This window comes from Streptomyces sp. NPDC088810 (genome assembly GCF_044750305.1).
In the GTDB taxonomy this organism is placed as follows: Bacteria; Actinomycetota; Actinomycetes; order Streptomycetales; family Streptomycetaceae; genus Streptomyces.
This window is the reverse complement of the sequence record NZ_JBIVJQ010000008.1, coordinates 172,891-227,975: the sequence shown is the minus strand read 5'-3', so window position 1 is coordinate 227,975 and position 55,085 is coordinate 172,891. Positions and strand designations below refer to the sequence as shown.

Below are 55,085 nucleotides of genomic sequence, written 5' to 3'. Positions count from 1 at the left end.
GGACCTGCCGTACCGGCTCCTCGGAGGGACGGTTCCTCATGGTCTGCCTCCCGTCCCGACCCGCGTCATGATCTCGCAGAGGGCCCGGTCGTCGAAGATGCGCGAGGTCGGTATCCGCACGGTGGTCCGGTGCCGGCCGGTGACGGGCTGGCCGGCGAGGTTGGTCCAGTAGCAGCAGTGCCGCAGGTCGAGCCGGTCGTGGCCGGCGCGCAGCCAGTCGTCCTGGGAGCGCGGTACGAGCATGACGACCAGGATCTTGTGCACCGAGACGGGGGTGCGGGCGAGTTTGCGCAGGTGGTCGTTGTCGAGGGTGAAGGAGAAGGAGCGCCCCGGCGGATTGGGCGCGACCTGGTAGGTGGCCTTCAGCTGCACCTTGACGGTGACCTCGTCGTCGACGGTGTGTCCGGGCGCGCTGTGGCTGACGTGCCAGTCGATGCCGTTGTCCGGAAAGGGCTGGGACAGCGAGCAGCCGGCCGCGGCGGCGACCGCGTGCAGGTAGCCGACCTGCAGTGTCTCCATGCAGGCGGTGGTGGCGAGCGTGCCGCGATGGGTGTCCGGACGTTCGGGCAGCAGCCCGCCCCGCTCGGGCTGCGCAATGGCCATGACCAACAGCCTTCCCCGACAGGTGTTTCCCGCTGCGGGCCGCTGAACTGCAAAGACCCGTATTCCTGTTGTCTCCTCCCGGCGTACGGCGCAAACGGCCCGGGTATCACCAAACAGGCAGAAGACGGTACGTCACCTGCCGTGGGTGAGCGAGGAGTTGGGTTGGATGACGACCTGGTACGAGGGGCCGCTGGCCGCCTTCGACACGGAGACGACGGGCGTGGACGTCGAGACCGACCGGATCGTGTCGGCCGCCGTCGTCGTCCAGGACGCGCCGGGGACCCGGCCCCGGATCACCCGGTGGCTGGTGAACCCGGGTGTGCCGGTGCCGGAGGCGGCGACGGCGGTGCACGGGCTGACGGAGGAACACCTGCAGCACAACGGGCGCTGGCCGGCTCCGGTGATGTACGAGATAGCCGAGCAGCTGGCCGAGCACGCGGCGCTGGGCCGGCCGCTGGTGGTGATGAACGCGCCGTTCGATCTGACGCTGCTGGACCGGGAGTTGCGCCGGCACCGGGCGTCGGCGCTGGACCGCTGGTTCGAGTCGGCGCCGCTCAGGGTGCTGGACCCGCGGGTGCTGGACAAGCATCTGGACCGGTACCGCAAGGGCCGGCGCACGCTGACCGATCTGTGCGAGCACTACGGCGTGACGCTGGCGGACGCGCACGACGCGGCGGCGGACGCGCTGGCCGCGCTGGATGTCGTACGGGCGGTGGGCCGCCGTTTCGCGGCCCGGCTGGAGCGGCTGTCCCCCGCCGAGCTGCACACGCTGCAGGCGAACTGGCACGCGGCGCAGGCACGGGGCCTGCAGGCGTGGTTCGCGCGCAGCGGCTCGGAGGAGATCGTGAGCACGGAGTGGCCCCTCAGGCCGGAGCTGCCGGCGGCCGCGTGACCTCGGCGGCATGAAGAAAGCCGGTCCGCTGCTGCGGACCGGCCTTTCCCGGTGGGCGATACTGGGTTCGAACCAGTGACCTCTTCGGTGTGAACGAAGCGCTCTCCCACTGAGCTAATCGCCCGGGAACGCACTGAACAATACAGGTCCGGGCAGGGTTCCTTCAAACCGCTTCCAGCCGGCGCAGCAGTCCGCGCCGGCCGGCCCGCATCATCAGGCGGTGGTTGAGGCGGAAGAGCGGCCGTCCGGGTACGGCGAGCCGCCTGAGCAGGGGCTTGCGTACGCGGACGTCCTGGTCGTACCGGGCGAGCGTGCCGGGGCCGCCGGCGGTGACCGTCCAGCGGGCCCAGCCGTCGAGGTCGCCGGACAGGGTGACCTCCAGGACGCCGGCGGCCGGGTCCCGGCGGGTCTCCCGCACGGTGGAGGTGAGGCTGTACGGCAGCGCGGAGCGGATGGTGATCACGCCGGTGCCGTCGTCCCGGCGGGCCGCCGCCCGCACCTGCGGCCACCAGCGGGGGTAGTCCTCGGCCCGCTCCAGCGCCGCGTAGACGGCGGCCGGCGGGGCGGGCAGGCGCCACAGGCTGCGGAAGCGGTAGTGGTTCCAGTCCATGGGACGAGTGTGGCGCGAACCGGCGCATACATCTGAGTACGCGTACTCATGCGCCGGGGCCGTGGCCGGCGTCACACTGGGGGCGCGAGCGCCGCCGCCCGTGCGACGGCGCTCCCCCAGTCGCGGTCTAGGCCGGCATCTTGTCGCCGAGCAGGGCCAGGTTCTCGATGGCGGCGAGGCCGTAGAGGGCGGTGTCGTTGGTGGACACCCAGGTCGCCTCGCTGCCGGCGACCAGCGTGGCCGGTCCGGTCAGCTTCTCGGTCTTCCACGGGGAGGACTCGGTGTAGCCGTCGGAGCTGTAGAACTTGGCCCAGGCCCGCTTGGCGAGCGCGGCGTCCCCGGTCTGCACGGCGGCGTAGGCGTCCAGGCGCGAGTGGCCCTGGAAGAGCAGCAGAGTGCCGAAGTTGGCGCCGTAGCGTGCCGCCTGCTCCGCCTTGGTGGCGTTGAAGTAGCGGCAGTAGTCCAGGTAGGCCTTCTTGAACTCGGGCATGTCGACCAGGTGGATCAGTTCGGCGCACAGCTCGTTGAGGCCGAAGACGGCCGAGAGGTGGGAGACGGAGACGGCCGGCTTGTCGGCGACGGCGAACGTGCCGGTGTCGAGGTCGTACAGGCCGCTGCCCTGGACGAAGCCGTTGGGCTGGGCGGCGATGCCCTCCATGGTGGACAGCACGCGCGCCCTGGCCTTCTCCCACTTGGGGCCCTTGCGTTCCCACTCGGTCAGCCAGGCCGACACCAGGCCGCTCCAGTCCGTGCCGAAGCCGATGGACAGGGCGTGCCGGTCGGGCGTGTACGGATCGGTGCGGACCTTGCGCTGCGGGTCGAGGACGAGGAAGGTCTCGTCGGAGTCGACGTTGGCGTGCATGAGGTCGCCGACGCGTTCGTCGGCGGTGAGGAAGTAGTAGAAGCGCCGGTACGTCGTGTTGGCGATGCGCTGCTGCTTGGCGCTGTCGGCGAAGTGCTGCACACCGTGCCGGGTGCCGAGGCCCGCCCACTTGCCGAGGTGGTAGACGTCGACCTCGCCGGTGTGCCGGGTCATCGCCTCGGCGAAGCGGAAGATGTCGGACCGGCCGCTTCTGAGGTACGCGTACCAGAGCCACAGGTCGGGCGAGAGTTCGGAGTTGTCCCAGGCGTAGCCGCCGATGTCGTACCGCCACACGTGCCGGGCGGAGTCGTAGGTGTGCATGATGTCGCCGTAGTCCCAGAAGCCGTACCAGCGGCGCATCTCCACCTGGTCCTTGTAGTAGGTGAAGAGGAAGTCGAGGTGGTCCTCGATCTTCGCCTTGGCCGGGGTGGAGCGGTCCGGCTCGGAGTACAGGCCGGGGCCGAAGACCTTGGCCTTGATGAGCTGCTTGGGCGGGGCGGCGAGCTGGGGCAGGACGCGTACGGCTTCGGCCTGCCGGGCGAGGGTCTCGGCGGCCGGGGTGGAGTCGTTGGCCCAGAAGAGGAGTTCTGAGGTACGGGCGATCCCGTAGGGGGTGCCGAACCCGGGCTCGTAGTCCTCGTAGGTGATGTTGAGGCCTTCGAGCTGTTCGGCGTAGGTGTCCTGGCCCATGCCGTCGTGGTAGAAGCGCAGGTCCATGGGCTGGGCCTCGGGCGACCAGAGCCAGAGGGTGACGGTGGCCTCGTCGGTCTGGGCGCCACGGATGTCGAGCTGGGCGGGGAACTTCTCCCAGAAGTCCCGCAGGCCGAAGGAGAGGCCGCCGCTCGCGCCGCCGACGTAGCCGAAACCGGAGGCGCGCCGGCCGCCGCCGGCGGTGATCCAGCCGTGGCCCTTCTTGGTCCGCTTGCGGACGGTGAAGCCGTCGGCGGAGAGCTGGGAGAGGGTGTAGTCGCCCCAGTGCGGGATGTACTGCAGCCGTGTCGTCACCCGCTGGTCCCAGGTGGCCGGGTCGGGCAGCTTCTTCCCCTCGTACTGTGCGGCCTGGACGGCGGCGCCGGGGTCGCGGCGCAGGCCGGTGACGCCCTGGACGGCTTCGCGGAGCAGGCCGGTGCCGTCGCCGCCGAGGCGGATGTGCCGGTCGTAGGCCGCGTCGCGCATGGGTACGGTGAAGCGGACGCCTAGGCCGCGGATGAAGTCGCCGGAGGCCTTGCCGGGTTCCTGGGTGCCGTCGTAGGTGATGGTGTGCACCATGCGGAAGGAGTCGGAGCCGGCGTAGAAGTACAGGCGCAGGGAGAACGGCAGCCAGCCGCGGTCGCCCTTGCGGTGCCTGCCGTCGATGCGGACGACGGCCCGGACCGGTCCGTCCTGTTCGACGGTGACCGCGGAGACGGCGCCGTCGAACCGCTCGGTCTTCACGGTGCCCTGGTCCTCGTCCTCGATCTCGGGCTGCCGGATGAGGACGAGCCTGCCGTTCCTGGCGATCTCGGTCGAGCCGCGGGTGACGGACTTGATCAGCGTGGACCCGTTCTTGCCGATCTTCGCGGTGATGACGCCGGTGGAGACGTCGATGGTGCCGCCGCTGCGGTCGACGGTCACCTTCTTGACGGGCTCGGCGGGTGTGCCCGCCGTGAGCGTGAGCTTCCCGCTGCCCGAACCGACGGCGTGGGCGGTCCACTTGAGGGAGCCGTCGGGCCAGTAGGCGAGCGGCCAGGTCTGGACGGGGACGGCCTTGCCGTCGGCGTCCGTGACGGCGAAGGTCTGGTCCTCCTGGTGGGCGCCCATCGGCCAGGGCACGCCGACGGTGGCCCCGGGGGCGGCGCCGAGGCCGCCGTCCTCCAGCCAGTCCAGGATCACCGGGTCGGCGCCGTCGGCGCCGGATCCGGGTGCGGCCTCGGCGCTCTTGGTGTCCAGGGCCCAGCTGAACTGGGTGGCGGCTCCCGCGACGGCGGCGGCCTTGAGGAGGGACCTGCGGGGGATGGGAGACATGAGTGGTGCGGCCTTCCTTCCGTACGGGTGCTGATCAGGGGCATGACAGAGAGGGATCGGCGCTCGGGGCGCCGGCGCGCCGCCGGTTCAGCGGCGCCGGTACCGCTCCTCGACGGCGACGGCCGCCGCGGCGACGGCCCCCAGCACGGGGACCGCCAGCGGGGCGATGAGGAGGGCGGAACAGCAGGTCAGCACGGCTCCGCCGACGAGCAGGAAGGATCCGGCGGGGTCCTGGACGGTACGGCGGCCCGCGCCGGCGAGCAGCACCCGCCAGCGCTCCCCCGGCGCCCATACCGCGGCCGCCCGCAGTCCGGCCACGGCGAGCCCGATCAGCGCGAACAGTCCCACGGCCCCGACCAGCGGCCCGCCGGGCAGCCCGGCCCGCACGGCCTGGACGTCCACCCAGGCGAGCAGCGCGGCGACCCACCCGGCGAAGCCGACCGCCCAGCCCCCGCGCAGCGCGGAACGGAGGTCGGCGGTGAACTCCCGCAGGCCGCCGCCCTGGTGGGCCGCGCGCCGGCGCAGGTGCCGGGCGCCGGCGGCGAACGCGGCCGGGTAGGTGACGACACCGAGGGAGGCGACCGCGATCCACACCCCGGTCAGCAGGCACTCGGCGAAGACACCGAAGCGCTCGGCGAACACCGGTTCCCGGCGCTGCCTCACCCGTGCTGGGGACATGGTTCAGCCCTTCAGTCCGGAGGTCGCCATGCCGTCGATGAGATAGCGCTGGAAGGCGAGGAAGAACAGCAGCACGGGCAGCAGCGCCACGAGCGACATGGCGATCATGCCGCCGTAGTTGGCGGCCACACCATCGGAGTCACGGAACATCATCAGGCCCAGGGAGACGGTGTACTTGCCGGGCTCGTTGAGGTAGATCAGCGGGCCCATGAAGTCGTTCCAGGCATTGATGAACGTGAAGATGGCGCTGGTGATGAGCGCGGGCCGGCACAGCGGCAGCACGATCGACCAGTAGATGCGCAGGTGTCCGCAGCCGTCGAGACGGGCGGCCTCGTCCAGTTCGCGGGGCAGGTTCCGCATGAACTGCACCATGAGGAAGACGAAGAACGCCTCGGTGGCGAGGTACTTGCCGAGCAGCAGCGGCACGTAGGTGTTGACCAGCCCCAGCTTCTGGAACATCACGTACTGCGGGATCAGCAGCACGTGGTACGGCAGCAGGAGCGTGCCGATCATCAGGGAGAACAGCAGGTTGCGCCCGGTGAACCTGATGCGGGCGAAGGCGTACGCGGTGAGGGAGCAGGAGACCAGGACACCGACGACCGCCCCGCCCGCGTAGACGAGGGAGTTCTGGAAGAACGTCCAGATCGAGATGTCCGCGATGCCGTCGGCGAGTCCCTCGAAGTTGGACAGGATCGGGTGGGACGGGACCAGCGTGAGGCTGTTGATGATGTCCTTGCTCGGCTTGAACGAGGCACCGATCACCCAGACGACCGGGTAGAGGATGACGGCGAGGATCAGCAGGGCGCCGAGGTGCCAGCCGAGCGAGCCGGTGCGCTTGCGGGCGAGTCCGCCGCCGAGGGGTTTGGTGGTGGTCGCACTCATCGGGCGTCCTCCTCGTAGTGCACCCACTTCTTCTGGGACCAGAAGAGGACGGCCGTCACCAGGGCCACGGCGAGCAGCAGCATCCAGGCCATGGCGGAGGCGAAGCCCATCTGGGAGTTCTTGAAGCCCTGCTGGTAGAGGTAGCAGGTGTAGACGAGCGTGGCGTCGGCCGGTCCGCAGTAGGTGTTGGAGACGACGTAGGCCGAGCCGAAGATCTGGAAGGAGTGGATGGTCTCCAACAGCACGTTGAAGAAGAGCACCGGGGAGATCATCGGCAGGGTGATGCTCCAGAACCTGCGGAAGGGGCCGGCGCCGTCCATCTCGGCGGCCTCGTACAGCTCCCTGGGCACCTGCTTGAGCCCGGCCAGGAAGATGACCATGGGTGCGCCGAACTGCCAGACGGTCAGCGCGACCAGGCAGTACAGCACCCAGTCGGCGTTGCCGACCCAGCCGCCGACGTGGAAGCCGAGGAAGCTCTGCGTACGGTCCACGACGGCGCCGTCGGAGAACAGCGAACGCCAGACGAAGCCGACCGAGACGCTCGCCCCGATGAGCGAGGGGGCGTAGAAGGCGGCCCGGTAGAAGGCCTGGCCGCGGCGGCTCTGCGCGAGGAGCAGGGCCACGCCCAGCGCGAGCAGCAGCTTCAGCGGGGTGCCGATGACCACGTACTTGGCCGTCACCTCCACCGACTTCTGCCAGCGCGGGTCGTCGAACATGCGGGTGAAGTTGTCGAACCCGACCCACTTCGGCGTGGTGAAGAGGTTGTAGTCGGTGAACGCGAAGTACAGCGAGGCGACCATCGGGCCCGCGGTCAGCAGCAGGAAGCCGGCGACCCACGGGGACATGAAGAGGTAGCCGGCGAGGTTCTCCCGCCGCCGGCCCGGCCGCCCCGCCCTCCCGGTGGCGGCCGAGCGTGCGGTGCGGGTCGCGGGCACGGAGTCCTTGACGAGCGTCACGGCGGTTCCCATCAGGCCTGGAAGGCGCTCTCGGCCTCGGTGAAGAACTGCTTCACCGCGTCCGAGACCTTGGTCTTGCCCTGTCCGAGATCGCCGCCGAGACGCAGGAAGGCGGCCTCGATGGTGTCGGCGCCGGAGGGGTGCGGGGTGATCGTGCCGAGGACGCCGGACTTGGCCGTGTCCTCCTCGTACTGCGCGATCTCCTTGCTGATCCCGTCGGCCGGCTTGTAGGCCTCGTACTGCTCGGTGCCGGCCAGGATGCCCCGGTCATAGCCCATGATCTTGCCGACCCGGGGGTCGTGGACCATGAAGTTGATGAACTGGGCGACCTCCTTCGGGTGCGCGGTGCGGGCGGAGGCGCTCAGCATGAGGGAGGCGAGGTACTGGCCGGTCTGCTTGCCGTCGGTGGTGGGGATCGGTGCGAGGCCGTACTCGCTGCCGCCCTCGGCCGAGTAGCGGACCGTGAAGTTGTCCCAGGTGAACTCCGAGGCGCCGTGACCGGCGGAGAGGGAGGACTTGGGCTGGTCCTGGGAGACGACCTTCGGGTCGGTGACGATGCCGGCTTTGACGCGGTTGTAGCCGTCCGTCCACCACTCCGTCAGGTCGGCCTTGTCGAAGCCGAGTCCGTCGTCGGTGAAGAACGCCTTGCCGTTCTGCCGCAGGTAGAGGTCGTACAGGTACATGATGGAGAAGTAGCCGGTGTCCCCGGGGACCTTCGTCTTGTCGTGGATGGTCTTCAGGGCCTTGAAGTACTCGTCCCAGGTCCAGCCCGGCTGCGGCTCGACGCCCGCCTTCCGGAAGACCTTCTTGTCGATGACGAGCGCCATGGTGTTGGAGCCGACGGGAATGCCGAGCTGCTTGCCGTCGACCTCGCCGACCTTCGTGACGCCCTCGCGGAAGTGATCCAAACTCAGATTACCGGCCTGAACCTGCGTCTTCAGATCGAGGAGAATTCCTCGCTTGTCGTATTTCCTAAGGAAAGTGACGGCGTTTTGGAAAACGTCCGGGGGATTTCCGCCCGCGGCCTGCGTCTGGAACTTCTCCCAGAAGGACTGGTACGTCTGGAAGTCCGTCTTGACCTTGATCTTCGGGAACTTCTCCTCGAAGAGCGCGATGGACTGGTTGATCTTCTTGGCCCGCTCCTCGGCACCCCACCACGAGTAACGGATCGTCACCGTCCCGTTCCCGGAACCGCTTTCACCCCCGCAGCCGGTCGTTGCCGCGAGCCCGAGCGTGGCCGTCGAAGCCCCCGCAGCCTTCAGGATCGTACGCCTGTCAAGATTCCTGGTTCCCACAGTCGGGCCCTCCCCGCAGCATCGTCGCCGCGCCGCATGAATCGTTTCAAGTAAGCGCTTGCTGGCACAAGGTACGGAGGGGCCCGTGGTGCGTCAATGATTCGGACAGGATTTTCTTGCGGGCGGCGCGGGCGGCGGGTCGGCCCGTCGGCCGTTCCCCCTGGTGGCAGGGGACGTGACCGACAGGCCGAACAAGGCGTCAAACCGGCAGGGACGCCAGCCAGTCGAGCAGGATCCGATTCGTCTCGTCCGGGCGTTCCTGCTGGACGAAGTGCCCGCAATCGTCCAGGACGTGCGAGCCGCGCAGGCCCGGCAGGGTGCCCGGAAAGGCCTTGACGGCGTCGGCCAGCCAGGCGAGGGAGGCGTCCCGCGCACCCCCGACGAACAGCGAGGGCTGCGGGATCGGGGCACCCGCGTACTCGGCCAGGTCCGCCCAGTCCCGGTCCATGTTCCGGTACCGGTTCAGGGCCCCCGTCATCCCCGTCCGCTCGAACTCCCCGGCGTAGACGTCGAGGTCCCGCTCCCCCAGCCAGGACGGCAGGACACCGGCGGGGAAACGCTCACGCAGAGTGCCGCCGGCGCCGACGAAGTGCGGGTCGGGGGCGCCCGGCGCGGGCATGGTGCCGGCGGACAGGGCCGCGGAGAAGCCCGCGAGCCAGCCGCGCACGTCCGGCTCGATCTCGGCCTCTGCCCGGCCCGGCTGCTGGAAGTACGACACGTAGAACTCCTCGCCGCTCCCGTCCCCCGCCATCGCCGCGAAGACCTCGCTGGGCCGCGGGCCCCCGGGCGGGGTGTACGGCACGCCCAGCAGACCCACGGCCCGGAACACGTCCGGCCTGGTCAGGGCGGACACTGCGGCGATGCTCGCGCCCCAGTCGTGCCCGACGACCACCGCGGAACGCTCGCCCAGCGCCTCCACCACGGCGACGTTGTCCGCGACCAGGTCGAGCATCCGGTACGCCTCCACGGACGCCGGTTTCGACGACCGTCCGTAGCCCCGCACGTCGATCGCCACCACGCGGTAACCGGCGGCGGCGAGCACCGGCATCTGGTGCCGCCAGGCGTACCAGGACTCGGGGAACCCGTGCAGAAGCAGCACGAGGGGGCCTTGGCGGCCCTGCTGTACGGCGTGGGTGCGGCCGGCCGGGGTGGGGAGGAGGCGGTGGGTGAGGTGGGGGGCGTCGGGGGTGGTGGCCTGGTCCTGGGCCAGGTCCGAGGTCGGGAGGGGGCCGGGTGTGGGGTCCGGGGTGGCGGTGGGTGGCATGGGGGCTCCTGGGGGCGGGGCCGGTGGGCCGGGGCGGATGGCAGGGGCCGGGGGCGGGGGCTGGTGGGCCGGGGTCCGTGGGAGGGGGCTGGGGGTGGCAAAACCGTGGCGGGGCGACAGGGAGCCTGGTGGGGTCGCAGAGGCCTGCTGGGCGAGGAGCCGGGGTGCGTGCGGGGCCTCGGCGGTGAGGTGAGTGCTGCGTCGGGGCGAGTGGGTGGTCGGGGGTGGGCGCGGTTGGTTCCTGGACCCTGCGGGGGCTGGTGCCTGAGCGTGCGCATGGTTCTTGGGGGCGGCCCGCTGATCGCTTGAGGGCGGACCGCCGAGGTGCTCCGTGAAATGGAACCGCTGGTGGGGCTCGGTCAAGGGGGAACTCGCTGGGGGCGCGGGACGATGATCCGGTGAAGCGGCCGGGGGGCGCCAGGGTTGTTGCCGGTTCGGCAAACGGAGGGTGCTGGTCCGGGGGGCGTGGGGCCTCGGGCCTGGTGGCCGGCCTCCCCCCTCACCCGTCGCCGGAGGGGCGCGCGTACGACGACGGCCCACCTGCTGGTCGCAGGTGGGCCGTCGGTCCGGGTGGGCGATACTGGGTTCGAACCAGTGACCTCTTCGGTGTGAACGAAGCGCTCTCCCACTGAGCTAATCGCCCGGGCGCAGGAGGAACATTACCCCATGTCAGGCGGTGCTTCCGACCAGGGCCGGCGGCGAGTGCCCCCGGCCCCCGCGGGCCGCGTCACTGGTCCTTGATCTTCCAGGGCATGACGAGGCCGAACTTCCACAGGTAGATCCCGACGAGGACGCCGATGATCACCAGCCCGATCACGGTCAGGGTGATGTTGCGGCGGCGCACCTTGGGATCGAGGGCCCGCTGGGCCGCCTCGGTGACCTTGCGTTTGGTCCAGCGGAGCACGAGCTGGGCCCAGACGAACTCGGTCGCCCAGATCGCCATGCCGCCGAAGATCACCACCCAGCCGGGTCCGGGCAGGGGCAGCATGACGATGCCCGCGCCGACCACCGCGAGGCCGATCACGAAGACCCCGACCTGCCAGCTCAGGTGCAGGAGCCGGCGGGACTTGATGAATTCCGGCGCCCGCGAGCCGAGCCCGTGCTCGGTCTCCTGGCCGGCCTCGGGCCCGTGCGTCCCGGTCTTGTCTGCTGCCACGGCGACCTCGCCCGGCTCGTCACTCCCCGTATTCATACAGACAAACCCTACCGTAGTGAATCCGGTCACTGAAATGGCGGCAGGACTGGTACGAGTTCTCGGCCGGAAGGGTTACGTAAAGACACGCAAAACCCTCAGAGGGGTTTACAACGGCACCGTAGGTGGCATGTCGATTTCGCCGACGTGCGAATCCCCGAGCGCACACTGAGCGAAAGGCCCTGGCGCTTATGAACACCACGGTCAGCTGCGAGCTGCACCTGCGCCTCGTTGTGTCGAGCGAGTCCTCCCTGCCTGTCCCCGCAGGCCTGCGGTACGACACGGCCGACCCCTACGCCGTGCACGCCACCTTCCACACCGGAGCCGAAGAGACCGTCGAGTGGGTGTTCGCCCGCGACCTCCTCGCCGAGGGGCTTCACCGGCCCACCGGCACCGGCGACGTCCGCGTCTGGCCATCCCGCAGTCATGGTCAGGGCGTCGTGTGCATCGCCCTCAGTTCCCCGGAGGGGGAGGCGCTGCTCGAGGCCCCGGCGCGGGCCCTGGAGTCCTTCCTGAAGCGAACCGACGCCGCCGTGCCGCCCGGCACGGAACACCGGCACTTCGATCTGGATCAGGAGCTCTCGCACATCCTGGCGGAGAGCTAGGTCGCCGCCCTTCGAAGCAGCCCGGCGCCGTCCACTCGGGGAGACGGCTCGGGCCAAGACAACCGCCTGCGGCACAGGTCGACGCCGTCACCGTGAGTGCTCACGGAGACGGCGTCGAGCTGTGCGCACGCGGCTCCGTTGCGTGAGCGGCCGGCTGCTGTCGGCCGGACTGGTGCGGCCGGCGGCCGGACAGTCGGATGCTGTGGGTGACCGGCTGGCTGCCGTGGTCCGAGCGACCGATGACCGTGGACCGGAGCGGCCGGTGCTGAGCGCGGACGCCGGCTGCGGTCCGCCTGGTGGCAGGCGGAAGCCGGGTGTGAGGGTCTGGCCGCGATGCCGGGGCGACGGATGAGGCGTGGAGCGGACCGGCCCGGCGAGGGCGGAACGCCATGGTGGGTTCTGGGCGTGGGAACGGGAACCGTCGGCGGTCCGGTGGCGTTCTCTCGGCAAGTGAGGTCGGTCGCGGACGGGTGCGGTGGGCGCGGTTGTCGCTACCATCGGCCAGCATCGGCGGGCGCCCGCCCGACCCCCAGGCCAGGGAGCGAACTGTGCTGATCACCCACGACACCCGGTGCGCCCTCGACACCGTGGTGGATCTGGTGAACACCGCGCCGGAGGACGACGCGGAGGCGGACGGACTGTCCGATGTCCCGGCTCTCGCGGATTTCGTGCGAAGCCACAAGATGAGCGACGTCGGCGTGCTGTCGGAGTTCGATCTTTCAGCCGTGCGCAGGGTCCGGGGACGGTTCGCGGCGATCTTCGCGGCCCCGGACGCCCGGTCCGCCGCCATGATGATCAACGAGCTGGTCGCCGCGGCGGGCACCACGCCCCGGCTGACGGACCACGACGGCTACGACTGGCACGTGCACTACTTCGCGCCGGGCGCCTCCGTGGCCGACCACCTCGCCGCCGACTGCGGTATGGCGCTCGCCTTCTTCGTGGTGGCCGGCGAGCAGGAACGGCTGCGGCGCTGCGAGGCCCCGGACTGCCGGCGCGCCTTCGTGGACCTGTCCCGCAACCGCTCGCGCCGCTACTGCGACAGCCGTACCTGCGGGAACCGGCTGCACGTCGCCGCGTACCGCGCCCGGCGCAGGGAAGCGGCGGGCTGAGCGTACGGCGCTCGCCCGGTGCGACGTCGGTCCCGGCGGGTGGCGCCGGGACGGACGCGTACGGCTCACAGCAACAGCAGGTCGTGCAGCGCAGCCATGAGGAGCAGGCACCCGATCACCGCTAGGAAGATCATCAGCGGTGGCTGGGAAAGGGCGAAGAGGCACCCGCGCGGCTCGTCCTTCGGCGGCGCGGCCTCGCTCTGTGGCGTGTCCAGCATCTCGCCGCAGATCATGACGCACCCGGTGCCCCGCCCGCGATCAACGCACAGGGATCTTGCGGTAGTACGCCGAATCCCGTGAGGTCTCGTTCGGGTGGTGAACGATTCCGGACGCCCGCGGACCCACTGTGTCGTTTCAGCGAGTCATGTGACTGTCATATGCCGTGCTTCTTGAGGATGGCCTCGATGTCGCTGAAGTCCTCGGCCGGGTCGGCGCCCCGGGACGAGGTGGTCCGAGGGGCGGCGGGACCCGTCGCGGGGCGGGCCTTCCCGCCGAGGGACGGGGCCGAGGCAGCGGGCGCCACCGCGTCCCGCCCGGACGCCCTGCGCTCGGCACCGGTGCCGGCGCGCCGGCGTTCCACGGCACGCGTGCCGGCGAACAGCAGCCAGGCCGCGCCCAGCACCCCGAAGCCCGCCCAGGCGGTGGGGCTCAGGGCGGTGTCGGCGAGCCAGCCGACGACCCCGGTCATCACCAGTCCGACCGGCACCAGCGAGTAGGCCGCGAGGCGGGCTGCCGCCAGGAAACGCTTGCGGTAGGCCGTGACCACCGCGATACCCAGGCCCGCCGCGGACGCGGCGGAGCAGACTGTCTCGGCAATCATCCGGTCCTCCTGGCGGGCAGGCTCGATCTCGTCGCTTCCATCGTGCACCGCCGGCGCCCCGCGATGCCATGATCCGGCCGGACATCAGGGACATCTCCGGGTCTCCTCCGGGTCCTCTCCACCCGCCCCCGGGGTCCGACGGCCCCGAGATCCCGATTGGGTCCGCCCGCGTCCGGCCTGGAAGACTGGTGGGCATGAGCGACACCTCCCCCGCACGCACCGATGCCCTCGTCCTCGACGTCTGGTGCGAACTGCAGTGCCCCGACTGCCGCACCGCCCTGGACGACGTCCGCGCCCTGCGCGCCCGCTACGGCGACCGGCTCGAGCTGCGGCTGCGGCACTTCCCGCTGGAGAAGCACAAGCACGCCTTCGCCGCCGCACAGGCCGCCGAGGAGGCGCTGGAGCAGGGCAAGGGCTGGCCGTACGTGGAGGCCGTGCTGGAGCGGGTCGAGGAGCTGGACCGTGCGGGCGAGCCCTTCCTGGTCGAGGTGGCCCGTGAACTCGGTTTGGACGCCGAGGAGTTCGACACCGCGCTGATCGACGGCCGGCACATCCTGATCGTGGACGCCGACCAGGCCGAGGGCAAGGCGATCGGGGTGACGGGCACCCCGACGTACGTCATCGGCGGCGAGCGCCTCGACGGCGGCAAGAGCCAGGAGGGGCTGCGCGCACGCATCGAGGAGATCGCGGACCGGCTGCTGGCCGGCCGGGACGGCCAGGATGCCTGAGGACGCACCGGACCGGTTCCCTCACAGCAGCGGCTTGGTCAGCGAGTGGGTCACCGTCTCGTACCCGAGTGAGGTGTAGAGCCGCTCGGCCGGGGTGTTCCCCGCGAACACGTTGAGGCCGAGGACCGGCCGGCCGGCCTCGATCGCCTGGCGTTCCGCCAGCAGCATGAGCGTACGGCCGTGCCCGCGGCCGCGGTGGGCCGGGTCGGTCTCCACGTCGAAGACGTACGCCCTGGCCTCCTCCAGCGCCAGCCACAGGGTGCCCACCCGGCCGCCCGCGTGCTCCAGCACGCTGAAGAGCATGCCGTCGGTCGCGAGCCCGTCCGGCAGCAGCCGGGCGTGGTCGTTGCGGGCCTTGGCACGGGCCGCGGGCTCGGACAGGCCCCGCTCGACCCACGAGCGCGCGTACCGCTCGCTCTCCGTCTCCTGCCAGGCGTCGAACTCCGACGCGGTCATGGGGCGCGCCCGGCTGTCCGGCGGCAGCGCGGGCGGAGTGCCGCCGAGGCGTTTCTCCATGCCGCGGTTGCGCAGGGTGTAGCCGAGGGCGCCGAACAGGCGCAGCGCGGCCTGCGCGGCGGCGGGCACCACGGTCTCCATCCGGACGCAGCCCCAGCCGCGGGCCACCTCCTCCGCGGCGAGCGCGGCGACGGTGCCGCGGCCGCGCCGCCGGTCCGGCTCGGCGATCGTGAGGTCGATGACGCGGGCCACCGAGTCGCCGAGGGACGGGGAGGTGCCGAGGTGCACCTCGCCGACGGGACGGCTGTTCACGCAGACCGCGTAGCGGCGGGAACGGGTTCCGTCGGGGTGCTGCTGGAGCGGCTCGGCCGGCCGCAGGGTCGTGGTCATCACAGGTGTTCTACCCAGGGCGACCGCCCGCGTCAGCCTGTTTTCCGGCTCAGGGGTCGAGGTCCCGCCCGGAGCGCTCGTCGAAGATCCGCATGGCCTCGGCGGTCACCGGCCCCGGTGCGCCGGGCAGTTGACGGCCGTCCACCTGGTGCACGGCCTGGACGTCCCGCAGGGTGGAGGTCAGGAAGATCTCGTCGGCGCGCTGGAGGACGTCCAGCGGCAGGTCGGTCTCCTTGGCGCCCGTCCACTCGATCACCAGGGCCCGGGTGACGCCGGGCAGGCAGCCGGAGGTGACCGGCGGGGTGTGGATCCCGCCGTCCAGGACGACGAAGACGTTCGAGCCGGTGCCCTCGCAGAGCTGCCCGACCGTGTTGCCGAACAGCGCCTCGGAGGCGCCGTTCTGGTGCGCGCGGGCCAGGGCGACGATGTTCTCGGCGTACGAGGTGGTCTTGACGCCGGCGAGGGCGCCGCGTTCGTTGCGGGTCCACGGGACGGTGATCACCGCGGTGGAGTCCGGGCGGCGGGTGGTCCCCCCGACGGCGACCATGAGGGTGGGGCCGTGCTCGCCGCGGCCGACACCGAGCGGGCCGTGGCCGCCGGTGTAGGTGATCCGCAGCCGGCCCAGCGGCACCGGATCGGCCGCCAGGACGGCCGCACAGGCGCGGCGCACCTCGTCGTGGTCGGGGTCGGGCAGGCCGAGGCCGCGGGCCGAGCGGGTCAGCCGGTCGAGGTGCCGGGTGAGCGCGAACGGCGTGCCGTCGACCGCCTTGACGGTCTCGAAGACGCCGTCGCCGACGGTCAGTCCGTGGTCGAGGGCGGAGACCCGGGCGGATTGCAGGTCCCGCAGCTCGCCGTCCAGCCAGATCCTCATGTGAGCGCCCCCTCGGTCGCCGCGTACGCTCCCGACGCTACCGCGAGCAGCCGGGACGCCTTCAGCTCCGTCTCGCGCCACTCCCCCTCGGGGTCGGACCCCCAGGTGATGCCGGCGCCGGTGCCGAAGCGCAGGGCGCCCGCGGCGCGGTCGATCCAGAAGGTGCGGATGCCCACGGCCAGCTCGGCGGTGCCCCGGTCGGCGTCGACCCAGCCGATGCCGCCGCAGTACGGGCCGCGGGGTGCCGTCTCCAGCGCCTCGATGATCCTGAGGGCGCTGGACTTGGGGGCGCCGGTGACCGAGCCGGGCGGGAAGGCCGCGGCCAGCAGCTCCGGCCAGCCGGCGTCCGCCCGCAGCTCGCCGCGGACGGTGGAGACGAGGTGGACGAGCCCCGGGTGCTTCTCCACGGCGCACAGGTCGGGGACGGTCACGCTGCCGGTCGCGCAGACGCGGCCGATGTCGTTGCGGACCAGGTCCACGATCATCACGTTCTCGGCGTAGTCCTTCTCCAGGAGGTCCGCCTCGGTGCGCCCGGTGCCCTTGATGGGCCCCGACTCGACGGTACGGCCGTCCCGGCGCAGGAACAGCTCGGGCGAGGCGGTGGCGATCTCCACGCCGTGCTCCGGCAGCCGGATCGTTCCTGCGTACGGGGCCGGGTTGCCCCGGGCCAGCAGGGCCGTGAGGGCGTCCACGTCGGCGCCGGGGGCGACGGGCGCGCTCAGCACCCTGCAGAGGTTGGCCTGGTAGACCTCGCCGGCCGCGATGTGCTCGCGGATGCGGCGGACGGCCGCGGTGTACGCGGCGTGGTCCAGGGAGGAGGTCCAGTCCTCGGGCTCCGGGCCCCGCCAGGCGCCGGCCACCGGCGCGGGCACCGGCTCCTCGCGTACGTCCGCGAAGCGGGCGCAGGTCAGCCTGCCCTCGAAGTCCGCGCAGACGGCCCAGAAGCCGGTCGAGTCCAGGGCGGCCGGATCACTGGTGACGTCGAGAAGACCGGTGGCGACGCGGTCGCCGAAGCGGGCGAGAGGAGGGTGGTGGAGCACGTGGTCGAGTCTAGGGCGGGTGTCCGGGAGGCGGCTCCGGGATGTCCCGGAGCGGGCCCTGACCACCGGGTCCGCCGGGTGCACCGCAGCACGCTGCGCAAACGCGTTTTTGTGCTGGCCCGGGAATCCGCTAGAGTTCAACACGTCGCCGGGACGCGGAAGCGGACCGAAACGACAGGCGGACGTAGCTCAGTTGGTAGAGCGCAACCTTGCCAAGGTTGAGGTCGCGAGTTCGAGCCTCGTCGTCCGCTCGAAGGAAGAAGGGGTCGTCCCGATCCCCTACACTCCTGGTGGAGTGGCCGAGAGGCGAGGCAACGGCCTGCAAAGCCGTCTACACGGGTTCAAATCCCGTCTCCACCTCCAAGGACGATTAGCTCAGCGGGAGAGCGCTTCCCTGACACGGAAGAGGTCACTGGTTCAATCCCAGTATCGTCCACTGGATCTTCGGATCCTGGATCTCCTCGAAGATCCCCCGCGCGATTAGCTCAGCGGGAGAGCGCTTCCCTGACACGGAAGAGGTCACTGGTTCAATCCCAGTATCGCGCACTGCCTGTGACTCGCGGGTCACGGTCCGCGGACGATTAGCTCAGCGGGAGAGCGCTTCCCTGACACGGAAGAGGTCACTGGTTCAATCCCAGTATCGTCCACACATGAAGAAGCCCCCGGCCGTCTCGTACGGCCGGGGGCTTCTTCGTGGGCTCAGCTGGAGAACAGCATGTGGCCGAAGCTCTTGTGGCGGTGGTGGCCGTGGTGACCGTGGCCGCCGTGCGGGGCGCCCCAGGCGGGCGCGGACGGGGCCGGGTAGGCCTGCGGGGCCGCGGGCGGGGGCGGCGGGGCCGGCTGCGACCACTGGGACTCCAGGCGGGTCAGCGCCTCCAGCTCGCCGTAGTCGAGGAAGATGCCGCGGCAGCCGCTGCACTGCTCGATCTGGACGCCGTTGCGGTTGTAGGTGTGCATCGGCGCATGGCACTTCGGACACTGCATGGTCGGCTCAACTCCTCGCCGGTCGGTCCTGCTTCGTGTTTCCCCAGGACAGACTCCGTCCGGCCCCGGGCGGTTGCAGCCTAGTCCGGGATTCCGGGCGCGGGCCGAGGGGGGCCGGGGGCCTGGGGCGTGACGGACGGCATTCGTGCGCAGGCGTCGACCACGGCCTGCTCCACCTCGTCCAGCGGGCGGTTCGCGGCGAGCGCCTTGGCGACCGCCAGCGCGGCCGTCTGCACGGTGAGCGCGCGGGCCGGGACGTCCAGGGCGGCCCAGGGGTCGCCGTCGGCGGGTACGGCCGGGCCGCCGGCCTGCCGGTAGGCGCTCAGGAACCGCGTCCACTCGTCGGGCGGGAGGAGCCCGCAGGCGTACCAGGCGGCGGGACGGGCCAGGTCCCAGGCCGGGACGCCCGCGCCCAGGTCGTCCACGTCGATCAGCTTCCACGGGCCGTCCGGCGCCGGGTGCCGGACGAGCTGGCCGAGGTGCAGGTCGCCGTGGCAGAGGCCGGGCGGGCCGGGCATCGGCGCCGCGGCCCGGGCCCAGGCGGGCAGGGTGGCCCAGGCGTCCAGGACCGGGCGGGCAGCCGCGTGGGGCGCGCCGCGGAGGGCGGCGCGGAGCCTGCCGAGGGCGCGGGCGGCTTTCGCGGGGCCGCGCATCGGGGGGAGGCCGGTGGGGACGGGGGTGCGGTGCAGCCGGGCCAGGAGGGTGGCGGCGGCCTCCCAGGGGGCGGCGTCCGGGTCGTCCGGGTCCACGGGGAGGCCGTACGGCCAGAAGGTCACCAGGCGGCCGTGCAGGGCGGCCGGGGCGGGGGTGAGCGGGGGCAGCAGTACGTCGGGGAGGCGCGCGGCCGTGGCCATGCGGAGCGTCAGCGCGGCCGGGTCGGTGTCCGGGGCGTGGGCCTTGGCGACGGTGCCCGCGTGCCGGACCACGGTGGCGTCCTCGCGGTCGGCGAGGGGGGTGCTGCCGCAGGTGCAGGGGGCGGTGGGGGTACGGGGGTGCGCGGCGGCCCTGGCTCCGGCGGCCAGCACGGACATGAGGGAGCGGGCGGGTGCGTCTGCGTCGGTACCGGTGTCTGCGGTCAAGGCTGCCTCGGACGGGGTGAGCTGTCCGGGCGAGGGTACCGGGGTTGACCGGGGGCGGGGCAGCCCACCGCGCTTGCGGGGTGCCGCACGGCGGTCAAACGGCCAATGCCGGCGCAGCTCCCCAGCTGCGCCGGCATTCGTGCCGTCCGCCGCACCCCCGTCCCCACGGGGTTTCATGGATGGATGTCCCCGCCCGGACCGCTCTTCCGGGCCTGGGGTCGCCGCTCAGCGCCCCAGCATCACACCCACGGACGACGCCTGTGTGGCCACCGTCTCCCAGCCGTCGAAGACGAGCAGGAGCAGGGCCGCCAGGGGAAGGGCCATGAGCGTCGCCACCAGGGGGTGGCGACGTCCCGTCCGGCGTGGGACGAACGCGGGGCGTCGCGGTGCCGTGTGGGCCATGGTCCCTCTCCTGACCGTTCGGTTGTCATCGGCAGCGGCGGGTGTCTGACCTCGGGGGACGAGTGCTGCACCCGCCGCTTGACCTCAAATCTAGGCGCGCGGCGCACATCGGGCGTCATGCCCTCGTACCGATTGCCGGGCCTCCCGGAGGATGAGCCACGGCCTGCGAAGTACTCCCCTGGGTGGAGACGCGGGCCCGGGTCTAGGGGTCTTCCCTGAGGGGCCGCCCGCTCTGTCCGGTCATTTCGGAAGCGTCCAGGGGGCCGGAGCGAGTGACTTCGATCACTGCGGACGGGGCCGGGAGGGGTCCCGCAGGCCGATCGTGATCCGGGGGACGGCCGGGGCCACGGGCCGCCGCCGACCGCCGGCCGAGGGGCGCAGGACGCCGCACAGCAGGTCGGCGGGCGAGCCCAACCTCTTTGCTCCACTGGCCGGTTGACCACCCCCGTGACCGGAAGTCGCCGTGGGGCGGGGCTTCCTGACCGCGTCTCACCTGCCCCGGACGGCCCACACAATCCGTCCGCCCGAGAGGGCGCGGCCTCTGCGCGCAGGCGGCCGTGGAAACGTAAGCTGGGCCACGTCACAGGGACCGGGCAGCGGGGATGAACATGGCGATGATGCGCCTGAGGCGCGAGGACCCGCGCGTCGTCGGCTCGTTCAGGCTTCACCGACGGCTCGGCGCGGGCGGGATGGGCGTGGTCTATCTCGGCTCCGACAAGAAGGGGCAGCGGGTCGCCCTGAAGGTGATCCGGCCCGATCTGGCGGAGGACCAGGAGTTCCGGTCGCGGTTCGCGCGCGAGGTGTCGGCGGCCCGGCGTATCCGCGGTGGCTGCACGGCCCGGCTGGTCGCCGCGGACCTGGAGGCCGAGCGCCCCTGGTTCGCCACCCAGTACGTGCCCGGACCGTCCCTGCACGACAAGGTCGCCGACGAGGGCGCTCTCGGCGCTGCGGACACCGCGGCGATCGGCGCGGCCCTGTCCGAGGGGCTGGTCGCCGTGCACGAGGCCGGGGTCGTCCACCGGGACCTGAAGCCCTCCAACATCCTGCTGTCCCCCAAGGGGCCGCGGATCATCGACTTCGGCATCGCCTGGGCCACCGGCGCCTCCACGCTCACCCACGTGGGCACCGCGGTCGGCTCCCCCGGCTTCCTCGCCCCGGAGCAGGTGCGCGGCGCTGCGGTCACCCCGGCCACCGACGTCTTCTCCCTGGGCGCGACCCTGGCGTACGCCTCGACCGGCGACTCACCGTTCGGGCAGGGCAGTTCCGAGGTGATGCTGTACCGGGTGGTGCACGAGGAGCCCCAGCTGCACGGCGTACCGGACGCGCTGGCCCCGCTGATCCGGGCGTGCCTGGCGAAGGACCCCGAAGAGCGGCCGAGCACCCTGCAGCTGTCGCTGCGGCTCAAGGAGATCGCCGCCCGGGAGGCGCAGGGCCTGGACGGCGTACGGCCGCCCGCGCCGCGTGCCGCCGAGGCGGACCGGCCCACCGGGCGGCTCGTCGACACCTACCCCGAGCAGCAGCGCACCCAGCGGCGTACCGCTCCCGGTACGCCGCTGCCGCGCGGTGGGACCCCGGCCCGGGGCGGTGTGCCGTCGCGCGGCGGCCCGGCCGCGCGCGGTGATGTGCCGGGCAGGGGCGGGATGTCCCCGCGGGGCGAGGCGCCGTCCCGTGGCGGGGTCGCCTCGCGCGGCGGCAGCGGTCCGCGCGGTGGCGGTGCCGCCGCCAGACCGGGTGCGGCGCGCCCGACCCCGGCGCCGCGCGGCGGCGGTCCGCGCTCCGGCAACGCCCGTCCCGCTCCGCGCGGCGGTTCCGGGCGGCCGGGCCAGCGGCCGGCGCGGATCGTCCGGCGGCCGGCCAATCCGCGGCTGCTGCGGCAACGCCTGTTCGTGTTCGTGGTGGTGACGCTGCTGGTCGCCCTCGGTATCGCGGTGGCGCAGGGCTGCCAGGGCCCGGCGCGCGGGCTCGGGGACGACGGCGGGGTCCTGCGGCAGCGGCACACGCAGCCGGGCTACCCGCCGTCGGTCGACGGCAAGGTCATGTCCGACCAGTACAGGTCGGCAGTGAGCCACGACGCCGGGAACTGAGCCCTGCGGGCCGGCCGGTCAGGCTTCCGGTCGGCCCGTGGCCACCGCGTAGAAGGCGACCGCGGCGGCCGCGCCGACGTTGAGCGAGTCGACGCCGTGGGACATCGGGATGCGGACCCACTCGTCGGCCGCGACCAGTGCCTGCGTGGAGAGTCCGTCGCCCTCGGCACCGAGCATCAGGGCCACCCGGTCCATCCGGTGCGGGGCGGCCTCGTCCAGGGTGCGGGCCTTCTCGTCCGGGGTGAGCGCGAGCAGGGTGAAGCCGGCCTCGCGGACCGAGTCCAGGCCCTTGGGCCAGGTCTCCAGACGGGCGTACGGCACCGAGAACACCGCGCCCATGGACACCTTGACGCTGCGTCGGTACAGCGGGTCGGCGCAGTCGGGCGACAGCAGCACCGCGTCCATGCCGAGGGCGGCAGCCGACCGGAATATGGCCCCGATGTTCGTGTGATCATTCACGGATTCCATGATCACGACGCGGCGGGCGGTCTGCAGGAGCTCGCCTGCCGTCGGCAGCGGCTTGCGCTGCATCGAGGCGAGAGCGCCGCGGTGCACGTGGTAGCCGGTGACGCGTTCGGCGAGTTCCGGGCTGACGGCGTACACCGGGGCCGGGAGTTCGTCGATGACGTCGCGCATGACGTCGATCCACTTGGCCGAGAGCAGCATCGACCGCATCTCGTAGCCGGCTTCCTTGGCCCTGCGGATGACCTTCTCGCCCTCGGCGATGAACAGGCCCTCGGCGGGCTCGCGCTTGCGGCGCAGCTCGACGTCGGTCAGGCCCGTGTAGTCGGTCAGGCGGGGGTCGTCGGGATCCTCGACGGTGATGAGATCGGCCACAGGGTGATACTGCCTTGTCCTGGGTGTGGTGCCAACGGCTGGGAAGGGGTGGGTTACCCCGGGTTACGCGTGATCAAGCCAAGGTCGTCGGTGGTCACGCGGGGCTCGTGCCCGGTCTCACGCCGAGGTCTCGGGGCCGACCCGGACGACCTCGCCGATGACGATGACCGCCGGGGGCTTCACGTCCTCGGTCCGTACCGTCTCGGCGACCGTGGCCAGGGTGGCGTCCACGCGCCGCTGCGCGGCCGTCGTCCCCTCCTGCACCAGGGCGACCGGCGTCTGCGGGGACTTGCCGTGCGCGACGAGCGTCTCGGCGATCTTCCCGATCTTGTCGACGCCCATCAGGATCACGAGCGTGCCGGTGAGCTTCGCCAGGGACGGCCAGTCGACCAGCGAGCGCTCGTCGTCGGGGGCGACATGGCCGCTCACGACCGTGAACTCGTGGGCGACGCCCCGGTGCGTGACCGGGATGCCCGCCGCGCCCGGCACCGAGATCGAGCTGGAGATGCCCGGCACCACCGTGCACGGGATGCCGGCCTCGGCGAGCGCCTGGACCTCCTCCATGCCCCGGCCGAACACGAACGGGTCGCCGCCCTTGAGCCGGACGACCGCCTTGCCCTGCTTGGCGTGCTCGACGAGCGCGTTGTTGATGGCCTCCTGGGCCATGTAGCGGCCGTACGGGATCTTCGCCGCGTCGATCACCTCGACGTGCGGCGGGAGTTCGGCGAGCAGGTCGCGCGGGCCGAGCCGGTCGGCGATGACGACGTCCGCCTCGGCGAGCAGGCGCCTGCCGCGGACCGTGATCAGGTCGGGGTCGCCGGGGCCGCCGCCGACCAGGGCCACGCCGGGGGTGCGGGTGCGGTGGTGCGGGGCGACGAGGGTGCCGTCGCGCAGGCCCTCCACGACCGCGTCCCGGATGGCGGCGGTGTGCCGGGGGTCGCGGCCCCGCGCGTGCGTGGTGAGCACGGCGACGGTGACGCCCTCGCTGTGGCCGGTCGCCGGGGTCCAGGCGGTCGCCTGGTCGGCGTCGTCGGAGCGGACGCACCAGACGCGGTGGCGCTCCGCCTCCGCGGAAGCGGCGGCGTTGGCCTCGGCGTCGCTGGTGGCGATGAGGGCGTACCAGGCCTCGGCGAGGTCGCCGTCCTGGTACGCGCGCCGCACCCAGGTGATCTCCCCCGCGTCCGCCATGGCCTCGACCGAGGGGGTCGCGTGCGGGGAGACGAGGACGATGTCCGCGCCGGCCGCGATGAGCGCCGGGAGGCGGCGCTGGGCGACCTGGCCGCCGCCGAGGACGACCACGCGGCGGCCAGAGAGGCGGAGGCCTACGGGGTAGGCGGGGTGTTCGGCCATGAGGGGCGGCTCCTCGTGCAGCTGTGCGATGGGCGCGCTGCACCTTCGGAGCGGCCCTGACGTGCAGATTTTAAGCGGTGGGCAGGGCACGGGACACGGGTGGTCCGACAGCTGAACACCGGACCACCCGTCCCGCGGGACCTACTTCTCCGTGACCCCCGCCGAATCGAACGTGGCCACCTCGTGCATCGCCCGCGCGGTGCTCTGCACCAGCGGCAGGGCGAGCAGGGCGCCGGTGCCCTCGCCGAGGCGCAGGTCGAGGTCGACCAGGGGGCGCAGGCCCAGCTTGTTGAGGGCCGCGACGTGGCCGGGCTCGGCGCTGCGGTGGCCGGCGATGCAGGCCGCGAGCACCTCGGGTGCGATGGCGCGGGCGACCAGCGCCGCGGCACCGGCACTGACACCGTCCAGGATCACCGGCGTACGCAGCGAGGCGCCGCCGAGCAGGAGGCCGACGATGGCCGCGTGCTCGAAGCCGCCGATCGCCGCGAGGACGCCGATCGGGTCGGCCGGGTCCGGCTGGTGGAGTTCCAGCGCGCGGCGGACCACCTCGGTCTTGCGGGCCAGCGTCTCGTCGTTGATGCCCGTGCCGCGCCCGGTCACCTCGGCCGGGTCGGCGCCGGTGAAGACGGAGATCAGCGCGGCGGACGCGGTGGTGTTGGCGATGCCCATCTCACCGGTGAGCAGCGCCTTGTTGCCGGCCGCCACCAGGTCGCGGGCGGTCTCGATGCCGACCTCGATGGCCGCCTTGGCCTCCTCGCGGGTCATCGCGGGGCCGGTGGTCATGTCGGACGTGCCGCCGCGGATCTTGCGCGGCAGCAGGCCCGGGGTGGCCGGCAGGTCGGCGGCCACGCCCACGTCCACCACGCACACCTCGGCGCCGACCTGGGCGGCGAAGGCGTTGCAGACGGCTCCCCCGCCGAGGAAGTTGGCCACCATCTGGGCGGTGACCTCCTGCGGCCAGGGGGTGACGCCCTGGGCGTGCACGCCGTGGTCGCCGGCGAAGATGGCGACGGCGGCGGGCTCCGGGATCGGCGGCGGGCACTGCCGGGACAGCCCGGACAGCTGCGCGGAGATGATCTCCAGCATGCCGAGCGCGCCGGCCGGCTTGGTCATGCGCTTCTGGCGCTCCCATGCCTCGCCGAGCGCCTTGGCGTCGAGCGGGCGGATCTGTGCGACGGTCTCGGCGAGCAGGTCGTGGGGTTCCTCTCCGGGCAGGGCGCGGCGGCCGTAGGTCTCCTCGTGCACCACCCAGGACAGGGGGCGTCGCTTGGACCAGCCGGCCTGCATCAGCTCGGGCTCGTCCGGGAACTCGTCGACGTACCCGACGCACAGGTAGGCGACGACCTCCAGGTGCTCGGGCAGACCGAGCGCGCGGACCATCTCCCGCTCGTCGAAGAAGCTGACCCAGCCGACGCCGAGGCCTTCGGCGCGGGCGGCGAGCCAGAGGTTCTCCACCGCGAGCGCCGAGGAGTAGGGCGCCATCTGCGGCTGGGTGTGACGGCCGAGGGTGTGCCGGCCGCCGCGGGTGGGGTCGGCGGTGACGACGATGTTGACCGGGGTGTCGAGGATGGCCTCGATCTTCAGTTCCTTGAACTGCTTCGCCCGGCCCTTCGGCAGCGACTTGGCGTAGGCCTCGCGCTGCCGCATCGCCAGTTCGTGCATCGTCTGCCGGGTCTCGGCGGACCGGATGACGACGAAGTCCCAGGGCTGCGAGTGGCCGACGGAGGGCGCGGTGTGCGCGGCCTCCAGGACTCTGAGCAGCACCTCGTGCGGGATGGGGTCGCTGCGGAAGCCGTTGCGGATGTCGCGGCGCTCGCGCATGACCTTCAGGACGGCCTCGCGCTCGGCGTCGGCGTAACCGGGCGCGGCCGGTCCGGTGGACTGTCGTGCTTCCGCCACTGCGGCCGTGCTCTCTTCCTGGTCGGCGGCCCTGGTCTGCAGGTCCTCCGCGTGCTGTACGACATCGGGGGCGGGCTCGGCGTCGGGTGCGGCCGGTACGACGTCCGGCTCGCCCTCGGGCACCGTGGCGACCGCCTCCGGCTGCTCCTGCGGGCCCTGCGGGTCCTCCGCGGGCAGGACCAGGGGGTGCGGCGGGGTGGGCGCGAGGTGCGGGGTGGTGGGCACCTGGCCCTCCACCGGCACGAACTGCCCGAGCGGCTGCTCCGGGTCCGGCTCCACCGGGAGTCCGGAGGGCAGCCGCTGCTCCGCGCCGTGCGCAGACGCGGCGACGTCCGGTGCCGGCTGCTGCTGCGGGCCGGCCGGGGCAGCGTGCGGGGCGCCCTCGGCGAGCTGCGGGCCCTGAGCGGCCTGGAACACGGCCGGCTCGGCCACCTCTGCGGCGCCGGCGGTGTGGTCGGCGGCGACGGGTACGGGGGGCTGCTCCGCTGTGACGGGGGCGGCGGCCGGTACGGCGTCGGGGGCCGGCTGAGCCGGGGCGGTCGCCTCGGGGGTCTCCGTCGTGGCATGGGGTGCGACGGCCTCGGCGGCCTGGACGGCCGTCGGGGCGGGAGCCGCGTCGGTGTGCTGGGGGGCGTCCGGGACGGCAGCCACTGCCTCGGCGGGCAGGGGCACGCTCTGGGCGGCCGTTACGTCGGCCACCTCGGGCACACCCGGCGGGGCGACGGGCGCCTGGGCCTCGGCGGGGGCCTGGGGCGGCGTGACGGCAGCGGCCTGCGGGGCGTCGGCGGCCGGCTCGGCGCCGGGGGCCTGCGGTGCCTCGAGGGGCTGGGCAACGCCGGGCGGCTGCACGGCATCCGGGGCCTGCACGGCAGCGGCAGCCTGCGGCGCTTCGACGGGCTGGGCAACGCCGGGCGGCTGCACACCCGGCGCCTGCGCGTCGGCGGCCGGCTCGGCGCCGGGGGCCTGCGGCGCTTCGACGGGCTGGGCGACGCCGGGCGGCTGCACGGCATCCGGGGCCTGCACGGCAGCGGCAGCCTGCGGCGCTTCGACGGGCTGGGCGACGCCGGCCGGCTGCGCGGCATCCGGGGCCTGCACGACGGGGGCAGCCTCCGGTGCTTCGACGGGCTGCGCGGCTTCCGTGGGCTGCGCGGCACCGACGGCGGGTCCCGCTGCGGCAGCCTGTACGGCGTCGGTCTGCACTGCTTCGGCCGGCTGCGTGTCCTCCGCCGGCCCGGCGGGCGCGGCGGGCTGGGCCACGTCGGCAGCGGGGGTGACGACCGGCGTCGGACCCGCCTCCGAGGGGGCCTCGGCGCCAGGGGCCTCCGCTAGCTGCGTGCCGGCCGGTGTCTCGGCGGGTACGGCCTGCTCCGGCGCCGGCTCGACCGGGACGGACTGATCCGGCGAGTCCGCCACGGGAGCCTCCGGCATCGGCTGGACCTGGCCATCGCCGGCCTCGGCTCCCTGCGCGTCGCCCGGCACATCGGCGACCTGCGCCGGACCGGGCTCCCCGCCCTCGGGGACGGCAACAGCGCCGTCGGCAGCCGGTGCGGCCGGTCCCGCCGGAGTCACCTCCGCGGCTCCGGCCGCATCGGCGACGGGAGCGGCCTCGGTGCCCGGCGCGGTGTACACGCCGTCATGGGCGTGCACCGGCTGGACCCCGTCGTGGCCGTGCACGACGGGCACCTGGCCGGTGTCGCCGGCCGGGGTCTGGGCCGCCGCCTGGCTCGCGAGGCGGGCCATCGCGGCCTGGGCGGCGTCGGCCTGCTCGGCGGGCGCGCCCGGACTAACCGTTTCGGCAGCCGGTGCCTGTGCGCCGACCTGGGCCGGGGCCGAGCCCCAGGGGGCCGCGCTCTGCGGAGCCATCTCGCGCAGCGGCTGGGCGTCGAGGTACTCGGGGCCGGCGGGCTGCTGCCCGGGCTGCCGTACCGGCGCTCCCGCGGGGCCGCGGTCGGCGAGGGAGCGGACCGGGCTCGCGGAGGCGTCGGGGATCGGCGGGCCGAGGTGCAGCGGCCGGCGCGGCGGCTGCGGGGCGGCCGCCGGGTCGTGCGGCGCCGAGAGGATGGGCGACGGGGTGACGGAGACGGGGCCCGAGTCGGGCAGCCGGACACCGCTCAGGTCGACCGAGCCGCTGTCACGGCCGGCCGTCTCGTGCGGCCCCGGCTCGTGGACGGCTTCCACCACCGGCTCCGGAGCGGGTGGCGGCACCTCGTTGCCCCACGCGCCCTGGGCACCCGGCAGCAGCAGGTCTTCGTCCTCGGCGGGCGCCTCGGAGAGGTAGGTGTACGCACCGTGCGCGGGGACGCCCGGCTGCTCCACCATGCCTGCGCTCTCCGGCTGCCCCTCGCCCGGGACCTGGCCGGTGTCGGTCATGCGTACCCCTCGCCCATCGGTTTGTGCTCCTACGACCAGCTCACCCGGAACGGCGCACCGACCGCCCCGCAGTGAAGAACGAGCGTCCGTGCCCAGCGGCACGAACGACCCGCCGGAAAAGGCGACAAAGCCATTCAGTGGCATTGTCCCGGTCGTTCCGCCGTCGCGACAGCATGATCCGCGACAGCCCGCTGTGGACTGCGCCACGTTGCGCGTCCTCCGGTTCCGCAGTACCACACCCACCCCAAAACGGGCGTGCGTTCCGGACATTGGCGAACGAAGTTCGGGCCACCGGTGCGGTACAACGATCGGCCAGCCTACCGCGCGCAGTACGACAACAGGATCACGGGGCGCGATCCGGTAGTACCCCGCTGAGCAGGAACGCTACGTTCCGCTCGGTCTCCGTCCAGGCCCGGGTGTCCAGTTCGACGGACTGGAGGAGGGCGCACTCGACCCGGTACCCGTGCTCGGTCAGGTCGCGGCCGACGCGTTCGGCGGCGTCACGGGTCGCGGCGTGCGTGACGATGCGCTGCGGGCGCCGGTCGGCGACCGCGGAGACGACGGCCGGTCCCCCGCCGCCGACCCGTACGACGTCCGGCTCGGGCAGGCTTTCGAGGACGTGCGGGGCGCTGCCGTGGACGATCTGGAGCTGGACCCCGAACCGGCGTGCGGCGTCGTCGGTGCGGGCGCAGGCGGCGGGGTCGTGGTCGACGGCGATGACGGCCGCGCCGGCGCGCGCGGCCTCGGCGGCGAACGCCCCGCTGCCGCAGCCGATGTCCCACACGAGGTCGCCGATCCGGGGCCCGAGCCGGGTGAGTTGGGCGGCGCGCAGCAACTGGGTCTCGCCCTCGCCGAGACCGCCGCCCGGTCCGGCGCCGTAGCTCTCGTCGGGCTGCACCCAGCCGCGCGGGCCGGTGCCCGGGTCGCGGCCGGCGATCCAGCCGCCGCTCTCGCCCGCGCCGACGGGCCCGCCGATGACGATGACGAGGTTGGGGTCGCGCCAGGTGTGGTCGGCGGCCTTGTCGGAGGTGACGATGCTGACCTGTTCGCGCCGGGTGCCCAGTTCCTCGCAGACGACGAAGGTGCGGTGCACGCCCTCCAGCAGCAGGCCGAGTTCGGCGGGGCCGGCGCCCGGCGAGGTGAGGACGGCGACCTTGGTGTGGGCGCGGCAGACGTTCACGGCCCGGCGCAGGGTGCGCGGGTGGGCGACGACCACCTGGGCGTCGTCCCAGGGCATGCCGGCGCGGGCGAAGGCGGCGGCGACCGAGGAGACGCCGGGGACGACCTCCACCTCGAGGCCGAACTCCGGTGCGCGGAGGGTGCGTACGACGCCGAAGAAGCCGGGGTCGCCGTCGGCGAGCACGACGGCGGTGCCGCGGTGGGCGGCGATGCGGCGGGCGGCCAGGGCGAGGCTGCCGAGGCGGACGCGTTCGGCGGCGGGCGGCACCTCGGGCAGCGCCAGGTGGTGGGCGGCACCGGCCACGAGGGTGGCGGCGCCGAGGGCGGCGCGTGCCGCGGCGGTCAGCGGCGAGCCGTCCCAGCCGATCACCGTGACCCGGTCGGCCATCGTCGTCAGTCTCCTGGGGTTCTGCTCAGGTTCTTCGGGAACAGGGGGCCCGGGGCGGGCTCCGTGAGGGTACCTGGTGGAGCCCGGGGGCTCAGTTCCAGTCCGAGTACGAGGTGAAACCGCCCGTGTCGGCGGCCTGCTCGCTGACCCCGGCGAGGTCCTCCGGCAGCAGGCTCCAGACGATGACGTCGGTGCGCACCTCGGTCCAGGGGCCGTCCTCGGTTCTGGTGCGCGCTATCCAGGCGTTGCGCAGGACGCCCTCGCTGATGCAGCCGATCTTCTGGGCCACCTGCTGGGATGCGGTGTTGTCGGCGGCGGTGCGCAGTTCGAGCCGCTCGAACTTCCGGTCGTGGAAGAGCCACTGGGCGGTGGCGAGGGCCGCTTCGGAGGCGTAGCCCTCGCCGCGGGCCCAGGGGGCGACGACGTAGGCGAGCTCGCTGGACCGGACGCGCCAGTCGGTGTTCCTCAGGTGGACGACGCCGACGAGCCGCTGGGTGAGGAACTCGGTGACGGCGAGGACGATGCCGCGGCCGGCGGTGCGCTCCTCGGGGGCCAGCCGGGTGATCCACTCGCGGGCGTCGGCCTCGGTGTAGGGGTGGGCGACGGTGGTCCAGGCGACGACCTGCTCGTCGTTCATCATCTCGGCCAGGGCGGGCACGTCGTCCTCGTCGAGGGGGCGCAGCACCAACCGCTCCGTGCTGATGGAGATGTTGGGGAAGGTGCTCGTCATGCGCCGCTCCGTAACCTTCGGAAAATCCTCGAAAGACCGTACGGGCCGTCAGGCCTGCTGAACTGCCCAGCATGCAGCATGAAACCACTGAACCGCACAACGGGGTCCACACCCGGTGAGGGAGCGGACCCCGTGCGTGGCGAAACGCCGTGTACGTGCCGTCAGCCGCCGGTCACCGGCAGGACGGACCCGTGGTACTTGTCCTGGATGAACGTCCGTACCTCGGGCGAGACGAGCAGCGCGGCGAGCTTCCTCACCCGCGGGTCGTCCTCGTTGCCGCGTCTGACGGCGAGGAGGTTGGCGTAGGGGTTGCCCTTCGCCGACTCCAGGAGGATCGCGTCCTTGGCGGGGCTCAGGCCCGCGTCCTGGGCGTAGTTGTTGTTGATGACCGCGGCGTCCACGTCGTCCAGCGAGCGGGGCAGCTGGGCGGCTTCCAGTTCGCGGAACCTCAGGTGCCGGGGGTTGGCCGTGACGTCCGCGGGGGACGCGTCGGCGCCTGCGCCGGCCCTGAGCCCGATGACGCCGCCGGCGGCCAGCAGCTTGAGGGCGCGGCCCTCGTTGGTCGTGTCGTTGGGCACGGCGACGGTGGCTCCGTCGGCTAGCTCGGTGACCTTGTGGGCCTTGTGGGAGTAGACGCCCATGGGCGGCAGGTAGGGCTTGACGACCGGGACCAGGTCGGTGCCCCTGGACTGGTTGAAGTCGTCCAGGTAGGGCTGGTTCTGGTAGAGGTTCGCGTCCAGCTCGCCCTCCTGGAGGGCGGTGTTCGGCAGGACGTAGTCCGTGAACTCCTTGATCTCCAGCTTCAGGCCGGCCTCGGCGGCGAGGTGGTCCCTGACGTAGGTGAGCACCTCGCCGGCCGGGACGGCGGTGGCGCCGACGACGAGGGTGTCGTCCTTGCCACCGCCCTTGCCGGAGTCCGTGCCGGAGCCGCAGGCGGTGAGGCCGAGGGCCAGGGCCGCCACGGCGACGACGGACGTGCGCATCGCTTCAGTCCCCCCTGGCGGTTCAGAACGACGGGATGACGGAGCCCTGGTACTTGTCCTCGATGAACTTCTTGACCTCGGGCGAGGTGAGGAGCTTCGCGAGCTTCTTGACCCGCGGGTCCGACTCGTTGCCCTTCTTCACGGCGAGGAAGTTGCCGTAGGGGCTGTTCTTCGGGGACTCCAGGACCAGCGCCTCCTTGGCGGGCTTGATGCCGGCCGAGATGGCGTAGTTGCCGTTGATCACGGCCGCGTCCACGTCGTCCAGGGAGCGTGCGGTCTGGGCCGCCTCGACCTCCTTGAACTCGAGGTTCTTGGGGTTCTTGGTGATGTCCTGCGGGGTGGCCTCGTTGCCGACGCCGTCCTTGAGGGTGATGAGCCCGTTGGCGGCGAGCAGCTTCAGGGCTCGGGCCTCGTTGACGGCGTCGTTCGGGACGGCGATGGTCGCACCGCTCTTGAGGGCGTCGGCCTTCTTGATCTTGTGGGAGTAGAGGCCGAGCGGCTCCAGGTGCACCGTGACGACGGGCACGATGTGGGTGCCGCGCTTCTTGTTGAAGTCGTCCAGGTACGGCTGGTTCTGGAAGTAGTTGGCGCCCACCGAGCCGTCCTCGGTCGCCGTGTTCGGCGTGATGTAGTCGGTGAACTCCTTGACCTCGAGGTCGAGGCCCGCCTTCTTCGCCAGCTTGTCCTTGACGAAGTTCAGGATCTCGGCGTGCGGGGTCGGGCTCGCGGCGACGACCAGCGGGCCGTTGCCGTCGGAGGAGGCGGAGTCCTTGTCGGAGCCGCAGGCGGTCAGCCCGAGGGTGAGGGCTCCGGCGGCGAGAACGGCGGTGGTGAACTTGGCGGTGTTACGCACGAAAAGTGCCTTTCCTTATGGGTGGTGCGACCCCGTGTACGGGTGACGGGGAGTCTGGTGGGTCTTTACGCGACCTTGCTGACGTCGGCCGCCGCGGGCTCCTTGGCCTTCAGGAGGCGGAGCCTGGGCGCGGGGCCGGACCGGCCGCCTCGGCGGTGCAGGGCGCGGGCCGCGTAGTCGCCGGCGAACTGGATGACGGAGATGACGACGGCGAGGATCGCGACGGTGATCCACATCAGCTGGGTCTCGAAGCGCTGGTAGCCGTAGCGGATGGCGATGTCTCCGAGGCCGCCGGCGCCGACCGTGCCGGCCATGGCCGAGTAGCCGATGAGGGCGACGATCGTGGTCGTGGTGCTGGCGATCAGGGAGGGCAGGGACTCCGGTACGAGTACCTTGCGGACGATGGTCCAGGTGTTGCCGCCCATCGACTGGACGGCCTCGACGAGCCCGCCGTCCACTTCCCGGACGGCCGTCTCGACCAGGCGCGCGAAGAAGGGGATCGCGCCGATGGCGAGCGGCACGATGGCGGCCTCACGGCCGATGGTCGTCCCGGTGATCGAGCGGGTGAAACCCATCAGCGCGACCATCAGGATGATGAACGGCATGGAGCGGGCGACGTTCACGACCTGCCCGATGACCTTGTTGGCGACGACGTTCTGCAGCAGGCCGCCCCGGTCCGTGAGAACCAGGAGGATGCCCAGCGGAAGGCCGCCGACGACGGCGATCAGTGTGGACCAGCCGACCATGTAGAGCGTGTCCCAACACGCCTGGGACAGCAGCGGCTGCATCTCCGACCAGGTCACTTGACACCTTCCTTCACCAGCAGGTTCTCCTGGTCCACCACGTCGATCTGCAGGCCCTGTTCGCGCAGGAAGCCGACCGGCACCACGTTGTCCTCGTACCGGCCGGGCAGTTCGATGCGCATGCGGCCGATCTGGAGGCCGCCGACGGTGTCGATGGCGGCGCCGAGGATCGAGATGTCGATGTTGTAGGTGCGCGAGAGCTGGGAGATGACCGGCTGGGTGGCGGCCTCGCCCTGGAAGGTGATGTCGAGGACGGTCCGGTCGGCGCCGGTGCGCTCACCGCTCACCGGGAACAGCGCGGCGGCCAGCTCGGAGCCGGGGGTGGCGAGCAGCTCGGTGACCGTGCCGGACTCCACGATCCGGCCCTTCTCCATCAGGGCGGCCGAGTCGCAGACCGACTTCACGACGTCCATCTCGTGGGTGATGAGCAGGACGGTCAGGCCCAGCTGCCGGTTCAGGTCGCGCAGCAGCTGCAGGATGGAACGGGTGGTCTCGGGGTCGAGGGCGCTGGTGGCCTCGTCGGAGAGCAGCACCTTCGGGTCGCCGGCGAGGGCGCGGGCGATGCCGACGCGCTGCTTCTGGCCGCCGGAGAGCTGGGCGGGGTAGGCCTTGGCCTTGTCGGCGAGGCCGACCAGGTCGAGCAGCTCCAGCGCCTTGCGGGAGCGGGCCCGGCCCGCCTGGCCGAGGATCTCCAGCGGCAGCTCGACGTTGTCCTGCACGGTCCGCGAGGACAGCAGGTTGAAGTGCTGGAAGACCATGCCGATCCGGCTGCGCGCCCGGCGCAGTTCCTTGCCGGCGCGCGGGCCGCGGCCGGCCAGGGCGGTGAGGTCCTGCCCGGCGACGGTCACGGTGCCGGAGGTGGGGCGCTCCAGCAGGTTGACGCAGCGGATGAGGGAGGACTTGCCGGCGCCGGACTGGCCGATGACGCCGTAGACCTCGCCTTCGCGGACGTGGAGATCGACGCCGTCGAGGGCGGTGACCTCACGGCCGCGGGAGCGGTAGACCTTGGTCAGGCCCGAGGTGGTGATCACGTGGGTTTCCGTCACTGTCGAGTGCACGGGCGTGGGTGTGCCCGGGCACGGGTGCATGCGGTTCCGGCATGAAGGGTGGGGTCTTCGTCTCGTGCGGTCTGCGGCGCACGGACATGCCACGGCTCTCGCTTCGGGGCGCGAGGCTCAGCTGATGCGGGGGCCCTCTAGAAGGCGCACATTCGACACATCAGGCGACACATACAACGAGCACCGGGCGTCAGGGTCGCCTCGGTCGCAAGGGTGCGGCTGCTCGTCGTGGTCATGCGATCAGTAAACCAGACGGACGGTCCTGACCGGCCGCCGCTGTCCGCATGGTGGACAGCGGCGGACAGGACCGGTCCGCCGCTCAGCCGCGGGCGGTGATCTCCACTCCCCCGTCGGTGGCCAGTGCCGACAAGGCCGACAGGTCCCGCACCACCAGGTCGGCGTCCAGTTGCTCCGCCCGGTGGGTTGTGGCCAACGCCACGGTGGTCATGCCGGCCGCGCGGCCCGCCCGCAGTCCGGCGGGGGCATCCTCGAAGACCACGCAGTGGGCGGGGTCCACGCCGAGCTGCCGGGCGGCGAGCAGATAGGGCTCGGGGTCGGGCTTGCCGCGGGTGACGTCGTCGGCCGAGACCAGGGCCTTCGGGGAGATCCCGACGGCGCCCAGCCGGGCCTCGGCCAGGCGCCGGGTGGCGGAGGTGACCACGGCCCAGCGGTCGGCCGGCAGGAGGTCCAGGAACGCGCGGGTCCCGGGCAGCAGGCGGACACCGCCGTTCGGTACGTCCTCGACCTCCAGCTGCTCGACCCGGGCCACCGCCTCCGGCACCAGGCGGGCGGGCAGCAGGTCGCCGACGATCTCGACCGCCGTCCGTCCGTGCAGCTCCACGCGGGCGAACTCCTCGGCCGTGATCCCGTACTCCCGGGCCCAGCGGGACCAGCAGCGCTCGACGGAGTCGAGGGAGGAGACCAGGGTGCCGTCGTTGTCGAACAGGAGGGCGTGCGCGTGGATCGTCATGGTCTAGACCCTACGGCGTACGGCGGGGGCGGCGGCCCCGGCCCGTTTGCGCCGTAATAAGGTCGCGGCATGCTCAACGTCCTGACGCTGGTGACCGGGGTCGCCGCGCTGTTGCTCGCCGCGTGGTGCGGCTGGGCCGCGTACCGCGACCAGCCGACGAAGGACTGGCACTTCATCGGCATGGCCGTGGTGTCGCTGCTGGCCGTCGTCCAGCTGGTGATCGGGATCGTGCAGCTGGCGCGGGGCGAGAAGCCGGAGCAGGGCACGACGATCTTCGTGGCGTATCTGCTGGGGGCGTTCGCGTGCGTGCCGGCGGCGGGCCTGATGTCGCTGGCCGAGCGGACCCGCTGGGGCTCGGTGACGGTCGCCGCCGGCGCAGTGGTGCTGGCCGTCCTGGAAGTACGGCTCTACGACATCTGGGGAGGCTGAGGTGACCGCGGTGGAGGAGAAGCCGGCCCGGCTGATCAGCGGTCCGGGCATGTTGCTGGTCTGGTTCTACGGCGTGATGGTGGTCGGCGCGGTGTCGCGCTCGGCGTACCAGATCGCCACGGAGTTCGACCGGGCGCCGCTCGCGTACTCCCTGTCGGCGGTGGCGGGCCTGGTGTACGCGTTCATCACCTACTCGCTGATCCGTGGCGGGGAGACGGCCCGGCGGGCGGCGTTGGTGTGCTGCGCCGCCGAGCTCGCGGGTGTCCTTCTCGTCGGTACGTGGACCCTGGTCGACCGGTCGGCGTTCCCGGACGCGACCGTGTGGTCGTACTACGGGGCCGGGTACATCTTCATTCCGGTCCTGTTGCCCGTTTCCGCGGTGTACTGGTTGCGGAAGGCGCGCGCACAGAAGGGTTCCTGAGGAGGGGGCGCTTCCCGTCACGCCGTCTGGACGAAGGCCCCCGCCTGCTTCTCCAGGATGATCATCTCCACCCCGTCGTCACCCTTGGCCCGGCCCACCGTCTGGTAGCCGACCCGGCGGTACAGGCGCAGGTTGCCCTCGCTGCGGTGGCCGGTGAAGAGGCGGAACCTCTTGGCGCCGCGCTCCGACTCCAGCGCCGTTTCCGCCGCGCGCAGCAGTCGCGCGCCGATGCCGTGGCCCTGGAGGCGGGGGTGGACGCAGAGCTTGCCGATGGCCGCCGCGCCGTCCTCGGTGACCTTGCCGCGCACCGAGCCGACCACCTCCTCGCCGAGCCGGGCGACGAAGACGCAGTCGGCGGCGACCTCCTGACGGACGGAGTCCAGGGTCTGCACGAGCGGGTCGATGCGGTAGTTGCCGTACAGCGCCGCCTCGCTCTGGAAGCACAGGTACTGGAGCCGGAAGATCTGCTCCGCGTCCTGCTCGGTCGCCACCGAGATGGTCACGCTCATGCCCATGTGCGCACGCCTCCCGCTCACCTGATCATCTGTCGTCGCCTACTCCTATCCCCGCGCTTCGCAGGCCGCAACCTCCGGGGCGAGCAATCGGCGCAGACATCCGAGACATCTGGAGCGTTCCGGGCCGAGACTGCCCTGTGAGATACCCAACTCCCCCGCGATCTCCCGGTATGTCAGGTCCTTCGGCGAGAGCAGCGCCTCCAGGAGGCGGGGGCAGCGGCCGGGCAGCCTGCGGACCGCGTCCCGCAGCGCGCGGTACCGGGCAGCGGTCAGGACGTGCTGTTCGGGTCCGGGGCGGAGGTCGTCGGCCGGCTCACCCTCGTACGGCCGTTCCAGGCGGGTGGTGCGGCGGCTGCGGCGGGCCTCGGCGCGGACGGCCCTGCGCAGCCAGCCCTCGGGGTCGAGCGGCGGCCCGTCGGTCTCCAGCCGCTCCAGGAGCCGCAGCCAGACGGCCTGCTCCAGATCACCCGGCTCGCTTCCGGCGGCATATGCCTCGGCGGAGGCCTCGGCGGCGAGCAGGGGGTGCAGGGCGGCTACCAGGTCGTGCGTCATATGCGGAACGACGAGCCGCCCCGGCGGGGGGTTGCCGGGGCGGCGCGCAGTCACCCCGAACGGGTGCGCGGGGGTGCGGTGGTTGACGCCGTCAGCCCTTCAGGAAGTCGGCGCGGGCGAGCAGCCCGGTGTCGGCGTTGTCGGTGAAGACGCCGTCGATACCGGTGGCGAAGTACCGCTTGAAGGCGCCGAAGACGTCGCCGTAGGCGTCGGCCGCGCTGCCCTTGCGGTACTCGGCCGGCAGGAAGGGGTTCTCGTTGCGCATCGTGTACGGGTGCAGGACGAGGCCGGCCTTGTGGGCGTCGGCGACCAGTGTGGTCGGCTCGGCCAGGGTGCCGTCCGCCTTCCTGGGGATGACCAGGTCCAGGGTGGGGCCGATGCCCTGGGCGTAGCCGGCGATCTCGCGCAGCCCCTCGGGCGTGATGAGGTCGGCCACCGTCCGCGGGTCCTTGGCCTCGACGAAGTCGTAGGGGCGGCTGTCGGCCGAGGAGAGCAGGACGACGAGCGGGTTGTCGACCAGCCGGTTCAGCCGCTGGATGCTGGTGGGCTCGAAGGACTGCAGGATGACCGGGGAGTTGCGGCCGTCCTTGCCGTATGTGCGCAGCAGCTTCGCCACCCGCTCCTCCAGGCCGAGGCCCAGCTTGCGGAAGTAGGTGGGGTGCTTGGTCTCCGGGTAGATCCAGACCTGCCGGCCGCGCTTGCGGGTCTGCTCGTCCTGCCACCTGAGGACCTCTTCGAAGGTGGGGATCTCCCAGCGGCCGTTGTAGAGGGTGTTGTGCGGACGGTTGGCCGGGATGCGCTCGACGGCGCGCAGCGTCTTCAGCTCGGCGAGCGTGAAGTCCTCGGTGAACCAGCCGGTGGTGGAGACGCCGTCCACGACCTTGGTGGTCTTCCGGTCGGCGAACTCCGGGCGGGAGGCGACGTCCGTCGTGCCGCCGATCTCCGGCTCGTGCCGGCAGACCAGGTGGCCGTCCCTGGTGGGCACCAGGTCACCCGCCTCGACCACGTCGGCGCCGAGGTCCAGGGCCAGGTCGTACGAGCCGAAGGTGTGCTCGGGGCGGTAGCCGCTGGCGCCCCGGTGGCCGATGATCGTCGGCACCGGCAGGCTCTTCAGCCCGCGTCCGCCGTGTCCGGCCGTCCGGGTCCCGGCGGCCCGGGCCGCGCCGGGCAGTCCGAGGACCGCTCCGCCCGCGCCGAGCACCGCGGCGCCGAGCAGCGCCCGCCGTCCCGTTGCCTGCGCCTGCCCGTTCGCCTGGTCGCTGTCCATGGAGCGCCCTCCTGCCGCGTTCGTTCGTCGGTGCGGCCCGATCGTAGGGTCGTACACATGGCCGACGGGAGGCCCTCGTTCGAACACCCGGGTGCGGTCGGGTGTCCTGCGAACGGCGGAAGGTGACGGTTCGTCGGGCGCCGGCGCACGGTCCGAGCGATGTCCGTCACACCGCCGCAAGGGTGTTACGCGCCGTCCTCCGGACGCCACCGCAGGTAAACCCGTGTCAACACTTCGTAAGGCCTCGGTGAACCGGGCGTCCCCGATGTGCGCGCGGCCCGGCGCCACGAGTAATGTCCTCACCTGCACAGACTCATATCGCCCTCTTTGACATCGGAGGACCCGTTGTCCCGCTTCGCGCTCATCAAGGCAGTGCTCGGACCGATCATGCGCCTGATGTTCCGCCCACAGGTGGAAGGCGTGGAGCACATCCCGGGTGACGGCCCGGTGATTCTGGCCGGTAATCACCTCACGTTCATCGACTCCATCGTGCTGCCGCTGGTCACCAAGCGGCAGGTGTGCTTCATCGGCAAGGACGAGTACGTCACCGGCAAGGGGTTCAAGGGCCGGCTGATGGCATGGTTCTTCACCGGCGTCGGCATGATCCCGGTGGACCGGGACGGGGCGAGCGGCGGCGTGGCCGCGCTGATGACGGGCCGAAGGATCCTGGAGGAGGGCAAGATCTTCGGGATCTACCCCGAGGGCACCCGGTCCCCCGACGGGCGTCTGTACCGGGGCCGTACCGGTATCGCCCGCCTGACCCTGATGACCGGTGCGCCGGTGGTGCCGTTCGCCATGATCGGTACGGACAAGCTGCAGCCGGGGGGCCGGGGCATCCCGCGGCCGGGCCGGGTCACCGTCCGGTTCGGCGAGGCCATGGAGTTCTCGCGGTACGAGGGCATGGACCGGGACCGCTATGTGCTGCGGGCGGTGACGGACTCCGTCATGGCCGAGGTCATGCGCCTGTCCGGTCAGGAGTACGTCGACATGTACGCCACCAAGGCGAAGGCCGCCTAGGGCCGTCCGACGGACCGGCGCCGTCCGGCGTCCGTCCGCCTGCAGGTGGAATCTGCCGCCGACACATCGGGCATTCGGCCGTATGAACGCGGCCGTATCACCACACAACATGTCTGATTCAGACATGTACAAACCTTCTCGGCGTACTCTGCTCCGTACCCCGATCGCCGCCGCCGCCGCTGGATTCCTGGCAGCCTGCACCAGTTCCGGGTCCGAGCCCAGTTCCGGCCCCCAACGCGCGAGCGAAGCGGGGAAGTTCGTCCCGCCCGGGCCCCGGGGGTACGTCAACCCGTCGGATCCGGAGGTCCTGGCGGCCGAGCGGAAACGGGGGGCCGGCCACGTCCGCACCTTCCGGTTCACCGCCGCCGAAGCCAAGCTGGACCTGGGCGGGCGGGCGGTCCGCACCTGGGCGTACAACGAGGAGGTGCCGGGTCCGCTGGTGCGGGTCACGGCCGGCGACGTACTCGACCTCACGCTCGCCAACCGGCTGCCCGCCACGACCACGCTGCACTCCCACGGGGTGCGGCTGCGCTGCGACATGGACGGCGTGCCGGACCTGACCCAGCGGGCCATCGCCTCGGGGGACGACTTCCGCTACCACTTCGTGGTGAAGCACCCGGGAACGTACCTGCTGCACTCCCACGTGGGGATGCAGCCCGACCGGGCCCTGTACGCACCGCTCATCGTCGACGACCCCAGGGAACCCCTCTCCTACGACAAGGAGTGGCTCCTCGTCATCGACGACTGGCTGGACGGCGTGGAGGGCTCCACCCCCGAAGGCGTCCTGGAGCAGCTCAAGCCCGGCGGGGCCATGGACATGGGGAAGATGGCCATGGGTCCCGGCCACGACAGCCCGGGTCCCGGCCACAAGGCGACCGCGCACCCGTCACCGCACCGGAAGTCCACGGGCCCCGACCGGGTGCTGCACTCGTCCCACAGCCGCATGCTCCACGGGGAGGGCGGCAGCGTCGCCTACCCGCACTACCTGATCAACGGGCGGCTGCCCGGCAACCCGTCGGTGTTCCGCTGCCGTCCCGGCGACCGGGTACGCCTGCGCATCATCAACGCCGGTTCCGAGACCGCCTTCCGGGTCGCGCTGGGCGACCACACGATGACCGTCACCCACACCGACGGCTACCCGGTGAAGCACAAGCAGACCGACGCCCTGCTCGTCGGCATGGCGGAACGCTACGACGTCCTCGTCACCGCCAAGGACGGGGTCTTCCCCCTGGTCGCCCTGCCCGAGGGCAAGAAGGGCAGGGCCCTCGCCGTGCTGAGCACCGCCAAGGGGGGCAAGAAGCTGCCGCCGGCCGACGTCCGCCCGGACGAGCTGGACGGCAACACCGTCCCGGCGCGCCGCCTCCTGCCCGACGACTCCGTGGCCCTGGCGGACCGTCACCCCGACCGCGAGATGCGCATCAGGATCACCGGGACCATGGAGAAGTTCGACTGGGGGTTCGACCACAAGCAGTACTCCGTGGCGCAGCGGCACGCGGTCCGCGCGGGTGAGCGGGTGCGGCTGACGCTCATCAACGCCACGGACATGTGGCACCCGATGCATCTGCACGGGCACACGTTCTCGCTGGCCGGTATCGACTCCGTGGGGGCGCGCAAGGACACCGCGCTCGTGCTGCCGCACCGGAAGCTGGTGATCGACTTCGATGCGGACAATCCGGGGTTGTGGATGCTGCACTGTCACAACCAGTACCACTCGGAGAGCGGGATGATGACGGTGCTGGGCTACAAGCGCTGAGGTGCGGGGTGGTCCCCTTCACCGGGATCGCCTCAGCCTGCGCTGTCCAGTTTCTGGTTCTTCAGGAGGAGCCAGGACACCGCCGCTGCCGCCAGGAGGACTGCCGAGCCTGCTGCCGACGCAAGGTGGAGGCCGTGGACGAAGGAGTCCCGGGCCGCGGTGAGGAGGGCCTCCGCCTGGTGCGGGGGCAGGTCCGCCGCGGTCTCCACCGCCGCGCCCAGGGACTCGTGGGTACCGGCCGGGGTGCCGGCCGGGCCCGTGAAGCCGCGGTAGACGCCCGTCACGATGGAGCCGAGGAGGGCGATGCCCAGGGCGGCGCCCAGTTCGTACGCCGTCTCGGAGACCGCCGAGGCCGCGCCCGCCTCGTCCTTGGGGACGCTGGAGAGGATGACGTCGGCGGTGACCGTGAAGGAGAAGCCCGCGCCGACGCCCACGACCAGCAGGGCGGCGCCGAGGACCGGGTAGCCGGTGGACTGGCCGAGCGTGGTCAGGGCGGCCAGGGCGATGCCGACCGCGGCCAGGCCGCCCGAGACCACCGTACGGACCGAGAACCGCCGGGCGGCGCGGCCCGCGACGAGGCCGGCCGCGACCGCGCCCACCGCCGCGGGCAGTTCGGCCAGGCCCGCCTCGAACGGGCGTCGCCCCTGCACGAGTTGCAGGTACTGGGAGAGGAAGAACACCAGGCCGGACATGCCGAGGACGGTCAGCAGGTCGGCGAGGACCGCTCCACTGAAACCGCGGCGCCGGAACAGCCGCATGTCCAGCAGCGGGACCGGCATGGTGAGCTGGCGGCGGACGAAGCCGTACAGGGCCGCCGCGCCCAGCAGGCCGGTGCCCAGGCTCGTCCCGGTGACGCCGTGGGTGGCGGCCTCCTTGACGGCGTAGACCAGGGCGATCATGCCGACCAGCGACAGCAGGGCGCTGCTCAGGTCCCACGGGCCCGGACGGGGGTTGCGGGACTCGGGCAGGGTGCGGATGCCGACCAGGACCAGGACGGCCATCACCGGCAGGTTGATCAGGAAGACCGAGCCCCACCAGAAGTGCTCCAGGAGTAATCCGCCGGCGATCGGGCCGACGGCCGTACCGGCGGAGGCGGTGGCGCCCCAGACGCCGACGGCGAGGCTGCGCTCGCGCGCGTCGTGGAAGATGTTGCGGATCAGGGCCAGGGTGGCCGGCATCAGGGTCGCGCCGGCGACGCCGAGCAGCGCCCGGGCCATGATCATCAGTTCGGGTGTCGTCGCGTAGGCGTTGAGCACGGACAGCGCGCCGAACGCCGTGGCGCCGCCGAGCAGGATCCGCTTGCGGCCGATGCGGTCGCCGAGGCTGCCCATGGAGACGAGCAGACCGGCGATGACGAAGGAGTAGACGTCGCCGATCCACAGCAGCTGGGTGCCGGAGGGGTGGAGGTCTTCGCTGATGTAGGGGGTCGCCAGGCCGAGGACGGTGGCGTCGACGGCCACCAGCAGCACGGCCAGGACGAGGACGGACAGCGCGAGCCAGCGGCCCGGGCGCTTCACCGCCTCGGTCGCCTGTGCCGGCTGCAGGGTGCTGGTCATGGTTCCTCTCTTCGCAGAGCGCCGCCGAGCAACAGCTCGGCGATCATGGTCGGGAAGTCCCGGGAGGCCACGCGGCCGTCCAGGGTGGCCCAGGCGCACGAGGCGATCAGCCCGTACAGGGCCTCGGTGAGCCAGACCGGACTGAGGTCGATGCGGAACGCGCCGTCGCGCTGTCCGCGCTGGAACAGGGCGCCGATCCGGGTGTCCAGGCGCTGCCAGCCCTCGTGCTGCCGGTCGCCCTCCCACAGCTGGTTCTCGCCGTAGAGGAACGCGAGCAGTCCGGCGGCCGGCTGGATCTCGCGCACCAGCCGGCGTACGGCCTCGGCGGCGGCCCCCTCCTCCGGCCGGGCCCGGTCCAGCGCCGCCTCGCACTCCGCGATGCCGAGCTGCTCCAGCGCCCGGACGAGCGCGTCCCGGCCGGCGAAGTGCCGGTGCAGCGTGGCCCGGCTGATTCCGGCGGCCTTGGCGACCTCGTCCATGGTCGCGGTGGATTTCCGGGTCAGCAGGGCGGCTGCGCTGCGCAGCACGTGGTCACGGTCGAGAGCCATGAGACAAGAATAGCCCACTTGAGACATTAATGTCTCACGAAAGGCATGCGTGACTCATTCCCGCTGGTCGGGCGGGGGTGATGCGTCAGTGCCAGGGCAGCTGTCCGCGCCGCTCCCAGTAGGCGCGCGGGTCCTCCGCGAGCGTCGCGAGGCGGGTCATCTGGTCCGCGTCGAGGTCGACGGCGGGGGCGTGGAGGTTGGAGACGAGCTGGGGGACGGTCGCGGCACCGGAGAGGACGACCCCGACCCAGGGCCGGCGCAGGATCCAGGCGAGGGCGACCGCGTCGCAGCCGAGCCCGGTCGCGGCGGCCACGGCCCGCAGCGCGTCCGGGGCGTGCGGCGCGGCCAGCCGGCCGTTGGCCATGCCCTCCTTGACGATCACGGTGAGCCCGGCGTCGTGCGCCTCGGCGAGCGCGGGGCCGGCGGAGGGCTCCAGGACGTTGTACGTCGACTGGACGGTACGGAAGAGGGGCTCGCCGTCGACCGTGACGGCGAGCGCGGCGCGGATCGCGTCGGCCTGGGCGGGGCCGCTGGTGGAGAAGCCGATGGTGAGGCCCTCGGCGGCGGCTTCCGCCAGCCTGGCGTGGAGGTCCTTGTCGGTGAGGGCCGGGCTGTCCGGGGTCACCGAGTGGATCTGGTAGAGGTCGAGCCGGTCGCCGAGCAGGGCGTCGGTCTCGGCGCGCTGCCGTGCGTAGGTGGCGAGGCTGTGGTCCTTGACCTCGTGCTGCTCGGCGTCGGTGGACCAGCCGGCGGTGTAGGTGTAGCCCCACTTGCTGCCGACCACCGCGTCGCCGATGTCCGGGCGGGCGTTCAGCCAGTCGGCGAGGAACTCCTCCGAACGGCCGTAGGACCGGGCGACGTCGAAGTAGCGGACGCCCTGCGCGTAGGCCGCGTCGAGGAGTTCGTGGGTACGGGTGCGCAGCGCGTCCACACTGCGGTCCGCACCGAGGTCCGTGTCACGGTCGAGGGTGATGTAGCCCGGGCGGCCGACGGCCGCGAGACCGAGTCCCAGGTGGGCGGTGGGGGTGGTCGCGGTGGCCAGGCGGCTGAACGGCATGGCGGGCTCCCTGCACGATGAGCGGAGGATCTTGCACCAATCTACCCAGGCGCCCGGGGTTCAGCCCGTGCCGACGCAGCGCGGCACGAAGGCGGGGTCGGCCGGTCCCTTGCGTCCGAGGGCGTTCAGCACCCACTGCTCGACCAGCGGCGACTTGGGCGCCTGGTCGTGCTCGGTGGTGTCGAGCGGGCAGCGGTCCTGGAGCAGCACGTCGGTGACGTAGGAGTCCGGCCCGTCGAGAAAGGCGCTGGTGTACGGGACCACGACCTCGTCGTACCGGGTGGCGACAGCCGTGTAGTCGGGGCCGGCCGGGGCCTCGGGGTCGGAGTCGAGGCGCTGGAGGAAGTCCGAGCCGGCGGTCTGGTCGACGCAGGAGGGGCAGACGGTGGCACCGGCGGCGATCGCGAGCGGGTTGGAGGTGCCGTGGTTGGAAGGCACGATCCCGACGAGGTCGTCGACCTTGGCGGCGCCGCCGAGGAACTTGACGTAGTAGCGGGGCATCATGCCGCCCTGGCTGTGGCCGACGATGTCGACCTTCCTGGTGCCGGTCGCGCCGAGCACGGCGTTCACGAAGTCGCGCAGCTGGGCCGCCGAGTCCGGGATCGGGGCCGTCTCCAGGTCGCCGTACTCGAAGGAGAAGACGCAGTACCCGGCGTGCGCGAGCGCGGGCGAGAGGGTCAGCCAGTTCTCGTACGAAGTCTTGAAGGTGCCGTTCACCAGCACGACCGGTTGCGGATGTGCCGCGTCCGGCTTGCAGGACCAGTCGTTGGCGCCGGGCGGCGGGGTGTCGGCGGCGGAGGCGGGGGCCGCCGGGGCGAGCGCGCACAGCGCGGCCGTCGCTGCGGCGGCGAGGAGACGGGCGGTTCGTCCGGTGCGTCGGGTGCGGGGTGCGCGCATGACGTCCCTTTCATGCTGGTGCCGGCGACTCACATCGACCGGTGTTCGGCATTGCCGAACGCGGATTACCGGAATGGTTACTTCCGGGTAGCGGGACGTCAAGGTTTCGGCCAGTGGCTGAAACCCGTCTGTTATCGAGTCCGCGAACCGGGCCCGGACAGCACCAAGGGCCCGGACACAGGTCCGGGCCCTTCGCTCAGCGGCGGGAAGCTACGCCTTCTTGGCGTCCGCCCACGCGTGCTGGGCCGCCACGTCCGCCTTGACCTCGGCCAACTGGACGGCGACGGCACTGGGGGCCGTCCCGCCCCGCCCGTTGCGGGAGGCGAGGGCGCCGGGGACGTTGAGGACCGAGCGGACCTCGGGCGTGAGGTGGGCGGAGATCTTCGCGAACTGCTCGTCCGTGAGGTCGTCCAGCTCCTTGCCCTCGGCCTCGGCGACCTTGACGCACTCCCCCGCGACCTCGTGCGCCACGCGGAACGGCACGCCCTGCTTGACCAGCCACTCGGCGATGTCGGTGGCGAGCGAGAAGCCGGCCGGGGCCAGTTCCTCCATGCGCTCACGGTGGACGGTGAGGGTGGCGACCATGCCGGTGAAGGCGGGGAGCAGCACCTCCAGCTGGTCGCAGGAGTCGAAGACCGGCTCCTTGTCCTCCTGGAGGTCGCGGTTGTAGGCGAGCGGCAGGGCCTTGAGGGTGGCGAGCAGGCCGGTGAGGTTGCCGATGAGACGCCCGCTCTTGCCCCGGGCCAGCTCGGCGATGTCCGGGTTCTTCTTCTGCGGCATGATCGACGAGCCCGTGGAGAACGCGTCGTGCAGGGTCACGAAGGAGAACTCCTTCGTGTTCCAGAGGATGATCTCCTCGGCGATCCGGGACAGGTTCACGCCGATCATCGCCGTGATGAAGGCGAACTCGGCGACGAAGTCCCGGGAGGCCGTGCCGTCGATGGAGTTGCCGACGCTGCCGTGCTCGAAGCCGAGGTCCTCGGCCACCGCCTCCGGGTCCAGGCCCAGGGAGGAGCCGGCGAGGGCGCCGGAGCCGTACGGCGACACGGCCGTCCGCTCGTCCCACTGGCGCAGCCGCTCGGCGTCCCGGGACAGGGACTGGACGTGGGCGAGCACGTGGTGGGCGAAGAGCACCGGCTGGGCGTGCTGGAGGTGGGTGCGGCCGGGCATCGCCACGTCCGGGTGGGCCTCGGCCAGGCCGATCAGGGCGTCCTGGAGGTCGGCGATCAGACCGCCGACGATCCGGGCGTGGTCACGCAGGTACATCCGGAACAGGGTGGCGACCTGGTCGTTGCGGGACCGGCCCGCGCGGAGCTTGCCGCCGAGGTCGGGGCCGAGGCGCTCCAGCAGGCCCCGCTCCAGGGCGGTGTGCACGTCCTCGTCGGCGATCGTGCCCACGAAGGAGCCGTCGGCGACATCGGCTTCGAGCTGGTCGAGGCCCGCGATCATGCGCGTCAGCTCGTCCTCGGTGAGCAGGCCCGCCTTGTGCAGCACGCGCGCGTGGGCACGCGAGCCGGCGATGTCGTAGGGCGCGAGCCGCCAGTCGAAGTGGACGGACGCGGACAGCTTCGCCAGGGCCTCGGCCGGACCGTCGGCGAAACGGCCGCCCCAGAGCCGTACGTCCCCGCTGTTGCTGCTCACTTGCGTTGCTCCTCGAAGCTGTCGATGTACAGGCTCTTGATGTGCCACCGCCTCCCCACCCTTCCAGGCGAGGAGGCGGCTGTCAGGCTGATGCGCGTGAGGTGACCCGCGCGTGTTACGCGAGGTCCCGCTTGGCGGCGATCTTCGACGACAGGCTGTAGATGTCGATGAAGCCCTTGGCCGCCGACTGGTCGAACGTGTCGCCCGTGTCGTAGGTGGCGAGGTTGAAGTCGTACAGGGACTCCGTAGAGCGCCGGCCGGTGACGACGGCGCGGCCGCCGTGCAGGGTCATCCGGATGTCGCCTGTGACGTGCTGGTTGGCCTCGTTGATGAAGCCGTCCAGGGCGCGCTTGAGCGGGGAGAACCACTGGCCGTCGTAGACCAGTTCGCCCCAGCGCTGCTCGACCTGGCGCTTGTAGCGGGCGAGTTCGCGCTCGACGGTGACGTTCTCCAGCTCCTGGTGGGCGGTGATCAGGGCGATCGCGCCGGGAGCCTCGTAGACCTCGCGGGACTTGATGCCGACCAGGCGGTCCTCGACCATGTCGATCCGGCCGATGCCCTGGGCGCCGGCGCGCTCGTTGAGCTGCTGGACGGCCTGCAGGACGCTGACGGGCCTGCCGTCGATGGCGACCGGGACGCCCTCCTTGAAGGAGATGACCACCTCGTCGGCCTCGCGGGGGACGGCCGGGTTGGAGGTGTACTCGTAGATGTCCTCGATCGGGGCGTTCCAGATGTCCTCCAGGAAGCCCGTCTCGACCGCGCGCCCGAAGACGTTCTGGTCGATGGAGTACGGGGACTTCTTGGTGGTGGCGATCGGGAGCTGCTTCTCCTCGCAGAAGGCGATCGCCTTGTCCCGGGTCATCGCGTAGTCGCGGACCGGGGCGATGCACTTCAGGTCGGGGGCCAGCGCGACGATGCCGGCCTCGAAGCGGACCTGGTCGTTGCCCTTGCCGGTGCAGCCGTGGGCGACCGTGGTGGCGCCGTGCTTCTTGGCGGCGGCGACGAGGTGCTTGACGATCGTCGGCCGGGACAGGGCGGAGACCAGCGGGTAGCGGTCCATGTAGAGGGCGTTGGCCTTGATCGCCGGGAGGCAGTACTCGTCGGCGAACTCGTCCTTGGCGTCCGCGACCTCGGCCTCGACGGCGCCGCACGCGAGGGCGCGCTTGCGGATGACGTCCAGGTCCTCGCCGCCCTGGCCGACGTCGACCGCAACGGCGATGACCTCGGCGCCCGTCTCCTCGGCGATCCAGCCGATGGCGACGGAGGTGTCCAGACCGCCTGAGTAGGCGAGTACGACGCGCTCGGTCACGGGTTTCTCCTCACAGTGCATTCGCTGACATGCATGAGTATGCAGGGTTCTGCATGTTTCGTCAATCAGCATCGGATGCGCGGGAAATTCGCGGCGAGGCTGAACGCGGGAAACCGCTTTCGCGTACTCCTCCCCGAACGCAGGCGCCGCGTTGCCCAGGCCCCCTGACCGGGGGTCGACCAGACCCGCTCCTGACCCAAGTGAGGCATCCGCATGTCCAGGGCCCTTCCGAAGTACAACCAGCGTCGCGTGGCGATCATCGGCGGCGCCGCCGCCGTGGTGCTGTCCGGCGCGGTGATCGCCGGCTCCGCCCTCGCCGGCACCCCGGCCAAGAGCGACACCGCGACCGGCGCCCGCACCCTGGCGAGCCCCGGGACGATCAGCTGCCCGGACGTCGCCTCGAAGCTGCCCGCCGTGCCCGCCTCCGCGAAGGCCGAGGTCGACCGCAACCTCGCCCTCCTGCAGACCCAGATCCAGGAGGCCAACAAGCGGCTGAAGGACACGGTCGGCCAGGGCGGCCCCAACTTCGTCAACAACGCGATCCTCGGCCCCCTGAAGGACAAGCGCGTGGCCACCGTCAACCGCATCGCCACGGCGATCGGGCGTACGGCGGCCAAGCCGGCCGGGCTGGACGCGCTGGCGCCCTGCTCGCTGAACGGGGGCGGGACCGGGGGCGCGGGCGCCAACGCGGGCGGCGGCCAGGCGTCCGCCACGGCCGCCCCGGGCGGCGCGGCGAACCAGCAGTCGGGTGCCGGCAAGGCGGCCGGCGGGAGCACCGCGGCGGGCACGATCAGCTGCCCGGACGTCGCCTCGAAGCTGCCCGCCGTGCCCGCCTCCGCGAAGGCCGAGGTCGACCGCAACCTCGCCCTCCTGCAGACCCAGATCCAGGAGGCCAACAAGCGGCTGAAGGACACGGTCGGCCAGGGCGGCCCCAACTTCGTCAACAACGCGATCCTCGGCCCCCTGAAGGACAAGCGCGCCTCGACCATCGACCGCATCGCCATCTCCATCGGCCGCACCTCGGCCAAGCCGACGGGTCTGGACTCGCTGGCCGCCTGCACCCTCACGAAGTGAGGTGACGGGCCGCCGTGGCCGCCCCCCGGACGCGCAGGTTCGGGGGCGGCCACGGCACTCCGGTCCGGCCGGATCCGTCAATTACTTAGACAGCCGAAGAAGTTGTCGCCGATAATCGTTAGTCATGGGAAAGACTTATGAGCGCATAGACGGCAGGCTGCGCACGTTCATCGAGGAACAGCCCCTCTTCTTCACCGCGACCGCCCCGCTCTCCGGCGACGGCACGGTCAACCTCTCCCCCAAGGGCCTCAAAGGCTCCTTCGCCGTGCTGGACGAACGCACCGTGGCGTACCTGGACTTCGCCGGGTCCACCGCCGAGACCATCGCCCACCTGAGGGAGAACGGGCGGATCACGCTGATGTGGTGCGCCTTCCAGGGCCCGCCCACCATCGTGCGCGTGCACGGCCGGGGCGAGCCGGTCTTCCGCGACGACCCGCGCTTCCCGGACCTGCTCGCCCACTTCCCGGAGATCGACCCGGGCCTGCACGGGCTGCGCGCGGTCGTCGTCGTCCACGCCGAACTGGTCCGGGACTCCTGCGGGTACGCCGTCCCCTACATGGCGTACGAGGCGGAGCGCGATCTGCACGCGAAGCGCTTCTCCCGCGAGGACGACGCCTCCCTGGACGCGTACTTCACCAAGAAGGAGCACATCGCGACCAGCCTGGACGGACTGCCCGGCCTGCCGTTGCCACTGCCGCCGTCTACCGTCTGAGCCATGCGCCCCGGTGTGGTCCTCGCCCTCGTCTCCGCCTCCTGTCTCGCCCTGCTGGGCGCGGCGCCCGGCTCCGGCCCGGTGCCGCTGCCGCTGCCGCTGCCGCTGCCGCTGCCGCTGCCGCTGCCGCTGCCCGCGACGATGGCGGACACGGGCGGGGGCAGCCAGCTGATCGTCGCCCAGGCCCCGGACACCGGCGCCACGGCGGGCACGGTCGGCTGGTGGGAGCTGCGGGACGGGCAGTGGGTCCAGGCGGGATCCGCACCGGCCCGGTTCGGGGCCGGCGGACTGGTGGAGGGCGGCACCCGCAAGCAGGGCACGAACACGACACCGACCGGGCTGTACGACCTGCCCTTCGGCTTCGGCATCAAGGCGGCGCCGGCCGGTACGACGGTCGAGTACCGGGCAGTGAGAGCGAGTTCCTGGTGGTGCCAGGACAACGACTCCGCCTCCTACAACCGCTGGGTCGACCCCCTGCCCGCAGACTGCCGCGCCGCCGAGTCCGAGCATCTGGTCGACTACCAGGCGCAGTACGCGTACGGCCTGGTCATCGGCTTCAACTACGACCGGCCGGTGCGCGGGCGGGGCGCCGGGATCTTCCTGCACGCCAACGGGAAGGCGGCGACGGCCGGTTGTGTGTCGGTGCCGGAGGACGACATGCGGCGGATCCTCGCCTGGACCGACCCGGCGGCGAAGCCGCACATGGCCATCGGCACGGTGGGCGGGGACACGGCGGTCACCCGGTACTGACGGCGCCGCGGCCGTGTCCCTGCTGCGCACCGGCACCCAGGTGGGGGCGGAGGGCCCGTACGGCGCCCTGACCGCCGACCGGGCCGCCGGCCGGCGCACCCTGCTGATCGTCGGCCGACGCCGGTGTCACCCCGCTGCGGGCGCTGTTCGAGACGCTGCCCGGCGAGGTCACCCTGCCGTACCGGGCGCGCGGTGCCGAAACCCTGGCCCTGGGCGGCGAGCCGGAGGCGATCGCCCGCCGACGGGGCGCACGGGTGCTGTACGCCCTCAACGGGCCCGGCGGAGATGCTGCGCGCCGGACTCGGCCGGCCTCTGAACACGCAGCGCATGCGGCACGTATCTGTGGGCCAAGGGTCAAGTCCCCACGGAGGAACCGTGACCACCACGCTCGCAGGCGGACGTGCCGCCCGCCGACAGACGATGCGCCGCATCCGCCCGCGCCGCTCCCCGGCCGTCCCGCTGCTGCTCGCCCTCTGGGCGGGCGCGGCGGCCGTGCTGTGGCTCTGGTGGCACAACACCCCCGCCATCGCCGACACCACGGGCCGGATCCTCAACGCGGGCCGGATCACCGGCCTGCTGGCCGGCTATCTGATGGCGCTGGTCGTGCTCCAGATGGCACGCGTCCCGGCGCTGGAGCGGCGGGTCGGCTCGGACCGGGTGGCCCGCTGGCACGCGATGAGCGGCCGGTACACGCTGTGCCTGATCGTCGCGCACGTCTTCCTCACCATGTGGGGCTACGCGCTCCAGGCCGGCAAGTCCCTCGGCGACATCGTCCAGCAGACCGTCGACTCCATCGACCAGCTGCCGGACATGGGCAAAGCCGCCATCGGCATGGGCCTGTTCGTGGTCATCGGGCTGACGTCGATCGGCCCGGTCCGCCGCCGGCTGCCGTACGACGCCTGGTACCACGTCCACCTGCTGACGTACGCGGCGGTGTTCCTGACGTTCTGGCACCAGATCACCACCGGCAACGACTTCGCGGTGGAGCCCACCGCCAAGACCTTCTGGTACGGCCTGTACGGCGCGGTCACCGCGCTGGTGCTCTGGTACCGGATCCTCACCCCGATCCGGCTGAACCTCCGGCACCGCATGCGCGTGGAGGCGGTCATCGAGGAGACGCCCGGCATCGTGTCGGTGCTGATCGGCGGGCGCAGGCTGCACCGGATGGGCGCGGAGGCGGGCCAGTTCTTCCGCTGGCGGTTCCTCGCCCCCGGCATGCGGTTCAGCTCGCACCCGTACTCCCTGTCGGCCGCCCCGCGCCCCGACATGCTGCGGATCACGGTGAAGGCGATCGGCGACCACAGCGCCCGGCTGCGCGAGCTGACGCCCGGGACGAAGGTGTGGGCGGAGGGCCCGTACGGCGCGCTCACCGCGCAGCGCCGCAGCCGCGGCAAGGTGCTGCTGGTCGCGGGCGGGGTCGGCATCACGCCGATGCGGGCGCTGTTCGAGACGCTGCCCGGGGCGGCCGGGGACATCACGCTGCTGTACCGGGCCAACACCACCCAGGACCTGGCGCTGTGGGACGAGCTGGCGGCGATCGCCGAGGAGCGGGGCGCCCGGCTGATGTACGCCGTGAACAGCCCGGAGGGCGAGCGGCCGGACATCTCCGCGGAGAACCTCCAGCGCAAGATCCCCGACATCGAGACGCACGACGTCTTCATGTGCGGCCCGCCCGGGTTCGCGCAGTCGGTCTACGAGGCCCTGCGGGAGGCGGGGGTGCCCGCCCGCCGTATCCACCACGAGTCGTTCGAGATGTGAGCGGAGCTGCGAAGCGATGAGGAAGAGCCACCCCGTGCGGCGGGTCGTGCTGGCCACCGCCGCGACCGTGTCCGGTGTCGTGCTGCTGCTGTCGCTGAAGCCTGCCTCGGATCCGGCCGCCGCGTCGGCGGCGGGCGCGGCCCCGCAGCAGACGGCGGCCGGGCAGGAGTCGCCGCAGGGCGGCACCCCGGCCGGCTCCGGCACGGTGACCGGTGACGCGGCGCAGACCCAGTACGGGGCCGTGCAGGTACGGCTGACCGTCAGCGGCGGGAAGATCACCAAGGCGGAGGCGGTCCAGGCACCCAAGGGCGGCCTGAGCGACCAGAAGACCCAGCTCGCCGTCCCCAGGCTCAACCAGGAGGCCGTGGCCGCGGGAACGGCGGACATCGACGCCGTCTCCGGGGCGACGTACACCAGCGAGGGCTACAAGAAGTCGCTGCAGTCCGCGCTGGACAAGATGAAGCCGGCGTCGTCGGGCACCTCGGGTGCGGCCGGCTCGGCGCAGGCCCGGACGGTCACCGGGAAGGCCGTGCAGACCCAGTACGGGCCGGTCCAGGTCCGGATCACGGTCAGCGGCGGGAAGATCACCAAGGCGGAGGCGGTCCAGGCACCCAAGGGCGGCCTGAGCGACCAGAAGACCCAGCTCGCCGTCCCCAGGCTCAACCAGGAGGCCGTGGCCGCGGGAACGGCGGACATCGACGCCGTCTCCGGCGCCACCTACACCAGCACCGGCTACCGGCAGTCCCTGCAGTCGGCGCTGGACCAGGCCGGTGGCTGACACGGTGGCCGAGCAGGCCGAGACGCCCGCCGCGGTGCGTCACGCGGAGGAGGTCATGGGGACGGTCTTCTCCTTCGACGTCCGCGGCGGGGAACCGGACGCGGTAGGGGCGGCGCTCGCCAAGGCTGTCGCCGGGCTGCACCGGGCGGACGCGCTGTTCAGCACGTACCGCGAGGACAGCGAGGTGTCGCGGCTGGCCCGGGGCGAGCTGACCGTCCCGGAGTGCGCTCCCGAGGTGGCCGAGGTGCTGGAGCTGGCGGCCGAGGCGGAGCGGGTGAGCGAGGGCTGGTTCAGCCCGCGCTACCAGGGCTCGCTGGACCCCACCGGCATCGTCAAGGGCTGGGCAGCCGAGCGGGCGGCCCGGGTGCTGGCGGCGGTGACCGGGGTGCGCGGGGTGAGCGTCAACGGGGGCGGGGACGTGCAGCTGCTGGGCGCGCCGGAGCCGCAGCGCGCCTGGCGGGTCGGGGTGGCCGATCCGCTGCGGCCCGGCGGGCTGGCGGCGGTGATCTCGGCGGCCGGCACGGCGGAGCTCGCGGTGGCCACCTCCGGTACGGCGGAGCGGGGGGCGCACATCGTGGATCCGCGCACCGGTCGTTCGGCGGTGACGGACCTGGTGGCGGTGACGGTGGTGGGACCCCGGCTGACCTGGGTGGACTGCTGGGCCACGGCCGCGTTCGCGATGGGATCCCGGGCGGGCCTGGCGTGGCTGGAGTCCCTGCCGGACGTGGAGGCCCTGCTGATCACCGCGGGCGACGAGGTGCGGTGCACCGGGGGGCTGGCGGCGCGCCTGGGCTGAATCACCCGGGTACCGCGTGTCACCTTTTTCACCCGGGACGCCATGTTTTTCTCCGGAACGCCATCCGACGTCCGTCTTGGGACGTATCCCATGTGAGGCAAGTTCCAGGAGGAAACGACATGGCCATCTTCAGCAGCCTGATGCCCGCGAAGCGGGACCACGGCAAGGACACGTCACGGCACGACAGCTCGGGGCACGGGCACCGTCACGGCCACGGCGACCACAACACCGGTCACGGCAACCGCCATGACCACGGCAACCGTCACAGCCACGACAAGTACTGATCGCCTACGCAGCTGAGCGGACCGGAGGCCGGAGGACCCGGTCCGCTCCGCCGATCCCCGAGGAACGCACGCCATGGCGCATGTCCTGCGGCGTCTGCTCTCGCTGGGCGAGACCTCGGACGCCGTGGTGCCGGCGGCTCCCCCGCTGCCCCCGCGCGAGGTGTTCCGGCGGTTCTGGCCGTACACCCGCGGCGGCCGGCGCTGGCTCGTGCCGGTCGTCCTGTTCAGCCTGACCGGCCCCGTCGTCGACGCGGCCGAGCTGTGGCTCTTCAAGATCGTCGTGGACGACGTCCTCGTCCCCCGCGACCTGCACCCCTTCCTGTGGATCGCGCCGGCCTACCTGGGCCTGGTCGTCTGCTCCGGCATCCTGGGCTTCGCCGACGACGTCACCTCCACCTGGGTCGGCGAGCGCTTCCTGCTCGCCCTGCGCTCCGACGTCTTCCGGCACGTCCAGGGGCTGTCGCTCGGCTTCTTCGAGCGCCGGCGGCTCGGGGACGTGCTGTCCCGGGTCACGGGCGACGTCGACGCGGTGGAGACGTTCCTGCTCTCCGGCGTGGCGGACGCCCTCTACTACGTGGTCCGCCTCGGTGTCTTCCTCGGCCTGCTGTGCTACCTGCGCTGGGACCTGACCCTGCTCGCCCTGGCCGTGGTGCCCCTGTTCTGGGGCGCCGCCCGGCACTTCTCGCGGCTGATCAAGGAAGCGTCCCGGGAGCGCAGACGGCGCAGCGGCTCGCTCAGTGCGATC

The 55,085-nt window shown here is 72.2% G+C and carries 53 protein-coding genes and 7 tRNA genes (2 of these 60 only partly in view); 22 read left to right on the top strand and 38 right to left on the bottom strand.

The window, feature by feature from the left end; translation table 11 throughout:
* Both ACIP4Y_RS25390 and ACIP4Y_RS25385 read right to left on the bottom strand, forming a co-directional pair.
* Positions 1-40 carry the beginning of a hypothetical protein gene (locus ACIP4Y_RS25390; protein WP_401397541.1) on the bottom strand. Its footprint begins 1,178 nt before the window's first position, so only the first 40 of its 1,218 coding nucleotides appear in the window; its start codon is at positions 38-40; the stop codon falls past the left edge of the window.
* Positions 37-603, bottom strand: coding sequence for a DUF4365 domain-containing protein (locus tag ACIP4Y_RS25385; protein ID WP_358647271.1), 567 nt, complete (start codon positions 601-603; stop codon positions 37-39). The genes ACIP4Y_RS25390 and ACIP4Y_RS25385 overlap by 4 nt, the downstream gene beginning before the upstream one ends.
* A 166-nt stretch (positions 604-769) precedes the next feature.
* Here ACIP4Y_RS25385 and ACIP4Y_RS25380 point away from each other — a divergent pair, with 166 nt between their 5' ends.
* Complete coding sequence (locus ACIP4Y_RS25380; protein WP_401397538.1) at positions 770-1,495, top strand: 3'-5' exonuclease; 726 nt, start codon at positions 770-772, stop codon at positions 1,493-1,495.
* Between the two features lie 52 nt (positions 1,496-1,547).
* On the opposite strand, the gene ACIP4Y_RS25375 is transcribed toward ACIP4Y_RS25380, so the two are convergent.
* From ACIP4Y_RS25375 to ACIP4Y_RS25330, 10 genes are all read right to left on the bottom strand, one after another.
* Positions 1,548-1,619: transfer RNA gene (locus ACIP4Y_RS25375), tRNA-Val, on the bottom strand.
* A 39-nt stretch (positions 1,620-1,658) separates the two neighbouring features.
* Positions 1,659-2,105, bottom strand: a complete 447-nt coding sequence (locus ACIP4Y_RS25370; RefSeq protein WP_401397535.1) for an SRPBCC family protein — start codon at positions 2,103-2,105, stop codon at positions 1,659-1,661.
* Between the two features lie 127 nt (positions 2,106-2,232).
* Positions 2,233-4,971, bottom strand: a complete 2,739-nt coding sequence (locus ACIP4Y_RS25365; RefSeq protein ID WP_401397533.1) for a Tat pathway signal sequence domain protein — start codon at positions 4,969-4,971, stop codon at positions 2,233-2,235.
* Positions 4,972-5,058: 87 nt separating this feature from the next.
* Complete coding sequence (locus ACIP4Y_RS25360; RefSeq protein WP_401397530.1) at positions 5,059-5,649, bottom strand: hypothetical protein; 591 nt, start codon at positions 5,647-5,649, stop codon at positions 5,059-5,061.
* Positions 5,650-5,652: 3 nt separating this feature from the next.
* On the bottom strand, positions 5,653-6,531 hold the full coding sequence (locus ACIP4Y_RS25355; protein WP_401397527.1) for a carbohydrate ABC transporter permease: 879 nt from the start codon (positions 6,529-6,531) through the stop codon (positions 5,653-5,655).
* Entirely contained in the window at positions 6,528-7,487 is a 960-nt protein-coding gene (locus ACIP4Y_RS25350) for a carbohydrate ABC transporter permease (RefSeq protein WP_401397524.1), read from the bottom strand. The genes ACIP4Y_RS25355 and ACIP4Y_RS25350 overlap by 4 nt, the downstream gene beginning before the upstream one ends.
* A gap of 11 nt (positions 7,488-7,498) precedes the next feature.
* Positions 7,499-8,782 carry an ABC transporter substrate-binding protein gene (locus tag ACIP4Y_RS25345; RefSeq protein ID WP_401397521.1) on the bottom strand — a complete coding sequence of 428 codons (1,284 nt, stop codon included), beginning with the start codon at positions 8,780-8,782 and terminating at the stop codon, positions 7,499-7,501.
* A gap of 199 nt (positions 8,783-8,981) precedes the next feature.
* On the bottom strand, positions 8,982-10,046 hold the full coding sequence (locus tag ACIP4Y_RS25340) for an alpha/beta fold hydrolase (RefSeq protein WP_401397518.1): 1,065 nt from the start codon (positions 10,044-10,046) through the stop codon (positions 8,982-8,984).
* Positions 10,047-10,617: 571 nt separating this feature from the next.
* Positions 10,618-10,689, bottom strand: a tRNA-Val gene (locus ACIP4Y_RS25335).
* Between the two features lie 84 nt (positions 10,690-10,773).
* Complete coding sequence (locus ACIP4Y_RS25330; protein ID WP_401397515.1) at positions 10,774-11,238, bottom strand: TIGR02611 family protein; 465 nt, start codon at positions 11,236-11,238, stop codon at positions 10,774-10,776.
* Positions 11,239-11,429: 191 nt separating this feature from the next.
* Here ACIP4Y_RS25330 and ACIP4Y_RS25325 point away from each other — a divergent pair, with 191 nt between their 5' ends.
* Together ACIP4Y_RS25325 and ACIP4Y_RS25320 are read left to right on the top strand one after the other, a co-directional pair.
* A complete protein-coding gene (locus ACIP4Y_RS25325; RefSeq protein ID WP_004002642.1) occupies positions 11,430-11,843 on the top strand; it encodes an SsgA family sporulation/cell division regulator in 414 nt (137 codons plus the stop codon).
* Positions 11,844-12,391: 548 nt separating this feature from the next.
* Positions 12,392-12,952, top strand: a complete 561-nt coding sequence (locus ACIP4Y_RS25320; RefSeq protein WP_358647290.1) for a CGNR zinc finger domain-containing protein — start codon at positions 12,392-12,394, stop codon at positions 12,950-12,952.
* A gap of 65 nt (positions 12,953-13,017) precedes the next feature.
* Here the strand turns inward: ACIP4Y_RS25320 and ACIP4Y_RS25315 are convergent, their stop codons facing one another.
* On the bottom strand, positions 13,018-13,185 hold the full coding sequence (locus ACIP4Y_RS25315; RefSeq protein WP_189985109.1) for a hypothetical protein: 168 nt from the start codon (positions 13,183-13,185) through the stop codon (positions 13,018-13,020).
* A gap of 140 nt (positions 13,186-13,325) precedes the next feature.
* Entirely contained in the window at positions 13,326-13,772 is a 447-nt protein-coding gene (locus ACIP4Y_RS25310) for a hypothetical protein (RefSeq protein WP_401397512.1), read from the bottom strand.
* Positions 13,773-13,966: 194 nt separating this feature from the next.
* On the opposite strand from ACIP4Y_RS25310, the gene ACIP4Y_RS25305 reads away from it, so the two are divergent.
* A complete protein-coding gene (locus ACIP4Y_RS25305; protein ID WP_401397509.1) occupies positions 13,967-14,500 on the top strand; it encodes a DsbA family protein in 534 nt (177 codons plus the stop codon).
* Between the two features lie 21 nt (positions 14,501-14,521).
* Here ACIP4Y_RS25305 and ACIP4Y_RS25300 read toward each other — a convergent pair whose 3' ends face one another.
* The 3 genes from ACIP4Y_RS25300 to ACIP4Y_RS25290 are packed head-to-tail and all read right to left on the bottom strand — an operon-like array spanning position 14,522 to position 17,257.
* The gene (locus ACIP4Y_RS25300; RefSeq protein WP_401397506.1) at positions 14,522-15,346 is read right to left on the bottom strand and encodes a GNAT family N-acetyltransferase; all 825 of its coding nucleotides are present in this window, start codon (positions 15,344-15,346) and stop codon (positions 14,522-14,524) included.
* A 49-nt stretch (positions 15,347-15,395) separates the two neighbouring features.
* A complete protein-coding gene (locus ACIP4Y_RS25295) occupies positions 15,396-16,217 on the bottom strand; it encodes an aminotransferase class IV (RefSeq protein ID WP_401397503.1) in 822 nt (273 codons plus the stop codon).
* Positions 16,214-17,257: a chorismate-binding protein gene (locus ACIP4Y_RS25290; protein WP_401397500.1), complete on the bottom strand. Its 1,044-nt coding sequence runs from the start codon at positions 17,255-17,257 to the stop codon at positions 16,214-16,216. Before ACIP4Y_RS25290 ends, ACIP4Y_RS25295 begins: the two co-directional genes overlap by 4 nt.
* Positions 17,258-17,435: 178 nt before the next feature.
* Here ACIP4Y_RS25290 and ACIP4Y_RS25285 point away from each other — a divergent pair.
* From ACIP4Y_RS25285 to ACIP4Y_RS25265, 5 genes are all read left to right on the top strand, one after another.
* Positions 17,436-17,508: transfer RNA gene (locus ACIP4Y_RS25285), tRNA-Gly, on the top strand.
* Between the two features lie 38 nt (positions 17,509-17,546).
* A tRNA-Cys gene (locus ACIP4Y_RS25280) sits at positions 17,547-17,620 on the top strand.
* A 1-nt stretch (position 17,621) separates the two neighbouring features.
* A tRNA-Val gene (locus ACIP4Y_RS25275) sits at positions 17,622-17,693 on the top strand.
* A 38-nt stretch (positions 17,694-17,731) separates the two neighbouring features.
* Positions 17,732-17,803, top strand: a tRNA-Val gene (locus ACIP4Y_RS25270).
* Positions 17,804-17,832: 29 nt separating this feature from the next.
* A tRNA-Val gene (locus tag ACIP4Y_RS25265) sits at positions 17,833-17,904 on the top strand.
* Positions 17,905-17,956: 52 nt separating this feature from the next.
* On the opposite strand, the gene ACIP4Y_RS25260 is transcribed toward ACIP4Y_RS25265, so the two are convergent.
* Positions 17,957-18,241, bottom strand: a complete 285-nt coding sequence (locus ACIP4Y_RS25260; RefSeq protein WP_358647301.1) for a zf-TFIIB domain-containing protein — start codon at positions 18,239-18,241, stop codon at positions 17,957-17,959.
* Between the two features lie 80 nt (positions 18,242-18,321).
* A complete protein-coding gene (locus tag ACIP4Y_RS25255; RefSeq protein ID WP_401397878.1) occupies positions 18,322-19,272 on the bottom strand; it encodes a phosphotransferase family protein in 951 nt (316 codons plus the stop codon).
* A gap of 1,052 nt (positions 19,273-20,324) precedes the next feature.
* Between ACIP4Y_RS25255 and ACIP4Y_RS25250 the strand changes: the two genes are divergently transcribed.
* Entirely contained in the window at positions 20,325-21,806 is a 1,482-nt protein-coding gene (locus tag ACIP4Y_RS25250) for a protein kinase (RefSeq protein ID WP_401397497.1), read from the top strand.
* Positions 21,807-21,824: 18 nt separating this feature from the next.
* On the opposite strand, the gene ACIP4Y_RS25245 is transcribed toward ACIP4Y_RS25250, so the two are convergent.
* The 10 genes from ACIP4Y_RS25245 to ACIP4Y_RS25200 all read right to left on the bottom strand — a co-directional run bounded on the left by ACIP4Y_RS25245 (position 21,825) and on the right by ACIP4Y_RS25200 (position 35,226).
* A complete protein-coding gene (locus ACIP4Y_RS25245) occupies positions 21,825-22,643 on the bottom strand; it encodes a TrmH family RNA methyltransferase (protein WP_401397494.1) in 819 nt (272 codons plus the stop codon).
* A 117-nt stretch (positions 22,644-22,760) separates the two neighbouring features.
* On the bottom strand, positions 22,761-23,993 hold the full coding sequence (cobA, locus tag ACIP4Y_RS25240; protein ID WP_358648308.1) for a uroporphyrinogen-III C-methyltransferase: 1,233 nt from the start codon (positions 23,991-23,993) through the stop codon (positions 22,761-22,763).
* Positions 23,994-24,134: 141 nt separating this feature from the next.
* Positions 24,135-28,262: a nicotinate-nucleotide--dimethylbenzimidazole phosphoribosyltransferase gene (gene cobT, locus ACIP4Y_RS25235; RefSeq protein ID WP_401397491.1), complete on the bottom strand. Its 4,128-nt coding sequence runs from the start codon at positions 28,260-28,262 to the stop codon at positions 24,135-24,137.
* 343 nt (positions 28,263-28,605) lie between these two features.
* The gene (gene cbiE / locus ACIP4Y_RS25230) at positions 28,606-29,829 is read right to left on the bottom strand and encodes a precorrin-6y C5,15-methyltransferase (decarboxylating) subunit CbiE (protein WP_401397488.1); all 1,224 of its coding nucleotides are present in this window, start codon (positions 29,827-29,829) and stop codon (positions 28,606-28,608) included.
* Between the two features lie 91 nt (positions 29,830-29,920).
* Positions 29,921-30,559: a GNAT family N-acetyltransferase gene (locus ACIP4Y_RS25225; protein ID WP_358643342.1), complete on the bottom strand. Its 639-nt coding sequence runs from the start codon at positions 30,557-30,559 to the stop codon at positions 29,921-29,923.
* Positions 30,560-30,720: 161 nt separating this feature from the next.
* On the bottom strand, positions 30,721-31,542 hold the full coding sequence (locus ACIP4Y_RS25220) for a MetQ/NlpA family ABC transporter substrate-binding protein (protein WP_401397485.1): 822 nt from the start codon (positions 31,540-31,542) through the stop codon (positions 30,721-30,723).
* Between the two features lie 22 nt (positions 31,543-31,564).
* The gene (locus ACIP4Y_RS25215) at positions 31,565-32,395 is read right to left on the bottom strand and encodes a MetQ/NlpA family ABC transporter substrate-binding protein (RefSeq protein ID WP_358643346.1); all 831 of its coding nucleotides are present in this window, start codon (positions 32,393-32,395) and stop codon (positions 31,565-31,567) included.
* Between the two features lie 65 nt (positions 32,396-32,460).
* Entirely contained in the window at positions 32,461-33,198 is a 738-nt protein-coding gene (locus ACIP4Y_RS25210; protein WP_401397481.1) for a methionine ABC transporter permease, read from the bottom strand.
* Positions 33,195-34,286, bottom strand: a complete 1,092-nt coding sequence (locus tag ACIP4Y_RS25205; protein ID WP_401397478.1) for a methionine ABC transporter ATP-binding protein — start codon at positions 34,284-34,286, stop codon at positions 33,195-33,197. The genes ACIP4Y_RS25210 and ACIP4Y_RS25205 overlap by 4 nt, the downstream gene beginning before the upstream one ends.
* A 289-nt stretch (positions 34,287-34,575) precedes the next feature.
* Positions 34,576-35,226, bottom strand: a complete 651-nt coding sequence (locus ACIP4Y_RS25200) for an HAD family hydrolase (RefSeq protein WP_401397475.1) — start codon at positions 35,224-35,226, stop codon at positions 34,576-34,578.
* A gap of 69 nt (positions 35,227-35,295) precedes the next feature.
* Here ACIP4Y_RS25200 and ACIP4Y_RS25195 point away from each other — a divergent pair, with 69 nt between their 5' ends.
* Both ACIP4Y_RS25195 and ACIP4Y_RS25190 read left to right on the top strand, forming a co-directional pair.
* Positions 35,296-35,655 carry a hypothetical protein gene (locus ACIP4Y_RS25195; RefSeq protein ID WP_358643354.1) on the top strand — a complete coding sequence of 120 codons (360 nt, stop codon included), beginning with the start codon at positions 35,296-35,298 and terminating at the stop codon, positions 35,653-35,655.
* Position 35,656: 1 nt separating this feature from the next.
* Positions 35,657-36,076, top strand: coding sequence for a hypothetical protein (locus tag ACIP4Y_RS25190; RefSeq protein ID WP_358643356.1), 420 nt, complete (start codon positions 35,657-35,659; stop codon positions 36,074-36,076).
* A 17-nt stretch (positions 36,077-36,093) separates the two neighbouring features.
* On the opposite strand, the gene ACIP4Y_RS25185 is transcribed toward ACIP4Y_RS25190, so the two are convergent.
* From ACIP4Y_RS25185 to ACIP4Y_RS25175, 3 genes are all read right to left on the bottom strand, one after another.
* Positions 36,094-36,591, bottom strand: a complete 498-nt coding sequence (locus tag ACIP4Y_RS25185; protein WP_401397471.1) for a GNAT family N-acetyltransferase — start codon at positions 36,589-36,591, stop codon at positions 36,094-36,096.
* Positions 36,592-36,636: 45 nt separating this feature from the next.
* Complete coding sequence (locus ACIP4Y_RS25180; RefSeq protein ID WP_401397468.1) at positions 36,637-37,143, bottom strand: sigma-70 family RNA polymerase sigma factor; 507 nt, start codon at positions 37,141-37,143, stop codon at positions 36,637-36,639.
* Between the two features lie 91 nt (positions 37,144-37,234).
* Positions 37,235-38,410 (bottom strand): glycerophosphodiester phosphodiesterase, encoded by a 1,176-nt coding sequence (locus tag ACIP4Y_RS25175; RefSeq protein WP_401397465.1) that lies wholly within the window; start codon positions 38,408-38,410, stop codon positions 37,235-37,237.
* Positions 38,411-38,755: 345 nt separating this feature from the next.
* Between ACIP4Y_RS25175 and ACIP4Y_RS25170 the strand changes: the two genes are divergently transcribed.
* Both ACIP4Y_RS25170 and ACIP4Y_RS25165 read left to right on the top strand, forming a co-directional pair.
* Positions 38,756-39,427 carry a lysophospholipid acyltransferase family protein gene (locus ACIP4Y_RS25170; protein ID WP_401397462.1) on the top strand — a complete coding sequence of 224 codons (672 nt, stop codon included), beginning with the start codon at positions 38,756-38,758 and terminating at the stop codon, positions 39,425-39,427.
* A gap of 124 nt (positions 39,428-39,551) precedes the next feature.
* Positions 39,552-41,180, top strand: coding sequence for a multicopper oxidase family protein (locus ACIP4Y_RS25165; protein ID WP_401397459.1), 1,629 nt, complete (start codon positions 39,552-39,554; stop codon positions 41,178-41,180).
* 32 nt (positions 41,181-41,212) lie between these two features.
* On the opposite strand, the gene ACIP4Y_RS25160 is transcribed toward ACIP4Y_RS25165, so the two are convergent.
* From ACIP4Y_RS25160 to ACIP4Y_RS25135, 6 genes are all read right to left on the bottom strand, one after another.
* On the bottom strand, positions 41,213-42,736 hold the full coding sequence (locus ACIP4Y_RS25160) for an MFS transporter (RefSeq protein ID WP_401397456.1): 1,524 nt from the start codon (positions 42,734-42,736) through the stop codon (positions 41,213-41,215).
* Positions 42,733-43,284 (bottom strand): helix-turn-helix domain-containing protein, encoded by a 552-nt coding sequence (locus ACIP4Y_RS25155; RefSeq protein WP_358643367.1) that lies wholly within the window; start codon positions 43,282-43,284, stop codon positions 42,733-42,735. The genes ACIP4Y_RS25160 and ACIP4Y_RS25155 overlap by 4 nt, the downstream gene beginning before the upstream one ends.
* A gap of 85 nt (positions 43,285-43,369) precedes the next feature.
* Positions 43,370-44,341, bottom strand: a complete 972-nt coding sequence (locus ACIP4Y_RS25150) for an aldo/keto reductase (protein ID WP_401397452.1) — start codon at positions 44,339-44,341, stop codon at positions 43,370-43,372.
* 60 nt (positions 44,342-44,401) lie between these two features.
* Entirely contained in the window at positions 44,402-45,238 is an 837-nt protein-coding gene (locus ACIP4Y_RS25145) for an alpha/beta fold hydrolase (protein WP_401397449.1), read from the bottom strand.
* A gap of 210 nt (positions 45,239-45,448) precedes the next feature.
* Positions 45,449-46,879 (bottom strand): argininosuccinate lyase, encoded by a 1,431-nt coding sequence (gene argH / locus ACIP4Y_RS25140; protein ID WP_358643373.1) that lies wholly within the window; start codon positions 46,877-46,879, stop codon positions 45,449-45,451.
* A gap of 115 nt (positions 46,880-46,994) precedes the next feature.
* Positions 46,995-48,188: an argininosuccinate synthase gene (locus ACIP4Y_RS25135; protein WP_401397444.1), complete on the bottom strand. Its 1,194-nt coding sequence runs from the start codon at positions 48,186-48,188 to the stop codon at positions 46,995-46,997.
* A gap of 213 nt (positions 48,189-48,401) precedes the next feature.
* On the opposite strand from ACIP4Y_RS25135, the gene ACIP4Y_RS25130 reads away from it, so the two are divergent.
* The 8 genes from ACIP4Y_RS25130 to ACIP4Y_RS25095 form a co-directional block, all read left to right on the top strand.
* A complete protein-coding gene (locus ACIP4Y_RS25130) occupies positions 48,402-49,262 on the top strand; it encodes a hypothetical protein (RefSeq protein WP_401397441.1) in 861 nt (286 codons plus the stop codon).
* A gap of 124 nt (positions 49,263-49,386) precedes the next feature.
* Positions 49,387-49,974: a pyridoxamine 5'-phosphate oxidase family protein gene (locus ACIP4Y_RS25125; protein ID WP_401397438.1), complete on the top strand. Its 588-nt coding sequence runs from the start codon at positions 49,387-49,389 to the stop codon at positions 49,972-49,974.
* A 3-nt stretch (positions 49,975-49,977) separates the two neighbouring features.
* On the top strand, positions 49,978-50,724 hold the full coding sequence (locus tag ACIP4Y_RS25120) for a L,D-transpeptidase (protein ID WP_401397435.1): 747 nt from the start codon (positions 49,978-49,980) through the stop codon (positions 50,722-50,724).
* A gap of 375 nt (positions 50,725-51,099) precedes the next feature.
* Complete coding sequence (locus tag ACIP4Y_RS25115; RefSeq protein ID WP_401397432.1) at positions 51,100-52,482, top strand: ferric reductase-like transmembrane domain-containing protein; 1,383 nt, start codon at positions 51,100-51,102, stop codon at positions 52,480-52,482.
* Between the two features lie 16 nt (positions 52,483-52,498).
* Entirely contained in the window at positions 52,499-53,260 is a 762-nt protein-coding gene (locus ACIP4Y_RS25110; RefSeq protein WP_401397429.1) for an FMN-binding protein, read from the top strand.
* Positions 53,253-54,056, top strand: a complete 804-nt coding sequence (locus tag ACIP4Y_RS25105; RefSeq protein WP_401397427.1) for an FAD:protein FMN transferase — start codon at positions 53,253-53,255, stop codon at positions 54,054-54,056. Before ACIP4Y_RS25110 ends, ACIP4Y_RS25105 begins: the two co-directional genes overlap by 8 nt.
* A 119-nt stretch (positions 54,057-54,175) precedes the next feature.
* On the top strand, positions 54,176-54,340 hold the full coding sequence (locus ACIP4Y_RS25100) for a hypothetical protein (protein WP_401397424.1): 165 nt from the start codon (positions 54,176-54,178) through the stop codon (positions 54,338-54,340).
* Between the two features lie 73 nt (positions 54,341-54,413).
* Positions 54,414-55,085 carry the beginning of an ABC transporter ATP-binding protein gene (locus ACIP4Y_RS25095; RefSeq protein ID WP_401397421.1) on the top strand. 1,143 nt of this gene lie beyond the right edge of the window, so the window shows 672 of its 1,815 coding nt (coding positions 1-672); the start codon lies at positions 54,414-54,416; its stop codon lies beyond the right edge, outside the window.

Bases quoted from the DNA above. Each gene is read 5' to 3' on its own strand.
- ACIP4Y_RS25355 (WP_401397527.1), bottom strand. From the start codon at position 6,531: ATGAGTGCGACCACCACCAAACCCCTCGGCGGCGGACTCGCCCGCAAG.
- ACIP4Y_RS25155 (WP_358643367.1), bottom strand. From the start codon at position 43,284: ATGGCTCTCGACCGTGACCACGTGCTGCGCAGCGCAGCCGCCCTGCTG.
- ACIP4Y_RS25180 (WP_401397468.1), bottom strand. From the start codon at position 37,143: ATGACGCACGACCTGGTAGCCGCCCTGCACCCCCTGCTCGCCGCCGAG.
- ACIP4Y_RS25200 (WP_401397475.1), bottom strand. From the start codon at position 35,226: ATGACGATCCACGCGCACGCCCTCCTGTTCGACAACGACGGCACCCTG.
- ACIP4Y_RS25130 (WP_401397441.1), top strand. From the start codon at position 48,402: ATGTCCAGGGCCCTTCCGAAGTACAACCAGCGTCGCGTGGCGATCATC.
- cbiE (WP_401397488.1), bottom strand. From the start codon at position 29,829: ATGGCCGACCGGGTCACGGTGATCGGCTGGGACGGCTCGCCGCTGACC.
- ACIP4Y_RS25125 (WP_401397438.1), top strand. From the start codon at position 49,387: ATGGGAAAGACTTATGAGCGCATAGACGGCAGGCTGCGCACGTTCATC.
- ACIP4Y_RS25160 (WP_401397456.1), bottom strand. From the start codon at position 42,736: ATGACCAGCACCCTGCAGCCGGCACAGGCGACCGAGGCGGTGAAGCGC.
- ACIP4Y_RS25340 (WP_401397518.1), bottom strand. From the start codon at position 10,046: ATGCCACCCACCGCCACCCCGGACCCCACACCCGGCCCCCTCCCGACC.
- ACIP4Y_RS25120 (WP_401397435.1), top strand. From the start codon at position 49,978: ATGCGCCCCGGTGTGGTCCTCGCCCTCGTCTCCGCCTCCTGTCTCGCC.
- ACIP4Y_RS25145 (WP_401397449.1), bottom strand. From the start codon at position 45,238: ATGCGCGCACCCCGCACCCGACGCACCGGACGAACCGCCCGTCTCCTC.
- cobT (WP_401397491.1), bottom strand. From the start codon at position 28,262: ATGACCGACACCGGCCAGGTCCCGGGCGAGGGGCAGCCGGAGAGCGCA.
- cobA (WP_358648308.1), bottom strand. From the start codon at position 23,993: ATGGCCGAACACCCCGCCTACCCCGTAGGCCTCCGCCTCTCTGGCCGC.
- ACIP4Y_RS25370 (WP_401397535.1), bottom strand. From the start codon at position 2,105: ATGGACTGGAACCACTACCGCTTCCGCAGCCTGTGGCGCCTGCCCGCC.
- ACIP4Y_RS25330 (WP_401397515.1), bottom strand. From the start codon at position 11,238: ATGAATACGGGGAGTGACGAGCCGGGCGAGGTCGCCGTGGCAGCAGAC.
- ACIP4Y_RS25185 (WP_401397471.1), bottom strand. From the start codon at position 36,591: ATGGGCATGAGCGTGACCATCTCGGTGGCGACCGAGCAGGACGCGGAG.
- ACIP4Y_RS25165 (WP_401397459.1), top strand. From the start codon at position 39,552: ATGTACAAACCTTCTCGGCGTACTCTGCTCCGTACCCCGATCGCCGCC.
- ACIP4Y_RS25295 (WP_401397503.1), bottom strand. From the start codon at position 16,217: ATGAGGATCTGGCTGGACGGCGAGCTGCGGGACCTGCAATCCGCCCGG.
- ACIP4Y_RS25365 (WP_401397533.1), bottom strand. From the start codon at position 4,971: ATGTCTCCCATCCCCCGCAGGTCCCTCCTCAAGGCCGCCGCCGTCGCG.
- ACIP4Y_RS25250 (WP_401397497.1), top strand. From the start codon at position 20,325: ATGAACATGGCGATGATGCGCCTGAGGCGCGAGGACCCGCGCGTCGTC.
- ACIP4Y_RS25255 (WP_401397878.1), bottom strand. From the start codon at position 19,272: ATGTCCGTGCTGGCCGCCGGAGCCAGGGCCGCCGCGCACCCCCGTACC.
- ACIP4Y_RS25195 (WP_358643354.1), top strand. From the start codon at position 35,296: ATGCTCAACGTCCTGACGCTGGTGACCGGGGTCGCCGCGCTGTTGCTC.
- ACIP4Y_RS25220 (WP_401397485.1), bottom strand. From the start codon at position 31,542: ATGCGCACGTCCGTCGTCGCCGTGGCGGCCCTGGCCCTCGGCCTCACC.
- ACIP4Y_RS25360 (WP_401397530.1), bottom strand. From the start codon at position 5,649: ATGTCCCCAGCACGGGTGAGGCAGCGCCGGGAACCGGTGTTCGCCGAG.
- ACIP4Y_RS25175 (WP_401397465.1), bottom strand. From the start codon at position 38,410: ATGGACAGCGACCAGGCGAACGGGCAGGCGCAGGCAACGGGACGGCGG.
- ACIP4Y_RS25225 (WP_358643342.1), bottom strand. From the start codon at position 30,559: ATGACGAGCACCTTCCCCAACATCTCCATCAGCACGGAGCGGTTGGTG.
- ACIP4Y_RS25300 (WP_401397506.1), bottom strand. From the start codon at position 15,346: ATGACCACGACCCTGCGGCCGGCCGAGCCGCTCCAGCAGCACCCCGAC.
- ACIP4Y_RS25100 (WP_401397424.1), top strand. From the start codon at position 54,176: ATGGCCATCTTCAGCAGCCTGATGCCCGCGAAGCGGGACCACGGCAAG.
- ACIP4Y_RS25205 (WP_401397478.1), bottom strand. From the start codon at position 34,286: ATGCACCCGTGCCCGGGCACACCCACGCCCGTGCACTCGACAGTGACG.
- ACIP4Y_RS25325 (WP_004002642.1), top strand. From the start codon at position 11,430: ATGAACACCACGGTCAGCTGCGAGCTGCACCTGCGCCTCGTTGTGTCG.
- ACIP4Y_RS25260 (WP_358647301.1), bottom strand. From the start codon at position 18,241: ATGCAGTGTCCGAAGTGCCATGCGCCGATGCACACCTACAACCGCAAC.
- ACIP4Y_RS25310 (WP_401397512.1), bottom strand. From the start codon at position 13,772: ATGATTGCCGAGACAGTCTGCTCCGCCGCGTCCGCGGCGGGCCTGGGT.
- ACIP4Y_RS25150 (WP_401397452.1), bottom strand. From the start codon at position 44,341: ATGCCGTTCAGCCGCCTGGCCACCGCGACCACCCCCACCGCCCACCTG.
- ACIP4Y_RS25315 (WP_189985109.1), bottom strand. From the start codon at position 13,185: ATGATCTGCGGCGAGATGCTGGACACGCCACAGAGCGAGGCCGCGCCG.
- ACIP4Y_RS25305 (WP_401397509.1), top strand. From the start codon at position 13,967: ATGAGCGACACCTCCCCCGCACGCACCGATGCCCTCGTCCTCGACGTC.
- ACIP4Y_RS25380 (WP_401397538.1), top strand. From the start codon at position 770: ATGACGACCTGGTACGAGGGGCCGCTGGCCGCCTTCGACACGGAGACG.
- ACIP4Y_RS25385 (WP_358647271.1), bottom strand. From the start codon at position 603: ATGGCCATTGCGCAGCCCGAGCGGGGCGGGCTGCTGCCCGAACGTCCG.
- ACIP4Y_RS25110 (WP_401397429.1), top strand. From the start codon at position 52,499: ATGAGGAAGAGCCACCCCGTGCGGCGGGTCGTGCTGGCCACCGCCGCG.